47 protein-coding genes and 1 other RNA gene (1 of these 48 running past the window's edge) are annotated in these 51,818 nt (G+C 62.8%); 27 read left to right on the top strand and 21 right to left on the bottom strand.

Annotated elements, in window-relative coordinates; genetic code table 11:
• Positions 1 to 2,010, top strand: a 2,010-nt coding sequence (locus BLS27_RS17620; RefSeq protein ID WP_139205758.1) for a type I secretion C-terminal target domain-containing protein, incomplete at its 5' end; no start/stop codon positions are given.
• A gap of 159 nt (positions 2,011 to 2,169) precedes the next feature.
• On the top strand, positions 2,170 to 2,511 hold the full coding sequence (locus BLS27_RS17615) for a cupin domain-containing protein (RefSeq protein WP_090346001.1): 342 nt from the start codon (positions 2,170 to 2,172) through the stop codon (positions 2,509 to 2,511).
• A 3-nt stretch (positions 2,512 to 2,514) separates the two neighbouring features.
• Here BLS27_RS17615 and BLS27_RS17610 read toward each other — a convergent pair whose 3' ends face one another.
• Both BLS27_RS17610 and BLS27_RS17605 read right to left on the bottom strand, forming a co-directional pair.
• The gene (locus BLS27_RS17610; RefSeq protein ID WP_043214361.1) at positions 2,515 to 2,880 is read right to left on the bottom strand and encodes a YbaN family protein; all 366 of its coding nucleotides are present in this window, start codon (positions 2,878 to 2,880) and stop codon (positions 2,515 to 2,517) included.
• Between the two features lie 7 nt (positions 2,881 to 2,887).
• Positions 2,888 to 3,475 (bottom strand): YecA/YgfB family protein, encoded by a 588-nt coding sequence (locus tag BLS27_RS17605; RefSeq protein WP_043214359.1) that lies wholly within the window; start codon positions 3,473 to 3,475, stop codon positions 2,888 to 2,890.
• Between the two features lie 256 nt (positions 3,476 to 3,731).
• On the opposite strand from BLS27_RS17605, the gene recQ reads away from it, so the two are divergent.
• Positions 3,732 to 5,870, top strand: a complete 2,139-nt coding sequence (gene recQ / locus BLS27_RS17600; protein ID WP_043214355.1) for a DNA helicase RecQ — start codon at positions 3,732 to 3,734, stop codon at positions 5,868 to 5,870.
• Positions 5,871 to 5,986: 116 nt separating this feature from the next.
• A complete protein-coding gene (locus BLS27_RS17595; protein WP_043214353.1) occupies positions 5,987 to 6,424 on the top strand; it encodes a MarR family transcriptional regulator in 438 nt (145 codons plus the stop codon).
• 38 nt (positions 6,425 to 6,462) lie between these two features.
• Here the strand turns inward: BLS27_RS17595 and BLS27_RS17590 are convergent, their stop codons facing one another.
• The gene (locus tag BLS27_RS17590) at positions 6,463 to 8,649 is read right to left on the bottom strand and encodes a patatin-like phospholipase family protein (RefSeq protein ID WP_090345998.1); all 2,187 of its coding nucleotides are present in this window, start codon (positions 8,647 to 8,649) and stop codon (positions 6,463 to 6,465) included.
• A gap of 68 nt (positions 8,650 to 8,717) precedes the next feature.
• Between BLS27_RS17590 and BLS27_RS17585 the strand changes: the two genes are divergently transcribed.
• Positions 8,718 to 8,999 (top strand): Rdx family protein, encoded by a 282-nt coding sequence (locus BLS27_RS17585; protein ID WP_043214349.1) that lies wholly within the window; start codon positions 8,718 to 8,720, stop codon positions 8,997 to 8,999.
• Here the strand turns inward: BLS27_RS17585 and BLS27_RS17580 are convergent, their stop codons facing one another.
• Positions 9,000 to 9,890 carry a DMT family transporter gene (locus BLS27_RS17580; RefSeq protein WP_043214345.1) on the bottom strand — a complete coding sequence of 297 codons (891 nt, stop codon included), beginning with the start codon at positions 9,888 to 9,890 and terminating at the stop codon, positions 9,000 to 9,002. It abuts the gene before it with no gap.
• A 146-nt stretch (positions 9,891 to 10,036) separates the two neighbouring features.
• Positions 10,037 to 10,801: an AraC family transcriptional regulator gene (locus BLS27_RS17575; RefSeq protein WP_090345996.1), complete on the bottom strand. Its 765-nt coding sequence runs from the start codon at positions 10,799 to 10,801 to the stop codon at positions 10,037 to 10,039.
• Between the two features lie 253 nt (positions 10,802 to 11,054).
• Between BLS27_RS17575 and BLS27_RS17570 the strand changes: the two genes are divergently transcribed.
• Complete coding sequence (locus tag BLS27_RS17570) at positions 11,055 to 11,867, top strand: UDP-2,3-diacylglucosamine diphosphatase (protein WP_043214340.1); 813 nt, start codon at positions 11,055 to 11,057, stop codon at positions 11,865 to 11,867.
• A 5-nt stretch (positions 11,868 to 11,872) separates the two neighbouring features.
• Here BLS27_RS17570 and BLS27_RS17565 read toward each other — a convergent pair whose 3' ends face one another.
• Positions 11,873 to 12,184 carry an Mpo1-like protein gene (locus tag BLS27_RS17565; protein WP_043214337.1) on the bottom strand — a complete coding sequence of 104 codons (312 nt, stop codon included), beginning with the start codon at positions 12,182 to 12,184 and terminating at the stop codon, positions 11,873 to 11,875.
• A 155-nt stretch (positions 12,185 to 12,339) separates the two neighbouring features.
• Here BLS27_RS17565 and BLS27_RS17560 point away from each other — a divergent pair, with 155 nt between their 5' ends.
• The gene (locus BLS27_RS17560; RefSeq protein ID WP_043214335.1) at positions 12,340 to 13,395 is read left to right on the top strand and encodes an AraC family transcriptional regulator; all 1,056 of its coding nucleotides are present in this window, start codon (positions 12,340 to 12,342) and stop codon (positions 13,393 to 13,395) included.
• Here the strand turns inward: BLS27_RS17560 and BLS27_RS17555 are convergent.
• Positions 13,352 to 14,806, bottom strand: a complete 1,455-nt coding sequence (locus BLS27_RS17555; RefSeq protein ID WP_043214333.1) for a TrkH family potassium uptake protein — start codon at positions 14,804 to 14,806, stop codon at positions 13,352 to 13,354. The genes BLS27_RS17560 and BLS27_RS17555 overlap by 44 nt on opposite strands.
• A 159-nt stretch (positions 14,807 to 14,965) precedes the next feature.
• Between BLS27_RS17555 and BLS27_RS17550 the strand changes: the two genes are divergently transcribed.
• Positions 14,966 to 15,523, top strand: coding sequence for a nitroreductase family protein (locus tag BLS27_RS17550; RefSeq protein WP_043214331.1), 558 nt, complete (start codon positions 14,966 to 14,968; stop codon positions 15,521 to 15,523).
• A 33-nt stretch (positions 15,524 to 15,556) separates the two neighbouring features.
• On the opposite strand, the gene BLS27_RS17545 is transcribed toward BLS27_RS17550, so the two are convergent.
• From BLS27_RS17545 to BLS27_RS17520, 6 genes are all read right to left on the bottom strand, one after another.
• Positions 15,557 to 16,894, bottom strand: a complete 1,338-nt coding sequence (locus BLS27_RS17545) for a sensor histidine kinase (RefSeq protein ID WP_043214329.1) — start codon at positions 16,892 to 16,894, stop codon at positions 15,557 to 15,559.
• A gap of 60 nt (positions 16,895 to 16,954) precedes the next feature.
• Positions 16,955 to 17,371 (bottom strand): LTXXQ domain protein, encoded by a 417-nt coding sequence (locus tag BLS27_RS17540; RefSeq protein WP_043214328.1) that lies wholly within the window; start codon positions 17,369 to 17,371, stop codon positions 16,955 to 16,957.
• A gap of 170 nt (positions 17,372 to 17,541) precedes the next feature.
• The gene (locus tag BLS27_RS17535; RefSeq protein ID WP_043214326.1) at positions 17,542 to 18,219 is read right to left on the bottom strand and encodes a response regulator transcription factor; all 678 of its coding nucleotides are present in this window, start codon (positions 18,217 to 18,219) and stop codon (positions 17,542 to 17,544) included.
• A 7-nt stretch (positions 18,220 to 18,226) separates the two neighbouring features.
• Positions 18,227 to 18,613 (bottom strand): SH3 domain-containing protein, encoded by a 387-nt coding sequence (locus BLS27_RS17530; protein ID WP_090345993.1) that lies wholly within the window; start codon positions 18,611 to 18,613, stop codon positions 18,227 to 18,229.
• Between the two features lie 96 nt (positions 18,614 to 18,709).
• On the bottom strand, positions 18,710 to 19,009 hold the full coding sequence (locus tag BLS27_RS17525; protein WP_090345991.1) for a YciI family protein: 300 nt from the start codon (positions 19,007 to 19,009) through the stop codon (positions 18,710 to 18,712).
• Between the two features lies 1 nt (position 19,010).
• Entirely contained in the window at positions 19,011 to 19,607 is a 597-nt protein-coding gene (locus BLS27_RS17520; RefSeq protein ID WP_043214319.1) for a septation protein A, read from the bottom strand.
• Between the two features lie 67 nt (positions 19,608 to 19,674).
• Here BLS27_RS17520 and BLS27_RS17515 point away from each other — a divergent pair, with 67 nt between their 5' ends.
• The 6 genes from BLS27_RS17515 to BLS27_RS17490 all read left to right on the top strand — a co-directional run bounded on the left by BLS27_RS17515 (position 19,675) and on the right by BLS27_RS17490 (position 26,112).
• Positions 19,675 to 20,535 carry a PHP domain-containing protein gene (locus tag BLS27_RS17515; protein ID WP_043214317.1) on the top strand — a complete coding sequence of 287 codons (861 nt, stop codon included), beginning with the start codon at positions 19,675 to 19,677 and terminating at the stop codon, positions 20,533 to 20,535.
• A 13-nt stretch (positions 20,536 to 20,548) separates the two neighbouring features.
• Complete coding sequence (locus tag BLS27_RS17510) at positions 20,549 to 21,178, top strand: L-threonylcarbamoyladenylate synthase (RefSeq protein ID WP_043214365.1); 630 nt, start codon at positions 20,549 to 20,551, stop codon at positions 21,176 to 21,178.
• A 125-nt stretch (positions 21,179 to 21,303) separates the two neighbouring features.
• Entirely contained in the window at positions 21,304 to 22,002 is a 699-nt protein-coding gene (locus BLS27_RS17505) for a segregation and condensation protein A (RefSeq protein WP_167358115.1), read from the top strand.
• A 23-nt stretch (positions 22,003 to 22,025) separates the two neighbouring features.
• Positions 22,026 to 22,787: an SMC-Scp complex subunit ScpB gene (gene scpB / locus BLS27_RS17500; RefSeq protein WP_090345986.1), complete on the top strand. Its 762-nt coding sequence runs from the start codon at positions 22,026 to 22,028 to the stop codon at positions 22,785 to 22,787.
• A 213-nt stretch (positions 22,788 to 23,000) separates the two neighbouring features.
• Positions 23,001 to 24,068 carry a 23S rRNA pseudouridine(2605) synthase RluB gene (gene rluB / locus BLS27_RS17495; RefSeq protein WP_090345983.1) on the top strand — a complete coding sequence of 356 codons (1,068 nt, stop codon included), beginning with the start codon at positions 23,001 to 23,003 and terminating at the stop codon, positions 24,066 to 24,068.
• A 625-nt stretch (positions 24,069 to 24,693) separates the two neighbouring features.
• Positions 24,694 to 26,112, top strand: coding sequence for an amino acid permease (locus BLS27_RS17490; RefSeq protein ID WP_167358113.1), 1,419 nt, complete (start codon positions 24,694 to 24,696; stop codon positions 26,110 to 26,112).
• Between the two features lie 99 nt (positions 26,113 to 26,211).
• Here BLS27_RS17490 and BLS27_RS17485 read toward each other — a convergent pair whose 3' ends face one another.
• The gene (locus BLS27_RS17485; protein WP_070574284.1) at positions 26,212 to 27,561 is read right to left on the bottom strand and encodes an NCS2 family permease; all 1,350 of its coding nucleotides are present in this window, start codon (positions 27,559 to 27,561) and stop codon (positions 26,212 to 26,214) included.
• Between the two features lie 359 nt (positions 27,562 to 27,920).
• Between BLS27_RS17485 and BLS27_RS17480 the strand changes: the two genes are divergently transcribed.
• Positions 27,921 to 28,676, top strand: a complete 756-nt coding sequence (locus BLS27_RS17480) for a GntR family transcriptional regulator (RefSeq protein WP_070092105.1) — start codon at positions 27,921 to 27,923, stop codon at positions 28,674 to 28,676.
• A gap of 238 nt (positions 28,677 to 28,914) precedes the next feature.
• A complete protein-coding gene (aqpZ, locus tag BLS27_RS17475; RefSeq protein WP_090346012.1) occupies positions 28,915 to 29,613 on the top strand; it encodes an aquaporin Z in 699 nt (232 codons plus the stop codon).
• Here aqpZ and guaD read toward each other — a convergent pair.
• The 4 genes from guaD to xdhA form a co-directional block, all read right to left on the bottom strand.
• The gene (gene guaD / locus BLS27_RS17470; RefSeq protein ID WP_043215799.1) at positions 29,610 to 30,914 is read right to left on the bottom strand and encodes a guanine deaminase; all 1,305 of its coding nucleotides are present in this window, start codon (positions 30,912 to 30,914) and stop codon (positions 29,610 to 29,612) included. The two genes, aqpZ and guaD, sit on opposite strands and share 4 nt — an antisense overlap.
• 10 nt (positions 30,915 to 30,924) lie before the next feature.
• Positions 30,925 to 31,770: a xanthine dehydrogenase accessory protein XdhC gene (gene xdhC / locus BLS27_RS17465; protein WP_090345977.1), complete on the bottom strand. Its 846-nt coding sequence runs from the start codon at positions 31,768 to 31,770 to the stop codon at positions 30,925 to 30,927.
• Between the two features lie 74 nt (positions 31,771 to 31,844).
• Positions 31,845 to 34,244: a xanthine dehydrogenase molybdopterin binding subunit gene (gene xdhB, locus BLS27_RS17460; protein WP_090345974.1), complete on the bottom strand. Its 2,400-nt coding sequence runs from the start codon at positions 34,242 to 34,244 to the stop codon at positions 31,845 to 31,847.
• A complete protein-coding gene (gene xdhA, locus BLS27_RS17455; RefSeq protein WP_090345971.1) occupies positions 34,237 to 35,691 on the bottom strand; it encodes a xanthine dehydrogenase small subunit in 1,455 nt (484 codons plus the stop codon). Before xdhA ends, xdhB begins: the two co-directional genes overlap by 8 nt.
• A 269-nt stretch (positions 35,692 to 35,960) precedes the next feature.
• On the opposite strand from xdhA, the gene BLS27_RS17450 reads away from it, so the two are divergent.
• From BLS27_RS17450 to BLS27_RS17420, 7 genes are all read left to right on the top strand, one after another.
• A complete protein-coding gene (locus tag BLS27_RS17450) occupies positions 35,961 to 36,620 on the top strand; it encodes a GntR family transcriptional regulator (RefSeq protein ID WP_070574271.1) in 660 nt (219 codons plus the stop codon).
• Between the two features lie 3 nt (positions 36,621 to 36,623).
• Positions 36,624 to 40,112: a chromosome segregation protein SMC gene (smc, locus tag BLS27_RS17445; RefSeq protein WP_090345969.1), complete on the top strand. Its 3,489-nt coding sequence runs from the start codon at positions 36,624 to 36,626 to the stop codon at positions 40,110 to 40,112.
• 203 nt (positions 40,113 to 40,315) lie between these two features.
• A complete protein-coding gene (gene zipA / locus BLS27_RS17440; RefSeq protein WP_090345966.1) occupies positions 40,316 to 41,188 on the top strand; it encodes a cell division protein ZipA in 873 nt (290 codons plus the stop codon).
• Positions 41,189 to 41,287: 99 nt separating this feature from the next.
• On the top strand, positions 41,288 to 43,642 hold the full coding sequence (gene ligA, locus BLS27_RS17435) for an NAD-dependent DNA ligase LigA (RefSeq protein ID WP_043215539.1): 2,355 nt from the start codon (positions 41,288 to 41,290) through the stop codon (positions 43,640 to 43,642).
• Between the two features lie 119 nt (positions 43,643 to 43,761).
• Positions 43,762 to 43,858: signal recognition particle sRNA small type (ffs, locus tag BLS27_RS17430), an RNA gene on the top strand.
• Between the two features lie 165 nt (positions 43,859 to 44,023).
• Complete coding sequence (locus tag BLS27_RS17425; protein ID WP_090345963.1) at positions 44,024 to 44,434, top strand: hypothetical protein; 411 nt, start codon at positions 44,024 to 44,026, stop codon at positions 44,432 to 44,434.
• 17 nt (positions 44,435 to 44,451) lie between these two features.
• Positions 44,452 to 46,386: a hypothetical protein gene (locus BLS27_RS17420; protein ID WP_090345960.1), complete on the top strand. Its 1,935-nt coding sequence runs from the start codon at positions 44,452 to 44,454 to the stop codon at positions 46,384 to 46,386.
• Here the strand turns inward: BLS27_RS17420 and BLS27_RS17415 are convergent.
• Positions 46,380 to 46,784, bottom strand: coding sequence for a helix-turn-helix domain-containing protein (locus BLS27_RS17415; protein ID WP_043215544.1), 405 nt, complete (start codon positions 46,782 to 46,784; stop codon positions 46,380 to 46,382). The two genes, BLS27_RS17420 and BLS27_RS17415, sit on opposite strands and share 7 nt — an antisense overlap.
• 83 nt (positions 46,785 to 46,867) lie before the next feature.
• Here BLS27_RS17415 and BLS27_RS17410 point away from each other — a divergent pair, with 83 nt between their 5' ends.
• A complete protein-coding gene (locus BLS27_RS17410; RefSeq protein ID WP_090346009.1) occupies positions 46,868 to 47,362 on the top strand; it encodes a DUF2938 domain-containing protein in 495 nt (164 codons plus the stop codon).
• Positions 47,363 to 47,365: 3 nt separating this feature from the next.
• On the opposite strand, the gene BLS27_RS17405 is transcribed toward BLS27_RS17410, so the two are convergent.
• Positions 47,366 to 48,130, bottom strand: a complete 765-nt coding sequence (locus tag BLS27_RS17405) for a substrate-binding periplasmic protein (protein WP_418789809.1) — start codon at positions 48,128 to 48,130, stop codon at positions 47,366 to 47,368.
• 155 nt (positions 48,131 to 48,285) lie between these two features.
• On the opposite strand from BLS27_RS17405, the gene dnaX reads away from it, so the two are divergent.
• The 3 genes from dnaX to recR all read left to right on the top strand — a co-directional run bounded on the left by dnaX (position 48,286) and on the right by recR (position 51,654).
• Positions 48,286 to 50,358 (top strand): DNA polymerase III subunit gamma/tau, encoded by a 2,073-nt coding sequence (gene dnaX / locus BLS27_RS17400; protein ID WP_090345953.1) that lies wholly within the window; start codon positions 48,286 to 48,288, stop codon positions 50,356 to 50,358.
• A 65-nt stretch (positions 50,359 to 50,423) separates the two neighbouring features.
• Complete coding sequence (locus BLS27_RS17395; RefSeq protein ID WP_043212277.1) at positions 50,424 to 50,750, top strand: YbaB/EbfC family nucleoid-associated protein; 327 nt, start codon at positions 50,424 to 50,426, stop codon at positions 50,748 to 50,750.
• A gap of 301 nt (positions 50,751 to 51,051) precedes the next feature.
• The gene (recR, locus tag BLS27_RS17390; RefSeq protein WP_070574258.1) at positions 51,052 to 51,654 is read left to right on the top strand and encodes a recombination mediator RecR; all 603 of its coding nucleotides are present in this window, start codon (positions 51,052 to 51,054) and stop codon (positions 51,652 to 51,654) included.
• A gap of 56 nt (positions 51,655 to 51,710) precedes the next feature.
• Here the strand turns inward: recR and BLS27_RS17385 are convergent, their stop codons facing one another.
• Positions 51,711 to 51,818 carry the final stretch of an adenine phosphoribosyltransferase gene (locus tag BLS27_RS17385; protein WP_043212282.1) on the bottom strand. It continues 441 nt past the right edge of the window, so the window shows 108 of its 549 coding nt (coding positions 442–549); its start codon lies beyond the right edge, outside the window; the stop codon is at positions 51,711 to 51,713.

Raw genomic sequence — 51,818 nt, 5'->3', positions numbered from 1 at the left:
GTCGGGCAATACGGTCAGATTCATCTGAACGGAGACGGCACCTACACCTACACCCTGACCTCGGCGCCGAAGACCCCAGGTGGCGTCAACGATGGCCCGAATACCACGACCGAGACCTTCACCTACCAGGCGAAGGATCAGCAGGGCAATACCATCACCAGCCAGATCGTCATCAACATCGTCGACGACGTGCCCCAGGCCATCGCCGATGCGAAGTCGATCGTGCATGAAGGCGGGGTGGTCACCGGCAATGTGCTGTACAACGATGACCTGGGCGCGGACAAGGTGACCAATGGCAACGTCGTGGTTGGCGTGCGCGCTGGCAGCGACACTTCGACCGCCGCCCATGGTGAGGTTGGCACACAGATCATGGGCAACTATGGCTACCTGATCCTCAAGGCCGACGGCAGCGCCAGCTACCACGCCAACCCCAACAGCGTGGGCAGCGATGGCGCGACCGACACCTTCGTCTACACCATCCGCGACGCCGACGGCGATGAAAGCACCACCACCGTCAGCATCAAGGTACAGGACAGCCAGCCCTGGATCGGTGAACCGCAGGTGACGAACGCGCCTCCTGTGGCTGGGGCCGACCATCTCATCACCAATATCGCCGGCACTGGGATGACGGTGCCGGCCGAGGCCCTGCTGGCCAATGACAACGACCCTGATTACGACAAGCTCTCGGTGTCCTCGACCTACTTCGACACTCGGTTTTCCCCCAACGGCGCAGGTTTTGGCGTGGGAAGCGACACGCCTGTGGCCGACTTCACTGGTACCGGCAGCAACTTGTCCAACCGGGTGCGTGACCTTGCGCGCAGCGAGTTCCGTGGGCCGGCCGACAGCATGGCGGCCGCGCTGATCGTGAGCGGCTTCCTGGCCTCGCCCAACGGCAACTTCGCCAACGCCCAGGATGTTTTGACGGTCACGCTCAAGAAAGGTGAGACCCTGAACCTGCACCATGACGTGTCGGCAAGTCAGGTCGCCATGGCATGGAAGGACGAAAGCGGTAGCTACCAGGCCATCGACAATGACAAAGGTTTCACTGCCAGCCACGACGGGACGTACTCCATCCACATGATCAACTTGTCCAGCGGCAATGGCAGCCACGGCAATGTGAACTACCTACTGACGATGTCGATCGATTACAGCAATGCCGAGCAGGATGCCTACAACGGCACTTACACGGTGAGCGATGGCCACGGCGGCAGCGCGACGGGCAATGCCGACATCACCTACCAGGGCGGCAGTGTGCTCACCGGCACTGCCGACAACGACACCCTGGTTGCCGGCGCGGGGAACGATACCCTGCACGGTGCTGCTGGCAACGATGTGCTGGTCGGTGGCGGTGGTGATGACAAGCTCTACGGCGGGGAAGGCAATGACCTGCTGATCGGCGGCCCGGGCAATGATCTGCTCGATGGCGGTGCAGGTACCGATACCGCCAGCTACGCCTCGGCCCCCGGCGCGGTGACGGTCAACCTGAACCTCACGGGGGCGCAGGATACCGGGGGCGCTGGTATCGACACCCTCAATGGCATCGATAACTTGATCGGCTCCGACTACAACGACCTCCTGATCGGCAATAGCGGCAACAACGTCCTCATCGGCGGGGTGGGCAATGACCGGCTCACCGGGGGGGGCGGTAACGATACGTTTGTGTGGCAGAAGGGGGATGTGGGGCACGACACCGTCACTGACTTCATCCCCGGCAGTGATCGCCTCGACCTGTCGCAGCTGCTTCAGGGAGAGCATGCCACGTCCGCCTCGCTGGACGACTACCTGCACTTCAAGGTCACCGGTACCGGAACCAATGTGGTCTCGACCATCGAAGTCAGCAGTGTGGCGGGCGCGGCGCCCACCCAGACCATCGAGCTGGCCGGGGTCGACTTGGCTCAGCATTATGGTGTCACGGCCGGCGCGGGTGGGGTGATCGCCTCGGGGCAGGACACTGCAACTATCATCAATGGGATGCTCAATGACCACTCATTGAAAGTGGATACTGTCTGAATGTTACGGGCGGCGTGAGACCCGCGCCTGCAGGCGCGGGCTCGCCTCTCGATCCAGGCACAAATGCGACGCCAGGGCATACGCCCTGGTCGTACCTGCAGCACCGGGCCTGCGTCAGCTCCCTAGACTGTGATCGAGCCCACCTCGGAATCAGTCCACATGTCCCTACGCGAATCCCATGCCCCCAGCCAGGTCCAGTGGCAGCCCATGCTCTTGGGCGGTCAGCGCCTGGAAGGCGTCAGCTGGAAAATCCTGGCCGACACCGGCCCCTGGCAGGCCTACTGGATGAAAATGGCGCCCGGCAGCCGCTCAGTGCCGCACCGGCACGCAGCCACCGAGTTGCTGCAGGTGCTGGAGGGCGAAGTCATGGATGTCGATGGTCAGGTGTTTCGCGCGGGCGACAGCTTGGTCTACGCCGCAGGCTCCGAGCATTGGTTGCGTTCGCCCAGGGGGTGTCTGTTGCTGGTGGTGGAGTCCGAACCGTCGTCGCTCAGCGATTGAGCGTCAACCGGGGCGGCGCAGGGTCTTTTGCTTGAGAATGTACAGGCTGACCAACACGGCGCTGGTGAGCATGAAGGCCCGTGCCCAGAACAGGGGCACCAGGTAGCAGGAAAGGCCGATGCTCGCCCACATGAGGCCGATGGCGTAGACCTTGCCTTTGAGCGGGATGCCTTCGCCACTGAGGTAATCGCGGATCCACGGACCCAGTTTGGGGTGGTTGATCAACCAGTGGTGAAAGCGTGGCGAGCTGCGCGCGAAGCACGCCGCAGCCAGCAGCAGGAAAGGGGTGGTAGGCAGCACCGGCAGGAAGATCCCCACCACCCCCAGCGCAACGCTGAGCCAGCCGATGGCCAGCAACAGGTAGCGCATGGCCACCTTAGTGGTGGCGCGGCTTGAGCAGGGCAGGTTTCTCGTCAGGGGCGTGCAGCAGCAGGAACAGCGCGGTGAGCGCCTCGGGGATCTGCACGATCATGTCATCCTGCAGGCTGGCATTGCGGGCGATGTCCTCGAACTCCGGTTGCTCGTCGAACAGGCCCGAACCGACCATGATCGGCAGCAGCATTTCGCTGACTTCTTCCTCGGCGTTCTCGAACCAGGCTTCCTCGCGCAGGAAGACGCCTTCCATGAAACCGATGCACCAGCCGCGCAGGTCGGAGTCGTCCGGCTCGTCGGTCAAGTCCAGGTCGCATGGCAGCTCGAACTCGTCGTCGCTGGCCAGTTGGCGGCCGATGTGGGCCTTGAGGGCCACCAGGGTCGCCTCGATCTCGGTGCGCTGGGCATCGCTCGCGTAGTGGGGCTCTTCAGCGAACAGGGCGTCGATCCATTCGCGCTCGGGAACTTCCTCGGAGCAGATCGACAGCGCGGTCAGGTAGCCATGGGCGGCGACGTAGTCCAGCGCTTCTTCGTGCAGCTCGTCGGCGTCGAGGAAGGCTTGCAGGCGGGTCAGTTGCTCGGCGAAGGACATTACAGGGCTACCTTGGGGAATAAACGATAACGAATTCTAGCACCTTGCGGCGGCTGGGGGCCAAGGGAACGTCTGTCGTGGGGAAGCAGTCAAGGCATCCTGCGCGAGCGGGCACTGGGGTATACTTCGCGATTTTTCACCCAGGGTGCCGTTTCCCCGGCATTCCGGCAAAAGCCGCTTACGCATTGGCAAGTGTGTCTGGCGGATTTTTCGTCCAGCCTGTGTCCAGGATGGTACGGCGATTTTGGAGTTTCCAATGCTCGAACAGGCTCAGCGCGTCCTCAAGGACATCTTCGGCTACGACAGTTTCCGGGGGCGCCAGGCAGCGATCATCGAATGCGTGGCCAGTGGCGGCGATGCCCTGGTGCTGATGCCCACCGGCGGCGGCAAGTCCTTGTGTTTCCAAGTGCCGGCCTTGCTGCGTCCGGGCCTTGCTGTCGTGGTTTCACCGCTGATCGCGCTCATGGACGACCAGGTCGCCACCCTCGACGAACTGGGGGTGGCGGCCGCTGCGCTGAATTCGACCTTGAGTGCCGAGCAGCAACGCGAGCTGGCCGGGCGCCTGCGTCGTGGCGAGGTGAAGATGCTGTATCTGGCCCCCGAGCGCCTGGTGCAGCCACGCATGCTGGAGTTTCTGCGGACCCTGGATATCGCGCTGTTTGCCATCGATGAAGCTCACTGTGTCTCGCAGTGGGGCCATGATTTTCGCCCGGAATACCTGCAACTGGGCCAACTGGCCGAGCTGTTCCCCCAGGTACCCCGGATCGCCCTGACTGCAACGGCCGACATGCGTACCCGCGAGGAGATTGTCCAGCGCCTGCATCTGCAGGGCGCAGAGCGATTCCTGTCGAGTTTCGACCGGCCCAACATCTTCTACCGCATCGTGCCCAAGGAAGCGCCGCGCAAGCAGCTGATGGCGTTTCTCGCAGAGCGCCGTGGCAATGCCGGCATCGTCTATTGCCTGTCGCGCAAGAAAGTCGACGAGACAGCCGCCTTCCTCTGCGAGCAGGGCTTCCCAGCCCTGCCTTATCACGCCGGCCTGGCCGCCGAGACCCGTGCGGCCAACCAGCATCGCTTCCTCAACGAGGAAGGCTTGATCATGGTCGCCACCATTGCCTTCGGCATGGGCATCGACAAGCCTAACGTACGCTTCGTCGCCCACCTCGATCTGCCCAAATCGATGGAAGCCTATTACCAGGAAACCGGCCGTGCCGGCCGTGATGGCCTGCCGTCTGACGCCTGGATGGCCTACGGCCTTCAGGACATGGTGATGCTCAAGCAGATGCTGCAGAACTCCGAAGGCGACGAGCGCCACAAGCGCATCGAGCAGCACAAGCTCGACGCCATGCTGGCGCTGTGTGAAGAAACCCGCTGTCGCCGCCAGACACTGCTGGCGTACTTCGACGAAGTGCTCGAACAGCCCTGCGGTCATTGCGACAATTGCGTAGACCAGGTCCAGACCTGGGATGCCACCGAGCCTGCGCGCCAGGCCCTGTCGGCGGTATACCGCACTGGTCAGCGCTACGGGGTGGGCCATCTGGTCGATGTGCTGGTGGGCAAGGATACCGAGAAGGTGCGTAGTTTCGGTCATGAAAAGCTGTCGGTGTTCGGCGTCGGCAAGGCCCTGAGCGAACACGAATGGCGTTCGCTGTTCCGCCAGCTGGTGGCACGTGCCTTGGTGGACATCGACCTGGAAGGCTACGGTGGGCTGCGTCTGACGGACAGTTGCCGGCCCTTGTTGCGCGGCGAAGTCACCTTGCAGTTGCGCCGCGACCTCAAACCACAGGCCGTGGCCAAATCCTCCGGTGGCGGCAGCCCTGCCAGCCAGCTGGTGCGTGCCGAGGAGCGCGAGCTCTGGGAGGCGCTGCGAGCCCTGCGGCGCAAGCTGGCCGAGGAGCACAGCGTGCCGCCTTATGTCATCTTCCCCGACTCGACCCTGCTGGAGATGCTGCGCAGTCAACCTACCAGCCTCAGCGACATGGCCCAGGTCAGTGGCGTCGGTGCGCGCAAGTTGGAGCGTTACGGCGAAGCGTTCCTCGAGGTACTCAATGGCGGTACGGGGGATCAGGCGCCGAAGGTGGTGCTCGACCTTCGCCACGAGCTGGTCAGCCTGGCCCGTGCCGGCATGACGCCGGCGCAGATCGCCGGCCAGCTCAATTGCAGTGAGAAGAATGTCTACAGCCTGCTGGCCGAGGCCCTTGGTCGCCAGGAGTTGAGCCTTGAGCAGGCTCTGGATCTGCCCGAAGACCTGCTGATGGAAGTGCAGGATGCCTTCCTTGACGGCGAAGGCGAACTGCCTCCGGTATCGGCAGTGTCACCATTGTTCGGCCAGCGCGTACCTGAAGGCGTGCTGCATTGTGTGCGTGCGGCATTGGCCGCGGAGTTCGAGCTGTGACTGACCCTCGTCACGCTTTTTGACGATTATCGGACATTCCCGCGCGCTGCAGCCTTGCCTGTTGGCGTCGGGCATGATTAGCTGGCTAATAATTAGTTCTGTTCATAGAGTCGCTTATGCCCCTGACCGATAACCAACACCGCTTCGGCATGCAGCTGGCCCAGATGTCCCGTGGCTGGCGCGCCGAACTGGACCGCCGCCTTGCCGGGCTCAACCTGTCCCAGGCACGCTGGTTGGTGCTGTTGCACCTGGCCCGCTTCGAAGAGTCCCCGACCCAGCGCGAGCTGGCCCAGAGCGTCGGGGTCGAGGGGCCGACGCTGGCGCGGTTGCTCGACAGCCTGGAGAGCCAAGGCCTGGTGCGCCGTCAGGCGGTGATGGAAGACCGTCGGGCGAAGAAAATCCTGCTGTGCCCACCGGCCAAGCCGCTGATCGACCAGATCGAGACCATCGCCAACGCCCTGCGTCAGGAGTTGTTCACAGGGGTCGACGAGGCTGATCTGGAAGTCTGCATGCGGGTGCATGCGAAGATTCTCGCCAACCTCGAAAAATCCTGAATCCATGCCACGTGGGGCCGCACGGCGGCTCCACTGGTTTAGAAGGTATGACCCAGGTTCAGGTACACCGCCTTCTGATGTTCATCGTTGGCTCCATAGCTGATGTTCAACGGCCCCAACGGTGTCTCCAGGCCCAGGAAGATGCTCGCTGCGTTGATGTACCCGCTGTCGAACTCGTTGTCGTTGTTCCAGGCCCGGCCACGCTCGAGCGAGCCCCCCAAATACAATGGGAAGTCCAGCGGTAGGTAGGCGCGGGGCGTCAGGCGGCGGTAGTAGACCATGCGCATCAGGCTGATGTTCTGCCCCGACACCGAGTCCTGGCGAAAGCCCGACAACTGCCTGGCCCCACCGAACACGAAGCTTGAGGTCACCACCTGGGCGTCATCCAGGGTGCGCCCATAGCGCCCGCCCAGCACCAGGCTGTTCGGCCCGCTGCTGAAGGCCTTGTCCAGCTTGAACTCCCACTGGCGGTACTGCTCGTCCGAATCCAGCGACTTGTCGTATTGGCGCACGGCCAGCCCGATGTCTTCGCCGCTGTGGGGGAAGTACACGTTGTCAAACGTGTCGAAGGAGTACTTCAGCTCGTAGAAACCTTCGTTGAAGCTGACCGAAGGCAGGTCCTGGTCCCCGATGCGTACCTCGGCCTCGCCCCAGGCCTTGCCCACCCCCACGCGTACTTCGCCATAGGTACCGATCTGTCGACCGAGGTTGAGGCCGAAGCCGTAGCGCTCAAGGCGGTATTCGGCGATCGGGTCGTTGTCCAGGGTCGCCTCGATGTTCTGCGAGCCGAAGTCCAGATAGGGCGCGATGAAATAGCGCGAGCCCACATCCAGGGGTTGGTAGAACTCGCTGTAGAGCTCCTGCTGGTCGCCGATCTGGGCACGGGTCAGCCACTCGGCGCCTAGCCGGTTGATACCGTTGACCCGGTAGCTGGCGCCGAGGTTGAAGGCGCTGTCGCCGCGCATGTCGTCCGAAAGATTCAGGCCCAGGCGCAGGTAATCGGTGCCGCCACGCCTGCCGCGGGCATTGATCACCAGAGTGTTGTCATCGCCTTTGTGCACCACGCGGTACTGCACCCGGTCGAAGTAGTCCAAGCCGTACAGAGTGCCCATGTCTGTCTGCAGACGATCCAGCTCCAAGGGCTCGCCCAAGGGTTGGCGGATGTAGTAACGGATCACATCGTCGCTGACCTTCGAATCGTTCTCCACCCTGATCGCGGTGATGATCGGCCGGCGCTGGCGTGGCGAGCGAGCCACGGCCAGCCCGGTATCGCCCTCGGCGCGGCGCAGGCTGGCCAGGCGGTTGTCCAAGGCCCGGGCGGCGCGATAGCCGGCATCGATCATGTCTTGGGCGCGGCCGAAATCGGTCACGCCGAAGGCGGCGAGCGAGGGCTGGATGAGGACATCGTCCTGGTGCAGGCTGGCCAATTGCTCCTCGGAGTTGCGTCGGGTCATCAAGGTGATCGACTGGTTGAGCACGTCGACCACCGTGGCCAGTTGCTTGCGGTCACGCAAGGGGGTGCCGATGTCGACCACGATGGCCAGGTCCACCCCCATGTCCCGCGCCACATCGACGGGAATGTTGTCGACCATGCCACCATCCACCAACAGGCGGCCGTCGAGTTCGACCGGGGCGAACACCGCCGGGATCGACATGCTGGCGCGGATCACCTGGGGCAGGTGGCCGCGGCTGAACACCACCTTTTCGCCACTGGCGATGTCGGTGGCTACGGCGCGAAAAGGGATCGGCAGCTTGTCGAAATCACGGGTGTCGGCGGTGTGGGCCAGCTTGCTTTCCAGCAGCAGGGAGAGGTTCTGGCCCTGGATCACGCCCAGGGGCAGGCCAAGACTGCCATCGTCGCGAAAGCTGAGCTTCTGCTTGACCAGGAAATCGCGGTCGTCCTGCTTGCGCCGGAACGGTACGTCCTTGCGTGGCGGTGCATCGGACAGCGCCTGCTGCCAGTCGAGGGTGGTGGCGAGTTTCTCGAGCTCCTCGACGCTGTAGCCGGAGGCATACAGCCCGCCGATCACCGCCCCCATGCTGGTGCCGGCGATAGCGTCGATGCGTACACCTTGCTCCTCCAAAGCCTTGAGCACGCCGATATGGGCAATGCCCCGGGCCGCGCCACCTGACAACACCAGGCCGACCTTGGGCCGGGCGACTTCAGCGGCCAGGGTAGTGAAACTGGTGACTATCAGCAAAAGGCAGAACAGCAGGCGGCGCATCGTGAGTCTCAAAACCGTGGTCAAAGACCGCTAGTATAAGCGGCTCATCCCGAAGGAGACGCGTTGCCATGACGCAGCCCAAGCCTGAAATCGTCATCACTTATTGCACCCAATGCCAATGGCTGCTGCGTGCGGCCTGGCTGGCTCAGGAGTTGCTCAGCACCTTTGCCGACGACCTGGGCCGCGTGGCCCTGGAGCCGGGTACCGGTGGCGTGTTCCGCATAACCTGCGATGGCATCCAGCTCTGGGAGCGCAAGGCCGATGGTGGCTTCCCCGAGGCCAAGGTGCTCAAGCAGCGACTGCGCGACCAGATCGACCCGCAGCGCGACCTGGGCCATAACGATCGCTGATCAGGCGCTTTCGGCCAGTGAGCGCTGCCTGGGCGGTTGCTCGGCGGCCATGCGACTGGAGAGCACGATGGCGAAGATGATCAGCACACCGCCCACCAACATGCGCACGGTCGGCGTTTCGGCGAACACCACCCAGGCGACGGCGATGCCATAGACCGGCTCCATGCCGAACACCACGGCGGCGGTGCGCGCCTTGATCACTGCCAGGCTGGCGACGAACAGGCTGTGGGCGACGCCTGTGCAGAAGATGCCGAGCAGGGCGATCCACAGCCAGTCCATGGTCGCTACCTGGTTCAGGCCTGGGCCGGCGAAGGGCAGCAGGCACAGGCCGACCACCAGGTTCTGCCACAGCGCCGCCTGTACCGCCGGCAGCCGTCCGGAACCGGCGCGATTGGTCAGCGACAGCAGCGAGAACAGCAATCCCGAGAGCAACGCCCACAGCAGCCCGCCTGTCGCTTCGCTTTGCAGGTCGAAGGCAGGGGTGACCAGGACCAAGCCGATGCTTACCAGCACCACCAGCACGGCCTCGTTGCGGCGTATACGCTCGCGGAACAACACGCCTTCGAGAATCACTGTGAAGGCGGGGAAACTGGCGAAGCCGAGGGTGGCGATGGCCACGCCGCCGACCTTGACGGCAATGAAGAAACTGACCCAATGCCCGGCCAGCAGCACGCCGCCGAGCAGCAGCCGGCGCGCATCCTGGGCGCTGAGGCGTTGCCAACCGGGGCCGGCGAGGCTGGCGAACAGTGCCAGAGCGAGCACGGCGAAGGCGGCGCGTCCGAAGACGATGATCGTGGGGCTGGCACTGGTCGCCAGCTTGCCGAAGACGCCGGTAAGGCCGAAGAAAAGGGCGCCGATGTGCAGGGCGCCAAGGGCGGTGCGGTGGTTCATGGTAGTCCTTGTGATGACAGTGGCCCAGGCGCGGTCGAGCGGGTGTATCCGGCGATGGGTCAGGCGGCCGGCGAACAACCCGCTGGCTCGATATTCCAGGGCCAGTCTACGAGGGCTGTCGCGTACTGTCTGTCGAGATCCTCGCGTCAGTTGTCGCCAGGCTCGCGGCGCAAGGCCATGGGCGAGCGGCCGAAGTCGCGCAGCATGGCGGCAGAAAACGCACTCTGGGAACTGTAACCGACCTGCGCGGCAATTTCGCCGATCGGCAGGCAGGTCTGCTGCAGCAAACGTCGCGCCTTGAGCAATCGCCGCTGGCGGATGTAGTCCATCGGCGTCATCGCGCATTCGCTGGCGAAGCGCGCATGCAGGCGGGCGCTGGACAAACCGGCCAGGCGTGCCAGGTCGGCCACCTGCAGCGGGTGGGCCGCGTGCTGCTCGATGTGCGCATCGAATGCCGCGTAGGGCAGGCGCCGCTGGACGCTCGCCGGCAGGGTGTGCGCGTTGAGGCTGGCCAGCAGCAGGACTGCGCCCTGCTGGGCGATCAAGGGGTCATCCACCGGGCTGCTGGCGAGCCAGTCGACCAACTGTTGCTGCCGGCTGTCCAGGCTCAGAGGGCCTGGACGATCCAGCAGGCGGCGGCTGGCATCGGCGTGGCGGCCCAATTGCTCGTACAACCAGTGTTCATCAGGAACATCCAGCACCAGGCAGTCGCTGCCGGATGGACTGCCGCAGGTGTGATGTGCGCCGGCTGGCACCACCATCAGGCCCTGGCGCTGGACTAAAGCGCCATGGCCCTGCACCTCGAAATCCAGGCGGCCGCCCAGGCCAAACACCAGTTGTGAATGGTCGTGACTGTGGGCAATCAGGTCGTGGCGGTAGTGGCGCAGGGAGAGGATCGGGCCGGCGGTCATGGGAGCTTCCTCGCGGGGCAGGGCGCTAGGCTCTGTGCGAAATGTATCCGCACTCGCCCACACTGCGTTGAAACGGGGTTTGGAATGCTCGTATACGCTAATACGCTGCGCTTGCCCGCTCCGTTTCGTGAACACATTGCATTCGAGCCCTAGTGTACACACCGGGCTGTTGCCCGGGGAATCCGTCACGCCGCTGCCACCAACCTGTCATCCGCAACTGCCAGTCTCCAGCAAACAGCGCAGGAGCCTGCCCATGACCCATGCCGAACTCGCCCGCCCGTCGCGCAAGCAACGCGTGCGCACCTTGTGGATTTCCGATGTGCACTTAGGTACCCGCGATTGCCAGGCCGAACACTTGTCGCAGTTTCTCAAGGGGTACCAGGCCGACCGCATCTACCTGGTCGGGGACATTATCGATGGCTGGAAGCTGCGCGGTGGCATCTACTGGCCCCAGGCCCATACCAATGTCATCCGTCGGTTGCTCACCCTGAGCAAACGCGGCACCGAGGTCATCTATGTCACTGGCAACCACGACGAATTCCTGCGGCGCTACTCCAAGTTGATCCTGGGTAACATCCAATTGGTGGACGAGGCCGAACACTTGACCGCCGATGGCCGGCGCCTGCTGGTGATCCATGGCGACCAGTTCGATGTGATTACTCGCTACCATCGCTGGCTGGCGTTCCTGGGTGATCGGGCCTATGAATTCACCTTGGTGCTCAACCGTTGGCTCAACCAGTGGCGGGCCCGCTATGGCTACGGCTACTGGTCGCTGTCGGCGTACCTCAAGCACAAGGTCAAGGGGGCGGTGAACTTCATCAGTGACTTCGAAGATGCCATCGCCCACGAATGCACCCGGCGGGGCTTGCACGGCGTTGTCTGCGGTCATATCCATCACGCCGAGATTCGCCAGGTAGGAGAGGTGCAATACCTCAATTGCGGCGACTGGGTGGAGTCATGCACGGCGCTGATCGAGCACTGGGATGGGCAGATCGAACTCTATCGCCTGGCCGATGCCCAGGCCCGCGAGGCCGAGCGCTTGGCCGCGCTACGTGAGACGGCCTAGCTGCCTTAGAGGCTGATCTTGCCGCGCAGGATATCGCGGAACATGGCGAAGTCGCCCAGCAGGCTGTACAGCGGATGGCTGAAAGTGGCCGGGCGATTCTTCTCGAAAAAGAAATGACCGATCCAGGCAAAGCCATACCCGGCAAAGGGTACGACCAGCAGTAGTTGCCAGCGCCCGCTGGCGAAGGTGTAGGCGAGCAGGGCGATGACCAGGCTGGTGCCGACGAAGTGCAGGCGGCGGCAAGTGGGGTTGCTGTGTTCGCCCAGGTAATAGGGGTAGAACTCGGCAAAACTTCGAAAATGTGCGGTAGGGGTCATGGCAGTACTCCCGTCAGGTTCGCGTTGTGAACAGATACACGGCGCGGAGCCTGAATCGAGTCTAGAGTGATTGTCGGAGCCGGCCAGTGACCAAAGGCGCCAATTGAGTATCTTTTCGATTCGCCGCATGAAGCGGTCAGCACAAGAAGCCTGCCATGAGCGAGAGAACCACGTCAGCCAGCTGGGCATCAGGGATTGTCAAAGCGCTCGAGCTGGAAGGGCTCGATTGCCAGGCCATGTTCAAGCAGCTCGGGCTGGATTTTGCGGCCCTGGACGATCCTGACGCGCGCTTTCCCCAGGACGCCATGACCCGCCTGTGGCAGCTGGCGGTGGAGCTTTCGGGCAATGAGGCGATTGGCCTGAACATGGCCCGGGTGGTGCGTCCGGCATCGTTCCATGTGGTGGGTTATGCGCTGATGTCCAGCCGCACCCTGGCCGAGGGATTCGAACGCCTGGTGCGTTATCAGAGAATCATCGCCGAGAGCGCCGATCTGAGCTTTCGCCTGGAGCCGGAGGGTTACGCGCTGGTGCTGACCGTGCATGGCGACCACCTGCCTCCCACCCGCCATAGCGCCGAGGCGTCGCTGGCTTGCGCGTTGTCCTTGTGCACCTGGCTCAGTGGGCGTGCCATCCAGCCGCGCCGGGTGTTGATCCAAGGGCCACAGCCGAAGAACGTCGAGCCCTACAAGACGGCGTTCCATGCCCCTTTGGTGTTCGGTGCGCCCCATGATGCGCTGGTGTTCGAGCGGGCGGACATGGAGGCCCCGCTGCCGACGGCCAACGAGGCCATGGCCGTGCTGCACGACCGATTCGCAGGGGAGTACCTGGCACGCTTCTCGGAAAGCCGGGTGACTCATCGGGTGCGCCAGGTGTTGTGTCGCGTCCTGCCCCAGGGTGAGCCCAAGCGCGAAACCCTCGCCCAGGCGTTGCACCTGTCCCAGCGTACCCTGCAGCGCCGCTTGCAGGAGGAGGGCACCAGCTTCCAGACCTTGCTCGACGACACCCGCCGGGAACTCGCCGAACAGTACCTGGCCCAGCCCGGCATGACTTTGCTGGAAACCGCCTACCTGCTGGGGTTTGCCGACCCGAGCAACTTTTACCGGGCGTTCCGCCGCTGGTTCGATGTCACCCCAAGCGAGTATCGCGCCCGCCTTGAGGCAGAGTCGGTCAGTGACGCCAGAACGCCGGCATGCACAACACCAGCACCGTAATGATTTCCAGACGGCCGAGCAGCATGCCGCCTGAAAGAATCCATTTGGCCGCATCCGGCAGGGTCGCATAGTTGCCCGCAGGGCCAATCACCTCGCCCAGGCCCGGCCCGACGCCGGAGACGGTGCCCGCGGCGCCGGTCAGCGCGGTCATCCAGTCCACGCCCAGCAACGACAGCAGCAGGGCGATGACACAGATGGTGACGGCGAAGAAGAACGAGAAGGTCAGGATCGAGCGCACGATCTCTTCGTCGAGACGGTGGCCGTTGTATTTTTGCTTGATGACCGCGCGGGGGTGGATCAACTGGTTGAGGCTCGCCTTGAGCAGGATGTAGGCGACCTGGAAGCGGAAGATCTTGATGCCACCGGCGGTGGAGCCGGAGCAGCCCCCGATGAAGCCCAGGTAGAAGAACAGCATCAGCGAGAAGTTGCCCCACAAGCTGTAGTCGCCCAGGGCGAACCCAGTGGTGGTGACCACCGACGTGACGTTCAGCGCCACATGGCGCAAGGCGTCGAGCCAGTGCAGATTGGTGGTGGCCCAGTACCAAGTGCCCAGTACCAGCCAGGTGGCCACCAGCAAACCGAGCAGGCCTTGGACCTGCTGGTCGCGGATCAAGGCCTTGCGGTTACCGCGCAAGGTGGCCACGTACAGGGTAAACGGCACGCTGCCCAGGATCATCACCACCACCGCCACCCAGTGCACGGCTGGGATGTCCCACTTGGCCAGGGACTGATCGGAGGTGGAGAACCCGCCGGTGGAAATCGCCGACATGGCATGGTTGATGGCATCGAACGGCCGCATGCCTGCCCACCAGAACGCCAGGCTGCCGAACACGGTGATGCCGACATACACCGCCACGATCGACTTGGCGACCATGTGCGAGCGCGGCATGACCTTTTCAGAGCGGTCGGAGGATTCGGTCTGGAACAGGCGCATGCCACCGATTCGCAGCAGCGGCAGGATCGCTACCGCCATGCCGATGAAGCCGATGCCGCCGAGCCAGTGCAGCATCGAGCGCCACATCAGGATGCCTGGGGACATGTTGTCGAGCCCGCTGAGCACCGTGGCGCCAGTGGCGGTGATGCCGGACATGCTTTCGAAAAAAGCGTCGGTGTAGCTGATGTGCTGGGTCAACAGGAACGGCAGGGCGGCGAACACGCACACGACCAACCAACTGCTGACCGTCAGCAGGTACATGTCGCGTGGGCGCAGGTGGACGTGCTCTGGCCGCCCCTGAACGACCAGCGCCAGGCCGGCGATGAAGGTGATCAGGCTCGACCAGAGGAACGAAGGCATGTCGCTGGTGCGTTCGAAGACCACCAGGGTCGTCATGGGCACGACCATGCTGACCGCCAGGGTGATCAGGAAGATGCCGATGATGAAACCAATGATCCTTAAGGTCGGCAACGCCATGTGATCTGCTCTGACTCGAAACGGAAAGGGCGCCATTTTAAGCGGCAGGCTGCAAGCTGCAAGCGGTAAGCGTGAGAGGACGTTTTTCTTGCGGCTTGCAGCTTGCGGCGTGCAGCTTGAGAATGGCCGCACTTTTTCAATCTGCCAGGAGGGTAGCCCATGGAGGCTCTCGACGCATTGCTCAACCGTGTTTCCGTGCCACGCCTGACCGACCCGGCGCCCAATGCCGCCCAGCGCGAAGCGCTGTTCCAGTCGGCCTTGCGCGCCCCGGACCATGGCCAGCTGCGCCCATGGCGCTTCCTGACCATCGAGGGTGCGGCTCGTGAAAAGCTCGGTGAGCTGTTCGCCGAGGCGGTACAGAAGAAGGGCGACGCCAGCCAGGCCGCGCTGGACAAGGCGCGGGCCATGCCGCTGCGTGCGCCTTTGCTGATCGTGGTGGTGGCTCGCCTGCAGGACCACTTCAAGGTGCCCAAGTCCGAGCAACGCCTTGCAGCCGGTTGCGCTGCCCATGGCATTCTCATCGCCGCTCATGCCCAGGGGATCGGCGCTGTGTGGCGTACCGGCGACATGGCGTTCGATGCTCATGTGCACCAAGGCCTGGGGCTTGCCGACAACGAGGAGCTGATCGGCTACCTGTATGTCGGCACGCCCATGGCTGAGCCACGGACCGCTCCGGTGCTGGCTACCGCCGACTTCGTCAACGCCTGGGGCGAGTGATTCACCAGGGCCGCTGCACGGCCCTGGGTCCTTTCAGTCGGTAATCATCTCGCAGGGCAGCTCCAGCGTCGCGACAAACCCGCCTTGCGGATGATTGCCTAGCACTAGGTTCCCGCCGTGGCGTTCCGCCGCCCGTCGGGCGATGGCCAGTCCCAGGCCGTGCCCAGGTGCTTCCTGCCCAGGAGCGCGGAAGAATGGCTCCCCCAACTGCGCCAGGTGCTCATCGGCCACCCCGGGCCCATGGTCACGTACGCTCAGTACGATCCGCCCAGCCTCGCGAACGGCATGGATCTCGATCGGCTGACCTGGCGGGTTGAAGCGCAAGGCATTGCGCACCAGGTTGTCCACGGCACGCTCGATCAGTGTCGGCCAGCCTTGCAGGGTGAGCCCCGGGGTGGCCTCCAGGCGTATTTCCTGCTCCGGGACGCTGAGCTGGGCGTCCTTGCGCACGCTGCCCAGCAGGGCGTTGAGGTCCACTGGCTCGGCATGGGACTGCTCGGCGTCGACCCTGGCCAGGGCGAGGATTTCGCTGATCAGGTCTTCCAGGCGATCGCACTCACGGGTCAGTCGCGGCCATAGGGCCTGGCGCTGCTCAGGCTCGGCACGTTCGGCCAAGGCCAGGGCGATGCGCAGCCGCGCCAAGGGTGAGCGCAGCTCGTGGGAGACATCGCGCAGCAGTTGCCGCTGGCTGCCGATCAGGCTTTGCAACCGCGCGCCCATCTTGTTGAAGTCATTAGCCAGTACACCGAACTCGTCACGCCGGGCCGCCAGTCGCGCCAGGCTGTTCTGCTGGTAGCTGGTTTGTCCCAGATCGTGTACCGCCCCTCGCAGCCGGCTGAGCGGGCGGGTGATCGACAGCGTGACGAACAGGCTGAACAGCGTCAGCACCACCAGGGCGATTCCCAAGGCGCTGAGCGGCCACAGCAGGCTCTCGCGGTGCCAGGCGTTGAGCGCCGGATGTGGAATGCGGTAGATCAGCAGGTAGGTCTCGCCACTGTCCGGGCTGGTGTATTCCTGGGTCAGGCGACGCCAGGGCAGACGGCGCTGGTCATTGTGCTGACGGGCCTCGAAGGCGGCGGCGCGACGTGGGAAAGTGCCCGGGACCACGGCCTCGCCACTGTCGTTGAGCACCTGCACGTCGATGCCAAAGCGGTGCTTGCGCCGTTCCAGAAAGCGCTGGGCAGACTCCAGGCCTTCCTGCTCATAGTGCTGGGTCCAGCGGCTGGCCAGGGTATTGAGGCCCGGATGGCGACTGAGGATCCAGGCATCCTGGTTGAGCATGTGGCCAAGCAGGATCGACAGGCCGGCGACCAGGGCGATGGCCAGCCAGAAGCTGGCCAGGATGCGCCAGAACAATGACCGCAAGAGCACCTCCTGAAAGCAAGAAAAACCCGGCCCGCCGGGAGGCGGGTCGGGCGCAGGGCTGACAGCTTACTGGGCCTTGGTGCCTTTTTCAGCTTTCCAGGCCTGGAACTCCTGCCACTCGGCCTTGCGGGCGGCGCGTTCCTTTTGCAACTCGTCGAACTTCTTCTGCTGGTCGGGCTTGAGCAAGGCGCGGATATCGGCCTGGGTCTTGTCGTGGCTGGCCTTGATCTCGTCTTTCATGGCCTTCTGGTCGGCAGCCGGCAGCTTGGCGATGTAACGTTCGGTGATGTCGCGGCGGTGCTTCATTTGCTCGCCCATCAGCTTGCCGATCTGCTGGCGCTGGTCGCGGCTCAGGTCCAGTTGGGCGAAAGGCGCGTCACCGCGATGATGCCAGCCACCGTGGTGCGGACCGCCTTCGGGCATGGCCATGGCCACGGTCGGCAGGGTGGCGGCGAACATCAGAGCGATAAGGGTCTTGCGCATGGTGTTTCTCCTTTCATGGGCCGGTGGTTACCGGATGAGCCCAGTCTAGGGAAAGCAAGGTCAAGGGCGGTCAGGTGAGCGTAAAGACTTGGTAAAGGCTTGGGCTGCAAGCTGCAAACTACAAGACAGATCCGTGGGGAGGCTGCCTTCTCGCAGCTCATCGCTTGCCGCTACAGGCTGTAGTAGTAACCGCGGCTACGCAGGGCAACGATGCGAGGTCGGCCATCAGGGTGCGGGCCGACTTTCTTGCGCAGGTTGCTGACGTGCATGTCCAGGCTGCGGTCATAGAGGGTCAGCTTGCGGCCCAGGGCGATCTGCGCCAGTTCCTGTTTGTCCAGTGGGTCGCCAGGCTGGCGCAGCAATGCCTCGAGAATGCGGCTTTCGGAAAGCGTGAGGGTCATTTCGCGAGCATCGACACTGACCACGCCCCGCGCAGGGCTGAAGGTCAGGTCGCCGACTTCGAGCTGGGTGCTGGTGGCTGCCGGGTGGCTGCGACGCAGCACCGCGCGCAGGCGGGCGGTGAGCTCGCGTGGGTCGCAGGGCTTGGCCAGGTAGTCGTCGGCGCCCAGCTCCAGGCCCAGGATGCGGTCCAGGGGTTCGCCGCGGGCCGACAGCATCAGCACTGGCAACTCCGCATGCTCGGTGCGCAGTTGCTTGAGCAGCTCCAGGCCACTGCCATCAGGCAGCATCACGTCCAGCACCACGGCCGCCGGCGCATGGGCAGCCAAGGCTTGGCGCGCGCTCTGGCCATCGTGGCAGGCACGTACGTCGAACCCTTCCTGGCTCAGCCAACTGCCGAGCAGCTCGCAGAGTTCCTGGTCATCATCAATCAGTAACAGCTCGCTCATGACTCACTCAATTCAACCATTGACGGCGTCTTCTGTGTCCGCCACTGGCTAAGATACCGCAGACAGCCGAAAACAGTGCAACGGCCGAGCCGATCACGAACCATAACTGCTGGTCGCTGAGCAGCGGTACCGGGGCGCTGGCTTGCAGCTCCTTGAGCGAAAGCTTAAGGCGCTGGTTTTCCTGGCGCAGGCGTGCGAGCTGGGTATTGTCTTGCCCGTTTTGGGTGTCTTGCAATTGCTGGTTGAGCGCGGCGCGTTGCTGTTCACTGTCCTGCAGACGTTGCTGCAGCTCGGTGATCTGCGCAGCGGCAGTCAACGACAGTGGTTCTTCGGCAATGGCGAAAGGGGACAGCGACAGCAGGCAAAGCAGCAGTGACATCGGACCTCGGCGCATTGGAACTCCTGATTCCTATCGGTTCAGAAGGTTGTCGGCCGCAGGTCGTAATAGATGAGCGCGGGCCTCATGAACCTGTCATGAGGCCCGGTCCGATCAAGGCAGGACTTGCTTGAATGGCTTGACCACGACCTTGTCGTACACGCCGGCGGCGATGTACGGGTCGGCATCGGCCCAGGCTTGGGCGGCGGTCAGGGAGTCGAATTCGGCGACGATGAGGCTGCCGGTGAAGCCTGCGGCGCCTGGGTCGTTGCTGTCGATCGCCGGGTGCGGGCCGGCCAGGATCACACGTCCCTCGGCCTTGAGCAGCTGCAGGCGCTCGATGTGCGCCGGGCGGGCAGCCAGGCGTTTTTCCAGGGAACCTTCGACGTCGCTTGCGATGATGGCGTAGAGCATGTCAATCCTTAGGTTTGGAAGTGGAGGGGTCGCTGTCATGCAGGTGGCGCGACAGGTACACGCCCTGGGCCACCAGGAAGATCACGGTCATGCCCAGGCTGCCGAACACCTTGAAGTCGACCCAGAAGTCCTGGAAGGTGAATGCGACGAACAGGTTGGCCGCACCGCACACCAGGAAGAAGCCGATCCAGGCCAGGTTCAGGCGCGTCCAGATTGCCTCGGGCAGGCTCAGGGCGTGGCCCATGATGCGCTTGATCAGGACCCGGTCACCGACGAAGTGGCTGCCGGCGAAGGCCAGGGCGAACAGCCAGTTCACCACCGGTGCTTTCCACTTGAGGAAGGTTTCGCTGTGGAAGGCCAGGGTAAGGCCGCCGAACACCAGGCAGGCGACCAGGGTCAGCAGCTGCCCCTTCTCGAGCTTGCCGTGGCGCAGGAACAGCGCGCCGTAGACCACCAGGGAGCTGAGAATCAGCACCGCCGTGGCGCTGTAGATGCCGCCGAACTCGACGCTGTGACCAGCGATTTCGACCGCGCGCGGGTCGAGTTTGTAGACGATGAAGAACAACAACAGCGGGATGAAATCGATGAATTGTTTCACAGTGGCAGCCAGAAGCGGGATGTGACGGCATAATAACAAACATCGATTCCAGCGAAAGCGCTCCTCCATGAATGTTGATCTGCACTGTCACAGCACGGCCTCCGACGGCGCCTTGTCGCCTTCGGCCCTGGTCGCCCGGGCCCACGAGCACGGGGTGCAGACGTTGGCACTGACCGACCACGACACCATAGAAGGCCTGGCCGAGGCGCGTCAGGCCTGCCACGCCAACGGCATGCGCTGGGTCAGTGGAGTGGAACTGTCCTGTACCTGGGGGGGCGCCACGATCCATGTGCTGGGCTATGACTTCCCGCTCGATGCACCGCCGCTACTCGAGGCTATCGAGGCCTTGCACCGTGGCCGTTGGCTGCGCTCCGAGGAAATCGACCGACGGCTCGCGGCCAAGGGCATGCCCGGCACGCTCGAAGGCGCCAGGGCGGTGCAGCAGGAGCTGGGCGACAGCGGCAATGCCCCGGCGCGTCCGCACTTTGCCGAGTTCCTGGTGCGTGCCGGCCACGTCAAAGACCGCGGTGAGGCGTTTCGCAAGTGGCTGGGCGCCGGCAAGCTGGGCGACGTCAAGCTGCATTGGCCGACCCTGGAGGAAACCGTCGCCACGCTGCGTCGGTCCAACGCTTGGGTGAGTCTGGCCCATCCGATGCATTACGAGTTGACTCGCAGTAAGCGCAGACGGCTGATTGCAGACTATATTCAGGCAGGCGGGCAGGCGTTGGAGGTGGTCAACGGGATGATGCCGGCCGAGCAGGTGGGCACGATGTCCATCCTCACCCGTGAGTTCGGCCTGCTGGCAAGTGCTGGCAGTGACTTCCACGGCCCCGGCACCTGGGGCGAGATCGGTGCCTACCGGCCATTGCCCGAGGATCTGCCACCTTTGTGGCGCCGATTCAGCCATGAACAGCCTTTGGCGGTATGAACAGGACGACTACGTGAGCCAATTTTTCCAGATTCATGCGGAAAACCCGCAGGCGCGCCTGATCAAACAGGCCGTCGAGATCATCCGCAAGGGCGGTGTCGTGGTCTATCCGACCGACTCGGCCTACGCGATGGGCTGCCAGATCGGCGACAAGACTGCCGTGGAGCGGGTCCGACGACTGCGCCAGCTGGACAAGAACCACAACTTCACACTGCTGTGTTGCGACCTTTCGCAAATGGGGTTGTTCGCCAAGATCGACACAGCGACCTTCCGTCTGCTCAAAGCGCACATTCCCGGTCCCTATACCTTCATCCTCAATGCCACGCGGGAAGTGCCCAGGCTGTTGTTGCATGAAAAGCGTCGGACCATCGGCCTGCGGGTTCCTTCCAACCCCATTGCCCGGGCACTGCTCGAGGAATTGGGCGAACCCTTGATGAGCGTGAGCCTCATCCTGCCCGGTGATGAAGAGCCGATGACCGACCCCTACGAGATCCGTGCGCGCCTTGAGCATCATGTGGACCTGATCATCGATGGCGGCTTCGGTGACCTCAAAGCTTCCACCGTGATCAGCCTGGAAGGTGACGAGCCGGAAGTCATCCGTGTTGGCTGTGGCGACCCTGCGCCGTTCCTGGCGCCCGCGTGAGCACGGTGCAAGAGGCCCCGGCCCCGGTCGCTGACAGCGAGGCGCCGCAACAGCTGCAACTGGCGCTGGTCTACGGCGAGGCACTCACCGAACTGCCGCTGGACCTGTACATCCCTCCTGACGCCCTGGAAGTGTTCCTTGAAGCCTTCGAGGGCCCGCTGGACTTGTTGCTGTATCTGATCCGCAAGCAGAACATCGACATCCTCGACATCCCCGTGGCGGAGATCACCCGCCAGTACATGTCCTACGTCGAGCTGATGAAGAGCGTGCGCCTGGAGTTGGCCGCAGAGTACTTGGTGATGGCTGCCATGCTTGCCGAGATCAAATCGCGCATGCTGCTGCCGCGCTCCAGCGAGGTCGAGGAGGAAGAGGGCGATCCACGTGCCGAGCTGATCCGCAGGCTGCAGGAATACGAGCGCTTCAAAGCCGCCGCCGAAGGCCTCGATGAGCTGCCGCGGGTAGGCCGGGAGATTGTCGTGCCGCGCCTGGAGGCGCCTCAGGCCAAGGTTCGCAAGCTGTTGCCCGATGTTTCTCTGGAGGAAATCCTGCTGTCCATGGCCCAGGTGATGCGGCGCAACGACCTGTTCGAAAGCCATCAGATCACCCGCGAGACCTTGTCGACCCGTGAGCGCATGAGTGAAGTGCTCGAACGACTCAAGGGTGGCGGCTTCGTGCCGTTCATCGAGCTCTTTACCGCCGAGGAAGGCAAGTTGGGGGTGGTCGTCACCTTCATGGCAATTCTCGAACTGGTGAAGGAATCGCTCATCGAACTGGTGCAGAATGACCCCTTTGCCCCGATCCATGTCCGTGCCCGGGCCGAGTGACCACGAGCAAGCCTTTCCTACCGATGAACCTGAACGAACCCCGTGACCTGGCCTCGCTGATCGAAGCCTTCCTCCTTGCCTCTGGCAAGCCGCAATCGCTCGAGCGCCTGTACGAGTTGCTCGAAGAGGCCGAGCGCCCCGCGCCTGCTGTCTTCAAGAAGGCTTTGGAAATCCTGGCCAAGTCCTGCAATGGCCGCGCCTTCGAGCTCAAGGAAGTGGCGACCGGCTATCGCCTGCAAATCCGCGAGGACTTTGCGCCCTGGGTCGGCCGGCTGTGGGAAGAGCGTCCGCAGCGCTACTCCCGGGCGCTGCTGGAGACTTTGGCGCTGATTGCCTATCGCCAACCGATCACCCGCGGCGAAATCGAGGATGTGCGCGGTGTGGCGGTCAACAGCAACATCATCAAGACCCTGATGGAGCGTGAATGGATCCGTATCGTCGGTTATCGTGAGGTGCCCGGCCGACCGGCGATGTTCGCCACCACCAAGGCATTGCTCGATCATTTCAACCTCAAGAGCCTCGATGAGCTGCCGGCTCTGGCCGAACTGCGCGAAATGGACACCGAGCCGTTGCTGGATCCGGATGACGCACCCGTGCCTGCGCACCTGCAGGCGCTGGCCGATGCGAGCCTGGGTGAGGACGAGGAGGGCGAGGCGCCGCCTCGGGAGGAGACCAGCTTCCGGACGCTGCTGGTGGAGCTCGATGCGATGGAACATGGGCTCAAGACCGATTTCGATGATCTGCGGAATGAGGCTGCCAACGTCGAGGATGAGCCTGAGTCATAGATCGCTCTGGCCCGTTCGCGGATGAACCCGCGCTCATAGGTGCAGCGGGGCTACGGGTGACGCTGCAGCACCTTCGGGCGGAAACTCACAGCCCAATCGCGATAAACCGTTAGTCTCCAGTGCGTTCGTCCGCCGAACCGCGTATGATGCGCGCCCCTTTGGCGCATCTTTCGCCAAAAAAACGCTTTCACTACTACACCGGGAGGTGCCCAGATGAGTGACCAAGACCTGCAAGAAACCCAATCCACCCCTCCGTCCGGCGAAAAGCTGCAGAAGGTGCTGGCGCGTATCGGCGTCGGTTCGCGTCGTGACGTCGAGGCCTGGATCAGCCAGGGCCGTATCAAGGTCAATGGCGTCGAGGCTACCCTTGGCCAGCGTGTCGATCTGCACGATGCCATTGCCGTCGATGGCAAGCTGATCAAGCGTGTGGAGGCCGCCGAGGCCACCCGCCGCGTGATCATGTACAACAAGCCTGACGGCGAGATCTGCACCCGTGACGATCCGGAAGGTCGTCCGACTGTGTTCGATCGCCTGCCGCGTCCGAAAGAAGGGCGTTGGATCAATATCGGCCGTCTGGACATCAACACCACTGGCCTGCTGCTGTTCACCACCGACGGTGAACTGGCCAACCGCCTGATGCACCCCTCCTACGAGATGGACCGTGAGTATGCGGTGCGTGTGCGCGGTGAGGTCGACGACGACATGGTCGATCGCCTCAAGGCGGGTGTGATGCTCGAAGATGGTCCGGCGAAGTTCACCGACATCCAGAAAGCTCCGGGCGGCGAAGGCTTCAACCACTGGTACCACTGCGTGGTGATGGAAGGTCGCAACCGTGAGGTACGTCGCCTGTGGGAATCCCAAGGCGTGGTGGTCAGCCGCCTCAAGCGCGTGCGCTTCGGTCCGGTGTTCCTCAATTCCGACCTGCCGATGGGGCGTTGGCGCGAAATGACCCAGGGCGAGATCGACATCCTGGCAGCGGAAGTCGGCCTGCAGCCGGTGGCGTTGCCAGCGTTGAACCTCAAGGCCAAGGACAAGCTCGAGCGCATGCAGCGCAAGTCCACCCGGCCGCTCGGTCGTGGCGAACGTGTGCGTACCCTGCGTCCCGCCCAAGATGGCCAAGCCGAGCGTCCTGCGCGTGAACGTCCGACCCGTGAAGAGGCGCCACGCAAGGGCGGTCGCAGCAGCACGGTTGCCGAACGCCCCAGCGAGATGCGTAAGCGTCCGGCCAAGCCGGAGGCCGAAAAGCCAGCAGGCCGTGGCCGCGGCAAGCCACGCGGCTGATTGCTCAGCGTCATAGGAAAGGGGCCCTCGTGGCCCCTTTTTTGCGCCTCTAGAAATCTAACATCTTGATCCGACGCGATTTTTTATGGGGTCTGGAAACCCTATCGACCAGCTTGTAACAAAATCTTTACGAATTTCGACCGTTTTTGCCGGTACACCTGTGCATGTAAACAAATTCTGCCAAGTGCCGCGTTCCAGAGCTGTTTCTTTGCCACTCGCCCCCTTGTTCAACCCGTCGCCGCACGCTGATATAGCGCCCATGCCGTGTGCAGGGCCTGGCCGTAGAGCTGGGCATCGAAAACAACAAATGGAGGCGCCATGTACGCCGATCATCTTGCCTTTTCAGGCCTTCCCGCCAGGATCGCTGCGTTTTTTCATCAGGAAATGACGCAACGCGTTGACGCCTGCGCGTACGCAGGGGTATACAATGCGCCGCGTTTTACCTGTGACCCCAATGCGTACCGCGCACTCTTGCTGACGCCTGGTTGAGTCGCCCGGGGCCTGTCCCTCGGTGTCATCACCCCCGTCCAAGAAACCCAAGGTAACCACCTTGCCCATTCCGCTGCGCCACGAGCGCGGTGGGTCCGATTCCGTCACAGATAAAAACAAGCAGGTGACTTCGTTCATGAGTGGACAAAACATGCCTTCAGGCGAGCTCAAGCGTGGCCTGAAGAACCGCCATATCCAGCTGATTGCCCTGGGTGGCGCAATTGGTACCGGATTGTTCCTGGGCTCTGCCGGCGTGATGAAGTCCGCCGGTCCGTCGATGATTCTCGGCTACGCCATCTGCGGCTTCATCGCCTTCATGATCATGCGCCAACTGGGCGAAATGATCGTCGAAGAGCCGGTTGCCGGCTCCTTCAGCCACTTCGCCCACAAGTACTGGGGCGGTTTCGCGGGCTTCCTGTCCGGTTGGAACTGCTGGGTGCTGTACATTCTGGTCGGCATGTCGGAGCTGTCCGCGGTCGGTAAGTACATTCACTACTGGTGGCCGGAGATCCCTACCTGGGTCACTGCGGCGGGCTTCTTCATCCTGATCAACGCGATCAACCTGATGAACGTGAAAGTGTTCGGCGAGGCCGAGTTCTGGTTCGCCATCATCAAGGTACTCGCCATCGTCGGCATGATCGGCCTGGGTGCCTATCTGCTCACCAGCGGCAGCGGTGGTCCTGAAGCTTCGGTGACCAACCTTTGGGCCCATGGCGGTTTCTTCCCCAATGGCGTGAGTGGCCTGGTGATGGCTCTGGCGATCATCATGTTCTCCTTTGGTGGCCTGGAAATGCTGGGCTTCACCGCTGCCGAGGCCGACAAGCCAAAGACCGTGATTCCTAAGGCGATCAACCAGGTCATCTACCGCATCCTGATCTTCTATATCGGCGCGCTGGTGATCCTGCTGTCGCTGACCCCATGGAATAGCCTGGTCGCGAGCATCGATGCCTCCGGCGGCAGCTATGGCAGCAGCCCGTTCGTCCAGGTGTTCTCGCTGCTCGGTAGCGACGTGGCGGCGCACCTGCTGAACTTCGTGGTCCTGACTGCGGCGCTGTCGGTCTATAACAGCGGGACCTACTGCAACGCTCGCATGCTCTACGGCATGGCCGAGCAAGGCGACGCCCCGGCAAGCCTGGCCAAGATCGACAAGCGCGGCGTACCGGTCCGTTCGATCCTGGCCTCGGCCGGCGTGACGCTGGTGGCGGTGCTGCTGAACTACTTCATGCCGCAACATGCGCTGGAGCTGTTGATGTCGTTGGTGGTGGCTGCGCTGGTGATCAACTGGGCGATGATCAGCTACTCGCACCTCAAATTCCGTCAGCACCTGGACCGCACCGGGCAGAAGGCGCTGTTCAAGGCGCTCTGGTACCCGTATGGCAACTACCTGTGCCTGGCCTTCGTGGTGCTGATCCTGGGCATCATGCTGCAGATCCCTGGTATCCAGGTCTCGGTGTATGCGATTCCGGTCTGGCTGGTGGTGATGTATGCCTTCTACATGCTCAAGAGCAAGCGGAGTGGACAGGCCTCCGGCGCCGCCGGGTCCGTCGCCAAGTAAATCGGTTACCCACTAAAAAACCCGATGGCAGGGAACTGCCATCGGGTTTTTTTGTTTGAGCGAGAGAGGGTTCGAGGCGCCCTCGGCAGCGCCAGGCTCTCAGAGGAACACGAACTTGGCGATGAAGATCACGCAGAGCACCCACAGGCTGGCAGAAATATCCTTGAACTTGCCGGTCCCGGCCTTGAGCGCCACGTAGCTGATGAAGCCCAGGGCGATGCCGTCGGCGACCGAGAACGTGAGCGGCATCATGATCACGGTGACGATCGCAGGAATGCTGTCGGTCGCCTCGTCCCAGTGGATGTGTGCCATGCTGCCCATCATCAGCATGGCCACATAGATCAGCGCCCCTGCGGTGGCGTAGGCGGGGATCATGCCGGCCAGCGGTGCGAAGAACATGGCGGCGACGAACAGCAGGCCAACCACCACGGCCGTCAGGCCGGTACGCCCCCCGGCGGCGACGCCTGCGGCGCTTTCCACATAGCTGGTCACAGGTGGTACGCCGACGGCAGCACCGAACACGCTGGAGGCGCTGTCGGCCTTCAGTGCACGGGACAGGTTCTCGATGCGGCCGTCTTCACCGACCAGGTTGGCGCGCTGGGCCACACCCATCAGGGTGCCGGCGGTGTCGAACATGTGCACGAACAGGAACGCCAGCACCACGCTGATCATGCTGACGTTGAATACGCCCGCCACATCCATGGCCATCCAGGTCGGTGCCAGGCTCGGAGGCAGCGAGAACACCCCGCCATACTGGACCAGGCCCAGGCCCCAGCCTGCCAAGGTAACGGTGATGATGCTGATGAGGATCGCGCCGAACACACGGTGGTAGCTCAGTACCGCGATCATCAGGAAACACACTGCTGCCAGCAGCGGGCCAGGCTCATGGAGAGAGCCCAGCTTGATCAGCGTGGCAGGACTGTCGACGACGATGCCGGCGGTTTTCAGTCCGATCAGTCCGAGGAACAGGCCGACCCCCGCACCCATGGCGTGGCGCAGGCTGACCGGAATGCTGTTGAGCAACCATTCGCGCACGCGGGAGAGGGTCAGGGCCATGAACAGCACGCCGGATACGAACACTGCACCCAGTGCCGCTTCCCAGGTGTAACCCATGGTGCCGACCACGGTGTAGGTGAAGAAGGCGTTGAGCCCCATGCCGGGGGCCAGGCCCACCGGCCAGTTGGCGTAGAGGCCCATCAACAGGCAGCCCAAGGCCGCGGCGATACAGGTGGCAACGAACGCCGCACCATGGTCGATACCGGCATCGGCCATGATGTTGGGGTTGACGAAAATGATGTAGGCCATGGTGATGAAGGTGGTCACCCCGGCGATCAGCTCGGTCCTGACGGTGCTGCCGTGTCGCTTGAGTTTGAAAATCCGTTCCAGCCAACTCGTTTCGAGCGGTGGAGCGAGATCCAGCGTAGGGGCTTCGGATTTGCGGCTTTCCACAGCGAGTACTCCTCAAGTCTTTCTTGTTGTTTCGGAACCTTGGTCCTGCGCCAATGCACTTGGGCGGTTCCGCGAGGGGATTGGCAGACGTCTGATCGATTTGTTGACTTTCGAGTCAGAAAGTTGCTCGCTGGATTATGCTGTTGTGTACAAATAATGCAAATAATGTTTTATTTTTTGTGTGCGCGATCTGTCGCGTAGTGGCTATATGGGAAAAGGCCACCTGCAGAAATCGAATGGCCTGTGTACAATAGACCGATACCTTGGTCCCTTTATTTTCTATCCAGGACTTGCCAGCCACCCTCTGACAGGTATTACAGTCAAGGTCCCGACTGGCGGATCCTCGTGCTCGAGAACCCATGAACGAACAGCTGCAACCTCTGAAGAAACCTGCGCGCAATGGCAAGGCCGGCCGCAGCGGTACCCAGGACGACATCGTCTATGCGCATATTTTCGAGGCGATCCTCGAGCAGCGTCTGGCACCGGGCACCAAGTTGAGCGAGGAAGCGCTGGGCGAGATCTTCGGCGTCAGCCGCACCATCATCCGTCGTGCCTTGTCGCGCCTGGCTCACGAAAGCGTGGTGCTACTGCGGCCCAATCGCGGTGCAGTGGTGGCGAGCCCCACGGTGGAAGAGGCGCGCCAGGTGTTCTTCTCTCGGCGCATGGTCGAGCGCGCGATCACCGAGCTTGCCGTGCAGCACGCCACGATCGAGCAACTGAACGAACTGCGCCAGATGGTACGCGAGGAGCGCGACAGCTTCTCTCGTGGCGACCGGGGCGCGGGTATCCGCCTTTCCGGCGAGTTCCACCTCAAACTGGCCGAAGCCGCTGGCAATGCCCCCCTGATCAGTTTCCAGCGCAGCCTGGTTTCGCAAACTTCGCTGATCATCGCACAGTACGAAAGCGGCAACCGTTCGCACTGCTCCTACGACGAGCACATGCAACTGATCGATGCCATCGAGGCCCGTGACGCGGAGCTGGCAGTGAATCTGATGATGCATCACATGGATCACATCGACACCAAACTGAACCTGGACGAGGAGGGCGCCTCCGACGACCTGCATGCTGTGTTCTCGCATTTGCTGAAAAAGCCGAAGGTGCCAGTCAAAGGTTGATCGTTTGCCCGGTCTACGGGCAGACCGTAGCTACCAACGCCATCGCTCCCCACTCGGAGCGGTGGCGTTTTTCATTTCAGCCCCGCAATGATCGCTAATGGGGCGGAAAGCCAGTGCTGATGCGGTGTACGAGGGCTGCTGGCCTTTGGCCAAGGCTCTGCTAGATTGTTTTTTGCAAACCTTCATCAAGCAGTTGGGCTTGCGCATCCAGTGCATTCCACTACTTGAGGATTGGTTCATGAGTATGTCCCTGGGCAAGCGCATGGGTGCCGAGCTGGTCGGCACTTTCTGGTTGGTCCTTGGCGGTTGCGGCAGTGCGGTGCTGGCCGCAAGCTTTCCGACCGGCATCGGTATCCTCGGTGTCGCCTTCGCATTCGGCCTGACTGTACTGACCATGGCGTTTGCCATCGGCCATATCTCCGGCTGCCACCTCAACCCTGCGGTATCGTTCGGGCTCGTGGTGGGCGGGCGGTTTCCGGCCAAGGAGTTCGTGCCCTACGTGATTGCCCAAGTGATCGGGGCGATCCTGGCGGCAGCGGTGATCTACTTCATTGCCAGTGGCAAGGCGGGCTTTGAATTGTCATCGGGGTTGGCCTCCAATGGCTACGCCGATCATTCGCCGGGGGGATACTCGCTGGCGGCGGGCTTTGTCAGCGAGGTGGTGATGACGGCGATGTTCCTGGTGATCATCATGGGCGCCACCGACACGCGCGCGCCAGCGGGGTTGGCGCCCATCGCCATAGGCCTGGCGTTGACGCTGATTCACCTGATTTCCATTCCGGTGACCAACACATCCGTCAATCCCGCACGCAGCACCGGCCCAGCCCTGTTCGTCGGGGGCTGGGCGTTGCAGCAGTTGTGGTTGTTCTGGGTGGCGCCGCTGATCGGGGCGGCGATCGGCGGCGCGCTGTACCGAGGGCTGGCTCGGGAGCCTTAGCGCTGGTGCACGCAGCGACCGGCGGCGTAGGTTTCACGCACGGTGCGGTCGTCGCCCAAGGTGGTGAGCACGAACAGGGTTTCTTCGATGCTGTTGGACTGCTGGATGCGGTAGTCCAGAAGTGGGGTGGCCTTGTAGTCGAGCACCACGAAGTCGGCATCGTTGCCTGGGCGCAGGCTGCCGATGCGGTCGTCCAGGCGCAGGGCGCGGGCACCGCCGAGCGTCGCCAGGTATAGGGACTTGTACGGGTGCAGGCGCGCGCCCTGCAGCTGCATGACCTTGTAGGCCTCGTTCAAGGTGTTGAGCAGCGAGAAGCTGGTGCCTGCGCCCACGTCGGTGCCCAGGCCCACGTTGACCTTGAAGCGCTCGGCCTGAGGCAGGTTGAACAGTCCGCTGCCCAGGAACAGGTTGGAGGTGGGGCAGAAGGCCACAGCCGAACCGGTGTCGGCCAGGCGCTGGCACTCTGCGTCGCACAGGTGCACGCCGTGGGCGAACACCGAGCGCTCGCCCAGCAGTTCGTAGTGGTCGTAGACGTCCAGGTAGCCCTTGCGCTCAGGGAACAGTGCCTTGACCCAGTCGATTTCCTTGACGTTCTCCGACAGGTGGGTGTGCATGTACAGACCCGGGTACTCCTTGAGCAACTGGCCGGCCAGAGCCAGTTGTTCGGGGGTGCTGGTGGGTGCGAAACGCGGGGTCACCGCATAGTGCAGTCGGCCCTTGCCGTGCCAACGCTCGATCAGCGCCTTGCTTTGGGCATAGCTGGACTCGGCGGTGTCGGTCAGGTAGTCCGGGGCGTTGCGATCCATCATCACTTTGCCGGCGATCAGACGCAGGTCCAGACGCTGGGCTTCTTCGAACAAGGCATCGACCGACTCGGGATGGACACTGCCGAACACCAGCGCGCTGGTGGTGCCGTTGCGCAGCAGTTCCTTGAGGAAGATCTTGGCCACCTGGTCGGCATGGGCCTTGTCGGCGAACTGCTTTTCGCAAGGGAAGGTGTAGGTGTTCAGCCAGTCCAGCAACTGCTCGCCGTAGGAGCCGATCATGCCGGTCTGTGGGAAATGAATATGGGTATCGATGAAGCCTGGAGTGATCAGAGCGTGCTGGTGATGGATCACTTCGACGTCGGTGCCGAGCCTGGGCAGCAAGTCGCTGGCGTGACCCAGTGCACTGATGCGGCCATCTTCGACCACCAGCAGGCCGTCTTCGTAATATTCATGGGAGGCGTCGAGGCCCACCTCGGCCGGGTCGGCGATGCTGTGCAAAATGGCGGCTCGGTAGGCTTTGCGGGTTGCGCTCATAACGGTCTCGTCAATTGGCTTGGCTGCGCCGGGAGGGCGGCAGCAGTTGGGCGATTGGGCCTGAATTGGCGGCAGCGTCATGCTGGCCGAAGCAGGCGTTGTAGGTGGCGATGATTTCCGCGGCGATGGACACGGCGATCTCGATCGGCAGCTTGCCTTTGACCTCAGCCAGGCCCATAGGGCAACGCATCCGCGCCACGATGGCGTCGTCGTAGCCGCGTTCGCGCAGGCGGTGCTCGAACTTGACCCGTTTGGTCTTCGAGCCGATCAGGCCGAACCAGGTGAAATCATTGCGCTTGAGGATGGCGGCGGTCAGTTCCAGGTCGAGCTGGTGATTATGGGTCATGACGATGCAATAGCTGCCCGCTGGCAGCTCGGCGACTTCGTCGACCGGTTCCTCGCTGACGACCTTGGTCACGCCATTGGGGATGACCTCGGGAAACTCATGCTCGCGCGAATCGATCCAGCGTACCCGGCAGGGCAGCGCGGCGAGCAAGGGTACCAGAGCACGGCCGACATGGCCCGCGCCGAACACTGCGATCTGCGCCTGCACTGCGGCCATCGGTTCGAACAGCAGCACCGTGACGCCGCCGCAGCATTGGCCGAGGCTCGCGCCCAGGCTGAAGCGCTCCAGATGCGGGGTGGTGCGCTGCTCCGCGAGCATCTGCCGGGCGATGTGCAGCGCCTTGTATTCCAGATGTCCGCCGCCGATGGTGTCGAACAGACCCGCGGCACTGACCACCATCTTCGAGCCGGCGTTGCGTGGCGTCGAGCCGCGCTCCTCGATGATGGTCACCAGAACGCAAGCTTCACCGCGGGCCTGGTGGTCGGCGAGGGCGTTGATCCATTGGTGCATGATGCAGCCTCTCTAAGTTGCGCCACGGCCCCCTGTGGAAGCGGATGAACCGGCTCACACAGGGATTCGCGTTGTCAGTGAGTCACGGTTTCCAGTTCCTGCTCGGCGGGCTGCTCGGCGGCTACCGCCTTGCGCATCTGCTCGCAGCCCCACAGCACCCGCTCAGGCGTCGCCGGTGCATCGATCTGCGGTTGCACGCGGTAGTCGGCGATGCTCGCCACGGCATCCTTGATGGCGCACCAGGCGGCGATGCCGAGCATGAACGGCGGCTCGCCCACGGCCTTGGAATGGAACACCGTGTCCTCCGGGTTCTTGCGGTTTTCCACCAGCTTCACGCGCAGGTCCAGCGGCATGTCCGCCACTGCCGGGATCTTGTAGCTCGCTGGGCCATTGGTCATCAACTTGCCCTTGGCGTTCCACACCAGCTCTTCGGTGGTCAGCCAGCCCATGCCCTGGATGAAGCCACCTTCGACCTGACCGATGTCGATGGCTGGGTTCAGCGAGGCGCCAACGTCGTGCAGGATGTCGGCCCGCAGCATCTTGTATTCGCCGGTCAGGGTATCGACGACCACCTCGACACAAGCAGCGCCGAACGCGAAGTAGTAGAACGGGCGGCCGCGGGCCTGGTCGCGGTCGTAGTAGATCTTCGGCGTGCGATAAAAACCGGTGCTCGACAGTGATACTTGGGCGAAGTAGGCCTGTTGCACCAACTGCTCGAAACTGACGATCTGGTCGCGCACCCGCACGTGGCCGTTGCGGAACTCCACATCCTCTTCGGTGACCTTGTAATGCCGCGCGGCGAACTCGGTCAGGCGCTTCTTGAGGATTTCAGCGGCGTTCTGCGCGGCCTTGCCGTTGAGGTCCGCGCCACTGGAGGCGGCGGTCGGCGACGTGTTGGGTACCTTATCGGTGTTGGTGGCGGTGATCTGGATGCGTTCGAAATCGACCTGGAACACCTGCGCCACCACCTGTGCGACCTTGGTGTTCAGGCCCTGGCCCATCTCGGTGCCGCCGTGGTTCAGGTGGATGCTGCCGTCGGTGTAGATGTGGATCAGCGCGCCGGCTTGGTTGAGGAAGGTCGCGGTGAAGGAAATTCCGAACTTCACCGGGGTCAGTGCCAGGCCTTTTTTGAGCACCGGGCTGTGCTCGTTGAAGCGACGAATCGACTCGCGGCGCTCGGCGTAGTCGGCACTGGCCTCGAGTTCGGCGGTCATCTCCTCGAGCATGTTGTGCTCGACGGTCTGGTAGTAGTGGGTGACGTTGCGTTCGGTCTTGCCGTAGTAGTTGGCCTTGCGCACGGCCAGCGGGTCGAGCGCCAGGTGGCGGGCGATATGGTCCATCACCTGTTCGATGGCGACCATGCCCTGTGGCCCGCCGAAGCCGCGATAGGCGGTATTGGATGCGGTGTTGGTCTTGCAGCGGTGACCATGCACGGTGGCATCGCCCAGGTAGTAGGCGTTGTCGGAGTGGAACATGGCGCGGTCGACGATCGAGCCGGACAGGTCAGGCGAGTAACCGCAGTTGCCGGCAAGATCCAGGTTGATGCCGTGCAGGCGGCCGGTGTCGTCGAAGCCGACGTCGTACTCCACGTAGAACGGGTGACGCTTGCCGGTCATCATCATGTCTTCGACGCGCGGCAGGCGCATCTTGGTCGGCTGACCGGTCAGGCGCGCGATCACCGCGCACAGGCAGGCCGGGCTGGCGGCCTGGGTCTCCTTGCCGCCAAAGCCGCCGCCCATGCGGCGCATGTCGACGACGATCTTGTTCATCGGCACGTCCAGCACCTCGGCCACCAGTTTCTGCACTTCGGTGGGGTTCTGGGTGGAGCAGAAGACGATCATGCCGCCGTCCTCGGTGGGCATCACCGAGGAAATCTGGGTTTCCAGGTAGAAGTGCTCCTGGCCGCCGATGTGCAGGGTGCCTTGCAGGCGGTGGGGGGCGGTGGCCAGGGCGCTGTCCGAGTCGCCGCGCTGGTGGGTGTGACTGTCCAGCACGAAATGCTTTTTGCGCAGGGCCTCGACCACGTCCAGCACCGGTTCGAGGTCTTCGTACTCGACGATCGCCGCCATGGCGGCGCGGCGTGCGGTGTCCAGGTCTCGGGCGGCGACAGCAAGCACTGGCTGACCGAAGAACTCGACCTTGTCGATGGCCAGCAGCGGGTCGCCGGCGACCACTGGGCCGATGTCCTTCAGGCCCGGGATGTCTTCATGGGTGATTGCGATGCGTACGCCTTCGAAGGCGTAGCACGGCGTGGTGTCGATGCGCAGGATGCGCGCATGGGCGCGGTCGGCTGTACGCGCATAGACGTGCAGCTGATTGGGGAATTCCAGGCGGTCATCGATGTACACCGCCTCGCCGCTGACGTGCTTGTCGGCGCTGTCATGCTTGATGCTGCGGCCGACCCCGGTGGTCAGGTCCTGGCTGAACAGTTCGGCCATCTCGGCCTGGCTTTTGGCTACGTGATGGTTAGACATAAGCGGTCACCCGGGTTTCGATGTACGGCGATTGCAGTTCGATGAAGTACTTGCGCAGCAGGTTCTGTGCGGTCAGTAGGCGGTATTGCTTGCTGGCGCGGAAGTCCGAGAGCGGGGTGAAGTCTTCGTCTAGGGTCAGGCAGGCCTGCTCGATGCTGGCCTGGTCCCAGGCCTTGCCCTCCAGTGCGGCCTCGCAGGCGCGGGCGCGCTTGGGAATGGCCGCCATGCCGCCGAAGGCGATCCGCGCCTCGCGCACCACACCGTCCTCGATACGCAGGTTGAACGCCGCGCACACCGCCGAGATGTCGTCGTCCAGGCGCTTGGAAACCTTGTAGGCGCGGAACGTCCAGTCTGCGCTGGCACGCGGGACGATGATCTTCTCGATGAACTCGCTGTCCTGGCGCGCAGTGATGCGGTAGTCGATGAAGTAGTCTTCCAGCGCCAGGGTGCGCTGGGTCTCGCCCTGGCGCAGAACCACCTGGGCGTCGAGGGCGATCAGCAGGGGTGGCGAATCACCGATCGGCGACGCGTTGCCGATGTTGCCGCCCAGCGTGCCCTGGTTGCGGATCTGCAGGGAGGCGAAGCGGTGCAGCAGGGCGCCGAAATCGGGGTACTCCTCGTTGAGTGCGCCGTAGCAGTCGGTCAGCGGGGTGGCGGCGCCGATTTCCAGGTGGGTCTCGGTTTTTTCGATGCGCTTGAGTTCGGCCACGTGACCGACATAGATCATCACCGGCAGCGACTTGTGGAACTGGGTGACTTCCAGGGCCAGGTCGGTGCCGCCGGCCAGCAGACGCGCCTCAGGGTGCGAGCTGTACAGGTCGGCAAGGTCGGCCACGGTCAGTGGCACCAGGCAGCGCTTGTCGCCGCTGTTGAGCTCACCGGTTTCGGTCGGGGCGATCGCCTTGAGGCGGGCGATGGTCTGGGCTTGTTGCTCGTCGAACTGGTCGCGGCAAGGCTGGGCGCAGCTCTGCTCGGCCGCGGCAAGGATCGGGCGGTAGCCGGTGCAGCGGCACAGGTTGCCTGCCAGGGCCTCCTGGGCTTGGTGCAGATCGTGGCCGTCGCTGTTCTTTTGCAGGGCGAACAGGGACATGACGAAGCCTGGAGTGCAGAAGCCGCACTGGGAACCATGGCAATCGGCCATGGCTCGCTGCACGCTGTGCAGTTCACCCTGGTGTTTCAGGCCTTCGACGCTGATCAGCTGCTTGCCGTGCAGTGACGAGACGAACGTCAGGCATGAGTTGAGACTGCGGTAGCGCAGCGTGTCACGGCCCTGGTCGTCCTGGGTCAGCTCGCCGACCACCACGGTGCAAGCGCCGCAGTCGCCACTGGCGCAGCCTTCCTTGGTGCCGGGTTTGCCCAGGTGCTCACGCAGGTATTGCAGCACCGTCATGTTCGGGTCCAGGGCGTGCTCACTACGCAGCTCCTGGTTGACGAGAAACTGGATCACGGGGAAGGCCTCGCAATGGTTTTATTGTTGTTCGGTCGGACTCTAAGCACGCTTGACCATTTGGTCAATAAATTTCTGACTCAAAGGTCAAGAAATTGCGTGCGCCACGTCCCGACGGGACAAGATCGTCATATTCAAAGCATAGAACGCGCCGGCTTCGCAGCACGTCCACAGGTCGAATTAAAGCGCAGCGAACCCCTGCGCGACGGCCGGGCAAGTAGGCTACAATCGCCTCCTTGTGCCCCCGTTCAAGATTCTGAAGGAAAACCATGACGTTCAAGGCGCCGGACAGCCTCTCCGAGCAGATTGCCCATTACCTGGCCGAACGGATCATTCGCGGCGAACTCAAGCCGGGCGAACGGATCCAGGAACTGAAGGTCACCCAGGCGCTCAACGTCAGCCGCGGCTCTGTGCGCGAGGCGCTGTTGATCCTCGAACGCCGACATTTGGTGGCGATCCTGGCGCGCCGCGGCGCCCACGTCACCGAACTGGACGAACGTGGCGTGCGCAGCCTGTGCACTCTGATGGGCGAGTTCTACATTCTGCTGGGCAACGCGGTGGCCAGCAGCTGGCGCCATGAGCGTGATCTGGAGCCGTTCCTCGAGATCCAGCAGCGCTTGCAGCGGGCCCATGCCAACCAGGACATCGAGACCTTCGTCGCCGAGAGCTTCGCGGTGATGCGCGCAGCCTATCCGTTCGCCGACAATCCCTATCTGCAGGAAACCGTCGAAAACCTTCAGCCTGCTATGAGCCGCGCCTATTACCTGGCCCTGGACCAGCGCCAGGCCAACATGGTCGACTACCTCGAACTGTTCGCTCGCCTGCTCGAAGCCGTGGTCGCCCGCGACCAGGCACGTATCCGCGAGGTCTTGGTCGCCTACAGCCAGCGCAGTTGCGAGCTGGTGTTGGCGGCCCTGGCGCAGGTCTGATCGATGCGCCTGAAGTGCATTCGATTGGCTGGGTTCAAGTCGTTCGTCGATCCGACCACGGTCAATTTCCCCAGCAACATGGCCGCCGTGGTAGGTCCCAATGGCTGCGGGAAATCCAACATCATCGATGCGGTGCGCTGGGTGATGGGCGAAAGCTCGGCCAAGAACCTACGCGGCGAGTCGATGACCGACGTGATCTTCAATGGCTCATCCGGCCGCAAGCCGGTGAGCCAGGCCAGCATCGAGCTGGTGTTCGACAACAGCGAGACTACGTTGCTGGGCGAGTACGCCGCCTACGCCGAGATTTCCATCCGCCGCAAGGTCACCCGCGACGGGCAAAACACCTATTACCTGAACGGCACCAAATGCCGGCGGCGTGATATCACGGACATCTTCCTCGGCACCGGCCTCGGGCCGCGCAGCTACTCGATCATCGAGCAAGGGATGATCTCCAAGCTCATCGAGGCCAAGCCAGAGGAGCTGCGTAATTTCATCGAAGAAGCCGCAGGCATCTCCAAATACAAGGAGCGTCGCCGCGAAACCGAGAGCCGCATTCGTCGTACCCAGGAGAACCTGGCGCGCCTGACCGACCTTCGCGAGGAGCTCGAACGCCAGCTTGAACGCCTGCACCGCCAGGCCCAGGCCGCCGAGAAATACCGGGAGTACAAGGCTCAGGAGCGCCAACTCAAGGCGCGCCTGTCAGCCCTGCGTTGGCGCGAGCTGGATGAGCGCGTGCGCCAGCGCGAAGCGGTCATCGGCGATCAGGAGGTGGCTTTTGAAGCCCTGGTGGCCGAGCAGCGCAATGCCGATGCGAGTATCGAGCGCCTGCGTGACGGCCATCATGAGCTGTCAGAGCGCTTCAATCAGGTCCAGGGTCGCTTCTATTCCGTCGCCGGCGACATCGCCCGTGTGGAGCAGAGCATCCAGCATGGCCAGCAACGCTTGCGCCAATTGCAAGACGACCTCAAGGAAGCCGAGCGCACCCGCCTGGAAACTGAGTCGCACCTAGGGCATGACCGCACGTTGCTGGCGACCCTGGGTGAAGAGCTGGCGATGCTCGAACCCGAGCAGGAACTGACCTTGGCTAGCGCCGAAGAGGCGACCGCCACCCTCGAGGAGGCTGAGCTGGGCATGCACGCCTGGCAGGAGCAATGGGACAGTTTCAATACCCAGTCCGCCGAGCCGCGGCGCCAGGCTGAAGTGCAACAGTCCCGTTTGCAGCAGCTGGAGGCTGGCCTGGAGCGTTTGGCCGAGCGTCAACGCAAGCTGGAGGAAGAGCGCGAGCAGCTCGCGGCCGAACCCGAAGACGCCGCGTTGTTCGAGTTGACCGAGCAAGTGGCCAGTAGCGAACTGGAGCTCGAAACGCTTCAGATGAGCGAGCAACAGGTGCTCGAGCAGCTCGACGCGGTACGCGAGCAGTTGCAACAGTCTACTGAGACTCATCAGCAGTCCCAAGGCGAACTGCAACGTTTAGGCGGGCGCCTGGCATCTCTGGAAGCATTGCAGCAGGCGGCCCTGGAGCCCGGTGCGGGTGCCAGTGACTGGCTGCGCGGCCAAGGGCTGGAGCATAAGCCGCGGCTGGCTGAAGGGCTGCGGGTCGAGCCAGGCTGGGAGCTGGCGGTCGAGACCGTGCTGGGTGCCGATCTGCAAGCAGTGTTGGTCGAAGACTTCGCCTCACTGGATTTCACTGCCCTGGAGCAGGGCGAACTGCGGCTGCTGCTGGCGAGCACGCAGGGGGCTCGACTGCCGGGCAGCCTGCTGGACAAAGTCGAGGGCCGCACCGATCTTGCGCCCTGGCTCGGTCAGGTACGTCCCGTGGAGAGTCTCGAACAGGCCTTGGCCTTGCGAGCCGGGCTGACGGAAGGTCAGAGCCTGGTCAGTCGAGACGGATATTGGATCGGCCGGCACTTTTTGCGGATCAGCCGGGGTGGGGAGTCCCAAGGCGGGGTACTGGCCCGTGGCCAGGAAATCGAACGCCTGGGGCATGAGCAGCTCGAACTCCAGTCGCGTCTGGAGCAACTGGAGCAACACCTTCAGGACCTGCGCGGACAACAGCGCGACCTGGAAGCGCAGCGTGAACAGCTGCGCCGACGCAGTCAGGACGAAAACCGCCAGCTCGGCGAACTCAAGGCGCGGCTTTCGGCCGGGCGAGCCCGCGCCGAGCAGGTGCAGCTGCGCTGCCGCCGGCTGCAAGAAGAATTGGCCGAGCTGCAAGAGCAGCGGGCCATGGAGCATGAGCAACTGGGCGAGGCCCGTCTGCTGTTACAGGAAGCCCTGGAGCGGATGGCTCAAGACACCGAGCAGCGCGAGCAACTGATGGCCCGGCGCGACACTCTGCGCGAAGGGCTCGATCGTATCCGTCAGGAGGCTCGTCAGCACAAGGATCATGCCCATCAGTTGGCGGTGCGCCTGGGCTCCCTGCGGGCCCAGCATGATTCCACCCGTCAGGCCCTGGAGCGTTTGGAGCTACAGGCGGCACGCCTGAGCGAGCGCCAGGAGCAACTGAGCCTCAATCTGGAGGAGGGCGAAGCGCCGCTGGAAGAACAGCGCCTGAAGCTCGAAGAGCTGCTGGAGCGGCGCATGAGCGTCGATGAGGAAATGCGCCAGGCTCGTCTGCATATGGATGAAGCCGACCGTGAACTGCGCGATGCCGAACGCCGTCGAACCCAGGCCGAGCAACAGGCTCAGTTGCTGCGCGGTCAGCTTGAGCAGTCCCGCCTGGAGTCCCAGGGCCTGGATGTGCGTCGCAAGACGCTGCAGGAGCAACTGCTGGCCGATGGCTATGACTTGCAGGGTGTGCTCGCCACCCTCGAGCCCGAGGCAAGCGAGCAGGGCACCGAGCAAGAACTCGAGCAACTGGACGGGCGCATCCAGCGCCTGGGCGCAATCAACCTGGCGGCCATCGAGGAATACCAGCAGCAGTCCGAACGTAAGCGTTACCTGGACGCCCAGGATGCCGACCTGGTGGAAGCACTGGAGACACTGGAAAGCGTCATCCGCAAGATCGACAAGGAAACCCGTAATCGCTTCAAGGATACCTTTGATCAGATAAATGCCGGTTTGCAGGCACTTTTTCCAAAAGTTTTCGGTGGCGGCAGTGCTTACCTGGAACTGACGGGCGAAGATCTACTCGATACTGGGGTGACGATCATGGCGCGCCCGCCGGGCAAGAAGAACAGCACCATCCATCTGCTGTCCGGTGGCGAGAAGGCGTTGACCGCCCTCGCACTGGTGTTCGCCATCTTCAAGCTGAACCCGGCACCGTTCTGCATGCTCGACGAGGTCGATGCGCCGCTGGACGATGCCAACGTCGGACGTTACGCCAGGTTGGTGAAGGAAATGAGCGAAAGCGTGCAATTCATCTACATCACCCATAACAAGATTGCCATGGAAATGGCCGATCAATTGATGGGGGTGACCATGCACGAGCCAGGCTGCTCACGTCTTGTTGCAGTTGATGTGGAGGAAGCGTTGGCCATGGTCGATGCCTGATGAGCGAAGATAAGGCAGGATACGTGGGGAAATCCCCCCGACATGTGCGACAGACGGTGTAAAGTTGCCTTTGGTCGTGCTAGCTTTATGTCACTTATTTTTTGCGTGGGTAAAACGCCTGTCAGAACATAGAGTTGGCGCCACGTGTTAAAGGGCTTTGAAGCCTTTGTTTTCAAGCATATTTTTTAGAGGCACGGGATTACATGGAAATCGGTCTGCGCGAATGGCTGATCGTCATCGGCGTCATTGTCATCGCCGGTATTCTTTTCGACGGCTGGCGCCGCATGCGCGGCGGCAAGGGCAAGTTGAAATTCCGTCTGGATCGCAGCTACTCCAATCTGCCGGACGACGAGGGCAGCGCCGAGGTACTGGGCCCTGCACGCGTACTGGAAACCCAAAAAGAACCCGAGCTGGACGAAAGCGATCTGCCTTCGGTCAGCGCCCCGGCGCTCGAGCGTGAGCCCAAGCCAGCCAAAACCAACAAACGTGGCAAGCGCGCCAGCGAGCCACAGCAGGGCGACCTGAACCTGGCTGCCGAGCCGCGTGAGCCGGACCTGTTTGCCGACGCCGATGATGATCGTCCTGCCGAGCACAGCCGCCACAACGGTGCAGGCGCGGGCAATACAGTCAAAGAACTGCCTCCGGCCGAGGAAGTACTGGTGATCAGCGTGATCTCCCGCGACGAGGGGGGGTTCAAGGGGCCGGCCCTGCTGCAGAACATCCTCGAAAGCGGCCTGCGTTTCGGCGAGATGGACATCTTCCATCGGCACGAGAGCATGGCCGGTCACGGCGAAGTGCTGTTCTCCATGGCCAATGCGGTCAAGCCAGGGGTGTTCGATCTGGACGATATCGACCATTTCAGCACTCGCGCGGTGAGCTTCTTCCTGGGCCTGCCAGGCCCGCGTCACCCCAAGCAGGCCTTCGACGTGATGGTCGCTGCCGCCCGCAAGCTGGCCCATGAACTCAACGGCGAGCTCAAGGATGACCAGCGTAGCGTACTGACCGCCCAGACCATCGAGCACTACCGCCAGCGCATCGTCGAGTTCGAGCGTCGCGCGCTGACCCAGAAGCGTTGATGGCCCCCAGCGGGCGGACCTGCCTTGATCCTGCCCGCCCGATTTGAGCAAAAAGAGCAGCCCTGTGCTGCTCTTTTGCGTTGCAAGAGAAGATGAACGATGAACGCCGAAAACCGTATCCATGAACTGCGTGCCGAACTCGAACAGCACAATTACCGCTATTACGTGCTGGACGAGCCGAGCGTGCCTGACGCCGAATACGACCGTCTGTTCAACGAGCTCAAGGCGCTGGAGGCCGAGTATCCGCACCTTGTGACGCCCGATTCGCCAACCCAGCGCGTCGGCGGGGCGGCGCTGGCGGCGTTCAGCCAGGTGCGCCACGAAATTCCTATGCTCAGCCTGGGCAATGCCTTCGAGGAAGACGACCTGCGCGACTTCGATCGGCGCGTGGTGGAGGGGCTGGATCTGCCGGCCGGCGATCTGTTCGCTGAGCAGGCCGCGGTCGATTACAGCTGTGAGCCCAAGCTCGATGGCCTTGCAGTCAGCCTGCTGTATCGCGACGGCCAACTGGTGCAGGGCGCCACTCGGGGGGATGGCACCACGGGCGAGGACATCAGCGCTAACGTGCGTACTGTTCGCAACATCCCGCTCAAGCTGCACGGCGAAGGCTGGCCGGCGGTGCTTGAGGTGCGCGGCGAGGTGTACATGAGCAAGGCCGGCTTCGAGCGCCTGAACGCCGCCCAGGCCGAGAGCGGCGGCAAGACCTTCGCCAATCCGCGCAACGCCGCTGCCGGCAGTTTGCGCCAGCTGGACTCCAAGATTACCGCCAGCCGCCCCCTGGAATTCTGCTGCTACGGGCTGGGCCAGGTCTCCGAGGCCATCGCCGACAGCCATATCGGTATCCTGGAGAAGCTCAAGACCTGGGGCTTGCCCATCAGTCGCGAGCTGCGCCATGCCGCAGGGGTGGAGCAATGCTTGGCGTACTACCGCGACATTGGCGCCCGCCGCAACGATCTGCCTTACGAGATCGACGGTGTGGTGTTCAAGGTCAACAGCCTGGCTGCCCAGCGCGAGCTGGGCTTTCGAGCCCGGGAGCCGCGTTGGGCCATCGCCCACAAGTTCCCGGCCATGGAAGAACTCACCGAAGTGCTCGACGTCGAGTTCCAGGTCGGCCGCACTGGCGCCGTCACCCCCGTGGCGCGGCTCAAGCCGGTGAAGGTGGCTGGTGTCACGGTCTCCAACGCCACGCTGCACAACATGGATGAAATCGCCCGCCTGGGTCTGATGATTGGCGATAGCGTGATCATCCGTCGGGCCGGTGACGTCATTCCGCAAGTGATGCAGGTGGTGATCGAGCGCCGTCCCGACAACGCCCGTCCGGTGGTTGTGCCCAGTCAGTGCCCGGTCTGTGGCTCGCAAGTCGAGCGCACCCAGTTGGTCAAGCGCAGCAAAGGCAAGGAGACCACCAGTGAAGGCGCGGTTTACCGCTGCGTAGGGCGCCTGGCCTGTGCCGCCCAGCTCAAGCAGGCGATCATCCATTACGTTTCGCGCCGAGCCATGGATATCGACGGCCTGGGCGAAAAGAGCGTCGAGCAATTGGTTGACGAAGGATTGATCCGCTCTCCGGCCGACCTGTACGACCTTAAGTTCGAGCAAATCGTCGAGCTCGAGGGCTTTGCCGAAGTGTCCAGCAACAAGTTGCTGGAGGCGATCCAGGCCAGCAAGCAGCCCAGCCTTGCGCGCTTCATCTTCGCCTTGGGGATTCCGGATGTCGGCGAGGAGACCGCCAAAGTCCTGGCCCGCTCCTTGGGCAGCCTGGCGCGGGTGCAAAAGGCGCTGCCGCAGGTGCTGACCTATCTGCCTGACATTGGCCTGGAAGTCGCTTACGAGATCCATAACTTCTTCGAGGATGACCACAACCGTGAGGTCATCCAGCAGTTGCTCGACAGTGGTATGCAGTTGCAGGATGAGGGCGAACTGGCGGCCGAGTTCGCCGCCAGTACTACCTTGGCGGGCATGATCGCCAAGCTCGATATCCCCTCGGTCGGGCCGACGGGCGCGGAAAAACTGGTGGACAAGCTGGGTACCCTGGACAAGATCATCGAAGCCGATGGTATTGACCTGCGCCAGGCTCTGAACACCAAGCAGGCCGAGGCGGTGCGGGAGTTCTTCAGAGTCGAGGCCAACCAGCAGCTGGCCCGTGCCATTGAAGCGCAACTGCTCGACTTCGGCATGCACTGGGCCAGCGAGAAAAGGGTCGCGCAAGGGCTGCCCCTGGCCGGGCAGACCTGGGTGCTGACCGGCACCCTGGAACGCATGAGCCGTGACATCGCCAAGGACAAGCTGGAAAGCCTCGGTGCCAAGGTGGCAGGATCGGTTTCCAGCAAGACCCATTGCGTCGTCGCCGGGCCCGGTGCGGGCTCCAAGCTCGCCAAGGCCAGCGAGCTAGGTGTCAAGGTGCTGGATGAGGAAGCGTTTGTCGCCTTCCTTGAGGGTCACGGCATCGCCGTCTGACCAGCGGAGGGGACAAGTCATTGAGAAATGATGGTTTTTTCTCGATGCAGAGGTTGTAACTTCGCCCCAGACCGGTACAATGGCGCGGCTCGTCACATGGCGAGCCGTCGTGGTGGCCCCATCGGTCCCCCCGCAACGATTACCCGTTAACCTGGTCAGGCCCGGAAGGGAGCAGCCATAGCGGGAACATCGTGTGCCGGGGTGTGGCTGGTGGGGCCGCCTCCATTTCTGGCGTCCGCCAAGCGATTCACCTGTCTCTCCTACCTCTCTCCCTGCGCCAGAATTCAACGTCTGGTAATACCGCGCGTCTTTCTCCCGCCCCTGCGAGCGCCTTATCATGCAAGGCATTCCGTTCGCTGTTTCACCTCCTGAGGTACGCCCATGGATCACCTAGATGACCAGACCCGCCACAAGATCCGTGATTGGCAAATCCGTCGCCTGGAAATCAAGGACCTGATGGCTGCCCATCCCGAGCGGGTTCTGGAGCTGTCGAGGGTGCTCGACCAGATGGAAGAGGAGCATGAGCGCATCCTCGGCGAGGCCGAAGTCATTGCAAACACTGATCAGGGCGTCGTCGCTCAAGGGGCTTTGGGTTTTGAGCTCAAGGTTTCGGCTGGTAGCGCCCGGGACCTGCGCAAGCTGCTGGAAATGGCAATCTATGAACTCGACGGCACGCTGGAAGCCGGCCTCCCAGAAGCACGAAGCTATCCGGGCGGCATGTCGGGCAGCCTTGGGACGTACGAGTACACCCTGACAGTGGCCGAGGCCGGCGGGCCTTGCCGCGTTGAATGATTTTCCCGTGAGCGCGTATGCAACCTGAACACTACGATTTCACCAACCCCGTGTTCCTGCCGGTCTCCCTGGAGACCTGCCAGGGGTTGCTCGATGCCCAGGATCACAGCGCGCTCGATGCGCTGGGCGATGCGCAGTTGGCAGCGGTATTGGTTATCCAGAATCTTGTCGAGGCCAAGGGGCAGGTGCTCGATCCCTCTGCAGCCGAAAAGGTACTGGCCAGGCTGTTGGCCTGGTCGGTCGATGTTCGCCATTCACCTGGGATAGGGCTGTTGTCGGAAGCGCGGCGGTTGTTCGATGCGCGAAAACTGTACTTCGGGCTGGAGCTCATCAAAGGCTCGAAGCTGCATTTGCTGATGGCTGACGAAGTGGCGGCCGGCGAGTACCTGTTACCTGATGGCAAGTGGGATTTCGAGTTCAAGATCCGCCGCCACCAGCGCAACAATCCGTTTCGTCAGCAAGCGATCACCAGGTTCGACAGGGAGCGCTGGCTCACCGCCGAGCAGGACAAGCTGGTCAGGATAGTGCGGGCCAATCCGGACGAGGACTTGCACGTTCAAGGCTATGCGGGTATCGGCAAGAGCTATTTGCTCGGGGCATTGATGGACTGCCTGCCCGCGGGGAGCGTGCTGCCGCTGGCGCGTACCTCCGGCAAATTGCACGCGCTGCGGCGGCGCCTGGGTGTCGCTGCCGATAGCAAGCGAGGCAAGACGTTTGGCGAATTCGCCCATGAGTTGTTGCAGGGCTCGCGACGCGCTCCTGCCAAGGCCGTGAGGGTTCCGCGCAAACGTGCCTTGGCCGAGGAACTGGGCATTCTCGGTTTTCGCCAGTACGGACCGGAGAAAACGCTGGAGATCTGCCTTGAGCTGCTGAAGAACTACTGCGAGTCCTGGGACTACAGCATCACTGCCCGGCACCTGCCCTATTTCGAACACCCGCTGTCCAACCTCGACAGTCGGGTACTGCTGGAATATTCAAGCCGGCTGTGGACCTACCTCCAGGCTAATCCTGCCTGGGACAGCCACACGGGATTCCTGGCACTGTTGCTGATCAAGCGTGCAAGCCTTGCCGGTTGCAGTGTGCCGGCCCGCTATAGCCACGTGATCATCGACGAGAGCCAGGACGTGCCGGCGTCCTTGTTGCAGATCATCGAGCGTGGCCGTCAGGTCCTGATTACCCTTGGCGATGAGTACCAGCGCGCCTGGGGGCCGGGACTGCGCAGGCAGCGCGAGGTGCGTCAGCGCGATATCGCCTTCTCCGTGCGTAGCGGTCCTCAGGTCGAGCGCTTGATCAACCCGCTGATCAGCGTGCATTCGCAAAAGTCCAAGCTGGCATTCGAGGGCGCGGGTAGCGCCGAGGTCGGCGTGGAGTTCTATCCAGAAGGCTTTGTGCCGCCGGAGGGCTGCGTGGTGTTGACCGCATCCCACTGGGACGCGATGAAATGGGCGATGGAACTGGCCGGCAAGCATTACGCAATCGCCTTTGCCGAGCAGATGAACCTGCAGGGCTTCATGGAAACCGCGATCAGGTTGTTCAGGGGAGAGCAGGATAGTGACGAGTCGCATCCGTCCTTCGCTCACTCCACGGATTGGCGGCAGGTTCGCGAAATCCATCAGCACGATGCTGCATTCGTCTGGGTCGAGGCCAGGCTGCAGGAAGGCTTCCGTATCGCTGAGCTGAACAAGGTCAAGGCTCGGGTGACCGGCCAGCCCGGCAGCGTTCTGTTGATGCTGGCCCAGGATGCGGGAGGGTTGGAGTTCGAGCGCGTGCTGTTGACGCCGGAGCTGATGAGCACCGACCCCTTCAAGGACGCCTATGCGTTCGATGCTCGGGTCTGTGCAGTGTACATCGCACTTTCGCGGGCGCGGCGTCAGCTTTACCTGCCCTATGAGGTAGAGGAATGGGTGGCCTACCATAAGAGTCAACCGTTCCGGGAATCGCACGGTTACTGAGGCTTGGCCTGCTTTTTCGCTCGTGTACTGGCGGCGGCAAGCTTCAGCAGTCGCTGAAACGTCGGGCAGTTCAGGTGATCCTCTTCAGGACATGCCGCCGCATGGCGAAGGCCTTTGCTCATCGCTTGCAGGCGCTTGATTCGTTGATCCAGCTCGTCGGCCTTGTCTCGCAGCATCTGTCGATCGACTTGCTGCTCCACCAACATCGCCCCCACTTCATCCAGTGAAAATCCTGCAGCCTGGCCTAGGGCGATCAACCCCAGCCGCTGGGCGATATCGGCAGGGAATTGTCGGCGCTCGCCCTGCCTGGACAGCGACCTGATCAGACCTTTCTTGGCGTAGTAGCGCAGTGTCGAGGCCGGTACCCCTGTGCGCCTGGCCACATCGGCGATGTCCATTTGTGCATCCCTTGACTTGAAGTTGACTTCAACTTCTATGCTGCGCGGCATGGAATTTTCCGTCAATGCCAGAGGGCGTTCGTATGTCTGCCACAACTGCTTTCCTAAGTACTTTGTCGATCGGCATCGGCGCCACGCTGGTCATGGACCTGTGGACGTTGATGCTCAAGCGTATAGGCGTTGCCACCTTGAACTATGCGATGGTCGGACGTTGGGTAGGCCATATGGGACATGGGCATCTGCGCCATGAAGCAATCGCCAAGGCCGCGCCCATTAGGCACGAACGCGCACTGGGCTGGCTCATGCACTACGCCACCGGCCTCGCCTTTGCAGCATTGCTGGTGAGTTTGGCAGGGGAGGCGTGGCTGAGCTCGCCAACACTCTGGCCGGCCCTGGCTTTCGGCTTGTGCTCGGTCGTGGCACCGCTTTGTTTCATGCAGCCTGCCTTGGGGGCAGGCTTCTTTGCGTCGCGTACGCCCAAGCCGCTGGTCAGCTGCCTGCGCAGCGTCGCGACGCATATGGTGTTCGGGGTGGGGTTGTTCTTGAGTGCGATGCTGGTGCAGGCGGGCCCGTGGTGAGGGTCAGCGATCGAGAATCTGGGACGATGTCACTGTCTGCGAGCTGACCGGCCGTGTGGGCGGGGTGCTGTAGCGCTGCAGAATCCGCTCGATCTGCCCTGACTGCTTCATGTGTGCCAGGGCGTTGAGCACCGCCTGGGTGGGGACTGTCGGGTCATTGCGCACGATACAACGCAAGTCCTGCTCCTCCAGTACGGCAAGGGCCTGTAATTGTTGCGCCGGGGGCAGTGTGCGATTGAACCATAGCAGTGAGAATTCGTTGCTCACGGCATGGCGGTAGCGGCCTGCCTGGAGCTTTTGCAAGACGAGAACCTGATTGCGACTGTCTTCGCGACGTAACCGACCTTGGTCAAACAATGCGTCCAGTGAGGGGTAGCGATAGCCTAGGACTGTGCCGACGGCCTGAGTCGGCAGTTGTTCAAGGCGGGTAGGAGCGTACTGACCAGGGCTCCCGACCAGCAGGTCACGCTGGTGAAGGAGAGGGACACTCCACAGGAACTTGTCGAAGCGGTTGTCGAACCACGCCGGGGTCACATGGCAGCGTACATCGACTTCGTCCGCGTCCATCGCCTGTTGCACCCGCAGGCGTGCCATGACGTGATATTCCGCCCGTGTGCCTGTCTCCCGGGCCAGTGTCTGCATCAGATCGAACAGAATGCCCTCCACCGGCTGGTCCTGTTCGATGCGGATCAGCGGCATGCTCCAGCTTTCGGCGACGGAGAATCGCAGCACTGGCTGCTCGGCCAGGGCGTTGCCGGCCCAGAGCATGAGGATGAGCAGGGCTTTGTGCACGTCAATCCTCCTTGATCGCTGCCAATGCGTGCGTTTGTCCTTAGCTTAGACGAGTTCGGCAGGGTGCAATTTTGCCCCCGCTCCGCTAGCATTAGCGATCTTCCGCTTGTTCAGGTTGCGATGGTTTTTTGATGAGTTATCAGGTTCTTGCACGTAAATGGCGCCCGCGCTCGTTCCGCGAAATGGTCGGCCAGGCCCATGTGCTCAAGGCTTTGATCAACGCCCTGGACAACCAGCGCCTGCACCATGCCTATCTATTCACCGGTACGCGCGGCGTGGGCAAGACCACGATCGCGCGGATCATCGCCAAGTGCCTGAACTGCGAAACCGGTATTACCTCAACACCCTGCGGTACCTGTTCGGTCTGCCGAGAGATCGACGAGGGGCGCTTCGTCGACCTGATCGAGATCGACGCGGCGAGCCGGACCAAGGTCGAGGACACCCGTGAACTGCTCGACAATGTGCAGTACGCGCCGAGCCGTGGGCGTTTCAAGGTCTATCTGATCGACGAAGTGCACATGCTTTCCACCCACTCGTTCAACGCCCTGTTGAAGACGCTGGAAGAGCCTCCGCCTTACGTCAAGTTCATCCTCGCGACCACCGATCCGCAGAAGCTTCCGGCGACCATCCTGTCTCGTTGCCTGCAGTTCTCGTTGAAGAACATGAGCCCGGAGCGGGTGGTGGAGCATCTGAGCCATGTCCTGGCTGCCGAAAACGTACCGTTCGAGGAGGATGCCCTGTGGCTGCTCGGCCGTGCGGCTGATGGCTCCATGCGCGACGCCATGAGCCTGACCGACCAGGCCATCGCTTTCGGTGAGGGCAAGGTGCTGGCCGCCGATGTCCGGGCAATGCTCGGCACCCTCGACCATGGTCAGGTGTATGGCGTACTCCAGGCGCTGCTGGAGGGCGATGCGCGGGCGCTACTGGAGGCCGTGCGCAATCTCGCCGAACAGGGGCCGGACTGGAACGGCGTGCTGGCCGAGATGCTCAATGTGCTTCACCGGGTCGCGATCGCCCAGGCGCTGCCAGAGGCCGTGGACAACGGCCAGGGCGATCGTGACCGCGTGCTGGCCCTGGCCTCGGCATTGCCGGCCGAGGATGTGCAGTTCTATTACCAGATGGGCCTGATCGGTCGACGGGACCTGCCGTTGGCGCCGGATCCGCGGGGCGGATTCGAGATGGTCCTGTTACGCATGCTGGCTTTCCGCCCGGCGGATGCCGAAGATGCGCCGAAGCCGGTACTAAAGCCAGTGGGGATCAGCCAGGCCACAGCTGATCCGGCAAAACCGGTGGCAGCCGCGACGCCTGTCGTCGAGCCGCCTGTCGCGAGTGTTCCCGAGCAATCCGAGACGCCGGCCCAGGCAGCTGTTGCTGCTGAGCCAGCGGCTGTGCCGCCGGTCGAACCACCGTCAGCGGTTGTCGACCCGGTACCTGCGCCCGAGCCCGAGCGACAAGTCGAGGTAGCTGCGCCGGAGCCGGATGTGGTGGTGGAGGACGTCATCGACCTGCCGTGGGAAGACCCCGTCGCGTCACCTGCGCCCGACGTCTCGCCCGCGCCGCAGGCTCAGCCTGTTCCGGTGTCCAGTCAGAGCCCAAGCCATGACGAGCCGCCTTTCGATCCGTCAGCCTACGGCTCGGCCGCCATGGACCGCGACGACGAACCGCCGCTCGATGAGGATTACTACACGCCTGACAGCGATCCGGCAGGTTTCAGCTACCTGGACGAATTGGCCGAGCATGTGCACGAAGCCGAGCCGGCGAAGGCGCCGGAGCCTCTGCCAGCGGCCAAGCCGGCCACGGGCTTGGCTCTGCAATGGCTGGAATTATTCCCACAGTTGCCTGTCTCCGGTATGACAGGCAACATCGCCGCAAACTGTACGCTGATTGCCGCTGATGGTGACGATTGGCTGCTGCATCTGGACCCGGGGCAGGGCGCGCTGTTCAATACGACCCAGCAGCGCCGGCTGAACGATGCGCTGAATCAGCACTTGGGACGAACCCTGCGACTGAAGATCGAACTGATCCGCCCCGAGCAGGAAACTCCGGCCCAGGCTGCTGCGCGCAAGCGTGCAGAGCGCCAGCGCGAGGCTGAGGTATCGATCGAGCAGGACCCACTCATCCAGCAGATGATCCGGCAGTTCGGTGCGACGGTACGACAGGATACTATTGAGCCTGTGCAAGCCCTGGTCAGCCAGGGCGAATGAACGGATAACCATGCGCCCGGTAGCGAGCCGGGGCGCATCACATGACCCAATCGAGGTGTACCCCCATGATGAAAGGTGGCATGGCCGGCCTGATGAAGCAGGCCCAGCAGATGCAGGAAAAAATGGCCAAGATGCAGGAAGAGCTGGCCAATGCTGAAGTGACTGGCCAATCCGGTGCCGGCTTGGTCAGCGTGGTGATGACCGGTCGTCATGACGTCAAGCGCATCAGCATCGATGACAGCCTGATGCAAGAGGACAAAGAAGTGCTGGAAGACTTGATCGCTGCTGCTGTGAACGATGCAGTGCGCAAGGTCGAGCAGAACAGCCAGGAGAAGATGGGTAGCATGACTGCAGGCATGCAGCTGCCACCGGGCTTCAAGATGCCGTTCTGACTGTTGCCTGGCCAGGCAATGACTGGCTGCGCATCGAAAAGCCGCTACCGATGATCGGGGCGGCTTTTTTATTTGGCTGTGAAAAGCCATGCTGATCCAGCACATCAGCGACAACGGGTTCGCTGCCCATGCCCGTAGCTTTTGCTCTTCATACGTGATTGATGGTGTCTGGACTATCGCGCATGAAGAGCAAGGGCGGCGGGAAGTGAGGTCGTTGCTGGTGGCCGCTTGAAGGGGGTATTTGACGTATATGACCCCGGCCGGTATAAACCGCCTCCTATTGATCTGTCAGGCCTTTCCCATGAGCTTCAGCCCCCTGATCCGCCAACTGATCGACGCCTTGCGCACGCTGCCCGGTGTCGGCCAGAAAACCGCCCAGCGTATGGCCCTGCAGTTGCTCGAGCGCGACCGCAGTGGCGGTCTGCGTCTGGCCCAGGCCCTGAGCCAGGCCATGGAAGGCGTCGGCCACTGCCGTCAATGCCGGACCCTGACCGAGCAGGAATTGTGCCCGCAATGCGCCGACACGCGCCGTGACGACACACAACTTTGTGTGGTCGAAGGTCCGATGGATGTGTATGCAGTGGAGCAGACAGGGTACCGAGGCCGCTACTTCGTCCTGAAGGGGCATCTGTCACCGTTGGACGGGCTTGGCCCGGATGCGATCGGTATTCCGCAATTGATGGCACGGATCGAGGAGCAAGGCAGCTTCACCGAGGTGATTCTGGCGACCAACCCTACCGTGGAAGGGGAGGCAACCGCCCACTACATCGCCCAGTTGCTGACCGAGAAAGGCCTGATCGCCTCGCGAATCGCCCATGGCGTGCCGTTGGGTGGGGAGCTGGAACTGGTCGATGGCGGTACCTTGGCTCATGCCTTCGCCGGGCGTAAGCCGATCTCGCTCTGAATCATGAACAGAACCGCGCCTGCAGTCGCCTGTAGGCGCAGGGCTCTGACAAAAAATCAGAACTCGCTCAGCGAAAACTCGGTCAGGCAGAAGGTGGGTACGCCCGCAGCCTGCAGGCGGCGCGAGCCGTCCAGCTCAGGCAGGTCGATGATGGCCGCAGCCTC

Origin of the sequence: Pseudomonas guariconensis, assembly GCF_900102675.1 — a bacterium.
In the GTDB taxonomy this organism is placed as follows: domain Bacteria; phylum Pseudomonadota; class Gammaproteobacteria; order Pseudomonadales; family Pseudomonadaceae; genus Aquipseudomonas; species Aquipseudomonas guariconensis.
The sequence above is the reverse complement of the archived record's forward strand: the minus strand, read 5'-3'. Positions and strand labels throughout refer to the sequence as shown.

Coding starts and splice junctions, on each gene's coding strand:
- BLS27_RS17480 (WP_070092105.1), top strand. CDS start 27,921: ATGAACGAACAGCTGCAACCTCTGAAGAAACCTGCGCGCAATGGCAAG.
- smc (WP_090345969.1), top strand. CDS start 36,624: ATGCGCCTGAAGTGCATTCGATTGGCTGGGTTCAAGTCGTTCGTCGAT.
- BLS27_RS17415 (WP_043215544.1), bottom strand. CDS start 46,784: ATGGACATCGCCGATGTGGCCAGGCGCACAGGGGTACCGGCCTCGACA.
- ligA (WP_043215539.1), top strand. CDS start 41,288: ATGAACGCCGAAAACCGTATCCATGAACTGCGTGCCGAACTCGAACAG.
- BLS27_RS17530 (WP_090345993.1), bottom strand. CDS start 18,613: ATGCGCCGAGGTCCGATGTCACTGCTGCTTTGCCTGCTGTCGCTGTCC.
- BLS27_RS17610 (WP_043214361.1), bottom strand. CDS start 2,880: ATGCGCTACCTGTTGCTGGCCATCGGCTGGCTCAGCGTTGCGCTGGGG.
- BLS27_RS17420 (WP_090345960.1), top strand. CDS start 44,452: ATGCAACCTGAACACTACGATTTCACCAACCCCGTGTTCCTGCCGGTC.
- BLS27_RS17395 (WP_043212277.1), top strand. CDS start 50,424: ATGATGAAAGGTGGCATGGCCGGCCTGATGAAGCAGGCCCAGCAGATG.
- BLS27_RS17605 (WP_043214359.1), bottom strand. CDS start 3,475: ATGTCCTTCGCCGAGCAACTGACCCGCCTGCAAGCCTTCCTCGACGCC.
- BLS27_RS17580 (WP_043214345.1), bottom strand. CDS start 9,890: ATGAACCACCGCACCGCCCTTGGCGCCCTGCACATCGGCGCCCTTTTC.
- BLS27_RS17535 (WP_043214326.1), bottom strand. CDS start 18,219: ATGAGCGAGCTGTTACTGATTGATGATGACCAGGAACTCTGCGAGCTG.
- scpB (WP_090345986.1), top strand. CDS start 22,026: ATGAACCTGAACGAACCCCGTGACCTGGCCTCGCTGATCGAAGCCTTC.
- recR (WP_070574258.1), top strand. CDS start 51,052: ATGAGCTTCAGCCCCCTGATCCGCCAACTGATCGACGCCTTGCGCACG.
- zipA (WP_090345966.1), top strand. CDS start 40,316: ATGGAAATCGGTCTGCGCGAATGGCTGATCGTCATCGGCGTCATTGTC.
- BLS27_RS17410 (WP_090346009.1), top strand. CDS start 46,868: ATGTCTGCCACAACTGCTTTCCTAAGTACTTTGTCGATCGGCATCGGC.
- BLS27_RS17490 (WP_167358113.1), top strand. CDS start 24,694: ATGAGTGGACAAAACATGCCTTCAGGCGAGCTCAAGCGTGGCCTGAAG.
- BLS27_RS17595 (WP_043214353.1), top strand. CDS start 5,987: ATGCCCCTGACCGATAACCAACACCGCTTCGGCATGCAGCTGGCCCAG.
- BLS27_RS17585 (WP_043214349.1), top strand. CDS start 8,718: ATGACGCAGCCCAAGCCTGAAATCGTCATCACTTATTGCACCCAATGC.
- BLS27_RS17525 (WP_090345991.1), bottom strand. CDS start 19,009: ATGCTCTACGCCATCATCGCAAGCGACGTCGAAGGTTCCCTGGAAAAA.
- BLS27_RS17425 (WP_090345963.1), top strand. CDS start 44,024: ATGGATCACCTAGATGACCAGACCCGCCACAAGATCCGTGATTGGCAA.
- BLS27_RS17565 (WP_043214337.1), bottom strand. CDS start 12,184: ATGACCCCTACCGCACATTTTCGAAGTTTTGCCGAGTTCTACCCCTAT.
- BLS27_RS17405 (WP_418789809.1), bottom strand. CDS start 48,130: ATGCTCTGGGCCGGCAACGCCCTGGCCGAGCAGCCAGTGCTGCGATTC.
- xdhB (WP_090345974.1), bottom strand. CDS start 34,244: ATGTCTAACCATCACGTAGCCAAAAGCCAGGCCGAGATGGCCGAACTG.
- dnaX (WP_090345953.1), top strand. CDS start 48,286: ATGAGTTATCAGGTTCTTGCACGTAAATGGCGCCCGCGCTCGTTCCGC.
- BLS27_RS17590 (WP_090345998.1), bottom strand. CDS start 8,649: ATGCGCCGCCTGCTGTTCTGCCTTTTGCTGATAGTCACCAGTTTCACT.
- BLS27_RS17570 (WP_043214340.1), top strand. CDS start 11,055: ATGACCCATGCCGAACTCGCCCGCCCGTCGCGCAAGCAACGCGTGCGC.
- BLS27_RS17575 (WP_090345996.1), bottom strand. CDS start 10,801: ATGACCGCCGGCCCGATCCTCTCCCTGCGCCACTACCGCCACGACCTG.
- BLS27_RS17515 (WP_043214317.1), top strand. CDS start 19,675: ATGAATGTTGATCTGCACTGTCACAGCACGGCCTCCGACGGCGCCTTG.
- BLS27_RS17615 (WP_090346001.1), top strand. CDS start 2,170: ATGTCCCTACGCGAATCCCATGCCCCCAGCCAGGTCCAGTGGCAGCCC.
- recQ (WP_043214355.1), top strand. CDS start 3,732: ATGCTCGAACAGGCTCAGCGCGTCCTCAAGGACATCTTCGGCTACGAC.
- BLS27_RS17555 (WP_043214333.1), bottom strand. CDS start 14,806: ATGGCGTTGCCGACCTTAAGGATCATTGGTTTCATCATCGGCATCTTC.
- guaD (WP_043215799.1), bottom strand. CDS start 30,914: ATGAGCGCAACCCGCAAAGCCTACCGAGCCGCCATTTTGCACAGCATC.
- BLS27_RS17450 (WP_070574271.1), top strand. CDS start 35,961: ATGACGTTCAAGGCGCCGGACAGCCTCTCCGAGCAGATTGCCCATTAC.
- BLS27_RS17550 (WP_043214331.1), top strand. CDS start 14,966: ATGGAGGCTCTCGACGCATTGCTCAACCGTGTTTCCGTGCCACGCCTG.
- aqpZ (WP_090346012.1), top strand. CDS start 28,915: ATGAGTATGTCCCTGGGCAAGCGCATGGGTGCCGAGCTGGTCGGCACT.
- BLS27_RS17540 (WP_043214328.1), bottom strand. CDS start 17,371: ATGCGCAAGACCCTTATCGCTCTGATGTTCGCCGCCACCCTGCCGACC.
- xdhC (WP_090345977.1), bottom strand. CDS start 31,770: ATGCACCAATGGATCAACGCCCTCGCCGACCACCAGGCCCGCGGTGAA.
- rluB (WP_090345983.1), top strand. CDS start 23,001: ATGAGTGACCAAGACCTGCAAGAAACCCAATCCACCCCTCCGTCCGGC.
- BLS27_RS17560 (WP_043214335.1), top strand. CDS start 12,340: ATGAGCGAGAGAACCACGTCAGCCAGCTGGGCATCAGGGATTGTCAAA.